The organism is Anabaena sp. UHCC 0399, from assembly GCF_034931465.1.
Taxonomy (GTDB): Bacteria; Cyanobacteriota; Cyanobacteriia; order Cyanobacteriales; family Nostocaceae; genus Trichormus; species Trichormus minutissimus.
Map to the genome: position 1 here is coordinate 1 of NZ_JAYGGZ010000036.1, position 57,403 is coordinate 57,403.

The following is a 57,403-nucleotide window of genomic DNA, read 5'->3' on the forward strand; positions in this document are numbered from 1 at the left end:
GGTTAACTGGTTATATACGCTCTGAAGTTGTACCGCTAACTAAATCTGTTGAAGGTAATACAAATAATGCAGGTGAAGAAGTCAAGCTTAAGTATAACTTTACACCTTGTGAGCGGCCTAGTACCTTTATTGCTGTAAACGAGAATGTTTGATAGTTTCAGACAAAAATCAATGTAGTAAAAAAAGAATCAGCTAGAATGAAGTGCTGCATAAAATAGTACTTTCTAACTGATTCTTTGAGATTTTAGTATGGCTGTTGCTCTAGCATTTGGTAGCAATCAACATGAGAATTGGTAATTTCTGGAATGTGTTGAATTACAGAGTTAATTTGCTCCATGTCTGCATATTGTTGTTCTCGCCTTTTGCGGAGTTCCCATGATTTACGGTTATAAGCTAACAAGTCTTCCAAACTCATGTTGAATTTGTATTTGGCGAAATTCAATAATTGTTCTGTGGTGTAACGACAATCTTCAGGACGACCAAAACAGATTTCAAACTGAAGCTTAAAAGCTTTCCAATCGAAATTGTCAGACCCCAGTTGTCGTTGTGATTCGCGTCCGTAAAGGTCACGGATTGAATAGAAAATTGTGTTGTATTTACGCACGTCGAATGATTCAATCTTGAATTGCTCCATTGTTGAATCATCGACTGTAGCAGCTTGAGCTTTAGTAGATTTATTAGCAGCCATAGTTTTTTTCCTTGATGAGTGTTTCGCTTTTAGCTGCGTCAGCATTAGTCAAAAAAATAAATCCCACTCTGTATGAGCGAGATTTTCTGTAAAATTAGATTATTTGTGATTATTTTGCTAATAAACGTTCGCGTTGTAGCCAAGTACGTTTGTTGACTTCGAGTAGTTCTTCTAAGCCTTTGTTGAAGTGCTTAATGGAATAGTCAACCATTTGTTGTACACTGTATTTGGGGTTGTCAACTGAGCCGAATGTAGCAATGAATCTTGTTTTAAAAGCATCCCATTGTGTTTTATTCCAGTTAGTTTGTGACTGCGCTTGAATAGTTTTACCCCAGGTTTCTTGTAGCCCGTAGTAGACTGCTTTAAACTTACGCTCGTTGTAGTCAGCAATTTTGTAAATACCCATTGCGTTATCATCAATTAAACTAACTTTTTTGGTTTTAGTAGCCATAATTTTTATCTCCTATGTGAGAGTTACTTCTTAAAGAATTGAGCGTTAGCTATAGTGCTTTCTCTTCTTTATTTGGACGTAAGTCCGTGTAAAAAATAACAATTTTAAATTGGAAATGAATGCTAACGCCTCGGCTACTATCCTGTGTTCAAAAATTTTCCAATAGAGATAGAGTAGCAAGCCGGTTAACCCGCAGAGTTAACCCACCGAAAGTATGTCTGGATTAAGGAAGATACTTTAGTTAGTGTATGAAATATAAAGTTGACCGTTTCTCAGGTAAAGACGAAGGGTGATTTACTTCAGGAAAGCTAACGATTCATGCACTGAGGTCAATAGAAGTTTCAAATTCTGGGTAATAATATGAGCTGGATGGCTTACACATACTGTCACATACTGTTCGTAGATAATAAGCCGATACTCGCAAGTTGATTCAGCAGAGATAATGAAATATGGGGTTGTAGTGACAACAGGTTGCGGATACAAGCTCATCAATAATGGGCACGATACACGATTTATTCAGCACTATCTAAGACACAAGAACACTCAGCATACAGTGTGCTACACAGAGTTATCTCCACAATATTTTAGTGATTTCTGGCAAGATGGCGGGTGTCTTGAGGAGATTGTATTGAACTATTAGCCTCAAGAGCAGCTTCTCGCAACCGTTCCACATCGCGCATGGGTGGCGCACCAAAGAGCCGCTTGTACTCCCGGTTGAAGTGCGAAGCATCGTCATACCCCACCCGGTAGGCAGCACTGGTCGCATCCAGGTTTTGCCCCAACATCAGACGGCGAGCCTCCTGAAGTCGCAGTTGTTTCTGGAACTGCAAGGGACTCATTGCCGTGACCGATTTGAAGTGGTGGTGAAAGCCTGACACACTCATACCTAACTCTCGGGCGATGTCTTCAATCTTGATCGGCTGGTTGAAGTCTTTGCGCAGTCGATCGACGGCTCTGGCGATGTAGTGCGTGTAGCCACCCAAAACAGCAATCTGACGCAGCCGAGCACCTTGCTCTCCCATCAGGAGTCGGTAGATAATCTCCCGCTTGATCAGGGGTGCAAGCACATGCGCTTCAGCCGGAGAATCGAGCAGTCTGACAAGCCGCACCACAGCATCTAACAGGTCTGCATTCAATGGACTAACATCGATCGCTTTGACACTAGCACCCCTTTGGGCTGAAGGATAGCCTGCCTCAACCATGACTGAACCAACCAGGGTAGGGTCGAGATCGAGACGAAGACCCAGGTACGGTTTTTCCTGGGTTGCTTCTAGAATTCGGCTGGCAATCGGCAGTTCAACCGTCCCCAGCAAATAATGCATTGGGTCGTACTGATAGCGATCGCTGCCTAGAAGAACTTCTTTGCTGCCTTGAGCAATCACACAAAAGGCAGGAATAGAGACATTATGAAAGCATTCCGAAGGGGAAGAGGAACGGTTGAAGTGCAATCCAGAAAGTGGCTCGATCGCTCCATCAGTACAAATCGCTTGAGCAATTCGCTCCGTTAGTTCCTCTCGGTTGGCTTGCGCTCGGTCTGCCTCGCGAAGAGTCTGAAGGTCATTCATCAAGGCTCTACCGGACTTTTCATTCGTTCTTGCAACGTTCATTTCTAATACCAATTTAAACAAACTTTTGGATACATCAAGCTTCGGCAAGGGTTTGGTAGTACCAGCCCTGTATAAAAATTTAGCGTGACTTGATCTGAAACGAGTGTAAGTTTGCAGGATTATACAACTATCTTAGACGATCGTTCTATTGCTTGCCTTTCAGGATTCATAGAATGAAGTTAAAGCAATAAAAAGTGATTCCGGCTTCTGGTAAGCGTCTGGACTTTTATCCAAGAGAAAACTCAGGTTTGTTTGGTCAAGCACTTCTCAGAATGGCATAAGAAGCATCATCCCAATCCACGGTAGGCATCGCTCACTGTAGGAAAGCTTTGCATGACTAAGCACAAACATGGAGGAACAGAAATGAAACGTCTCACGATACCTGTCATGGCATTTTCCTTATTGGCTTTGGGGTTTGTGCAGGCAGGGCATACACAAGTCTCATCTGGCGATCGCTTACCGAAAGTGGAGATCGCGCGGAACGGTTCGCAGCCTTCCACTGAAGGATCTGCCGACTATTTCACGGGTTCTGTCCGCATCAATCCTCTTTTTCCGGTGCACGAGCCGTCACGCGCATCTGGCGCAAGTGTTACCTTCGGGCCAGGTGCCCGAACCGCATGGCACACCCATCCCTTGGGGCAAACCCTGATTGTCACGGATGGAATTGGCTGGGTTCAGCAGTGGGGCGGTCAAATTCAGGAAATTAGACCTGGTGATGTCGTCTGGATTCCACCCGGTGTAAAACACTGGCACGGAGCTACAGCCACTACAGCCATGACTCATACTGCCATTCATGAGGCGCTCAACGGCAGCCCTGTGGACTGGATGGAACAGGTCAGCGACGAGCAGTATGAGGGGAGATCCTGATGCTTTTGAAATACCTTCCCGCTAGAGGGAAAAACGGTCAGAAGCGAATGCTAATTTTGCTCCTCGCTTTAGCAATGTCCCTGAGTTCTTCAGCCTGTCGTGCCGATACCAGGATGACTAACAATGCCCCGTTAGAGACACCGACTAAACTATCAACCGAGCAGGCAAACAGCATGAAGATCAACATCAGGATCAGAAACGAAGTTGTGACAGCGACGTTGATTGATAGCAAAACTACTCAGGATTTTATTTCCCTGCTGCCATTAACGCTGACGTTGAAAGACTACGCAAACACCGAAAAAGTTAGTGATTTGCCAAGACGATTATCGACAGAAGATGCACCTCCGGGCAGCGATCCTGCGGTTGGAGATATCGCGTATTACGCTCCCTGGGGAAATTTGGCGATGTATTACAACGATTTTGGCTACTCAAACGGACTCGTCATCCTCGGAAAAATTGACGGTGACATCGAGGCATTGACTGTGCCGGGTTCTGTAGAAGTAATGATCGAGTTGCGATCGCAGTAAAGCGGATACAGCAAGAAAGCGGCTTACAACGATTTAACTGAAGTAAACCCGTTAGATAAATCTACATCTACGAAGAAATCATGAAATACCGTGTTTTAATACCAACTCTCTTGATAAGTGCGATCTGTACAACGGCAGCATTCGCGCTCGACAAAACACAAGTCTCGCGTAAGATATCCCAAGTACCCGTACAACAGTCTGCTGTGGTCAAGGGGGCGGACAACTTCTATAAGAGCGATAAAGTAACTATGCAAAAGATTACGTTCAAAAACCAATACAACATGAAGGTTGCAGGGAATCTCTTCATTCCCAAAACCTTGAATCAGAACGCTAAGAATCCGGCAATCATTGTCGGACACCCAATGGGCGCAGTCAAAGAACAAAGCGCAAATCTGTATGCCCAAAAGCTGGCTGACCAGGGATTCGTCACCTTGTCCCTCGATTTATCCTTCTGGGGCGAGAGTGAGGGGCAGCCCCGCAACGTTGTTTCGCCAGATATTTATGCTGAAGATTTCAGTGCTGCGGTCGATTTTCTGGGTACCCAGTCCCTCGTTGATAGAGACCGAATTGGCGTTCTTGGGATTTGCGGTAGTGGGAGCTTTGTCATCAGTGCCGCCAAGATTGACCCGCGCATGAAAGCCATTGCGACGGTAAGTATGTATGACATGGGTGCAGCCAACCGTAACGGGCTGAGGCATTCTACGACCCTCGAACAGAGAAAGAAAGTCATTGCAGAAGCGGCTGAACAACGCTATGCGGAGTTCACGGGCGGCGAAACTAAATACACAAGCGGAACCGTGCATGAACTGAACGAGAACTCCACCGCTATTGAGCGTGAATTTTACGATTTCTACCGCACTCCTAGAGGCGAGTATACCCCCAAAGGTTCATCGCCGAAACTGACAACCCACCCAACGCTTACCAGCAACGTCAAATTCATGAACTTCTACCCGTTCAACGACATCGAGACGATTTCACCTCATCCGATGCTGTTCATCACGGGGGCAGATGCACATTCCAGGGAGTTCAGCGAAGATGCCTACAAGCGTGCAGCCGAGCCAAAGGATCTCTACATCGTTCCAAATGCGGGACATGTCGATTTGTACGACCGGGTAAACCTGATCCCGTGGAACAAGCTTGCATCCTTTTTCAATCAGCACCTCAGTCGGTAAGCGAGCAATTGACAGGAGAAATATGCTACCTAACTCGAATGGAAACTACACAGGCAAAGTGGCCTTTATCACCGGAGCAGCGAGCGGCATTGGCCGTGCCACAGCACTGGCGTTTGCCCGTGAAGGCGCGGCGGTGGTGGTTGCCGACGTTTCAGAACAGGGCAATCAAGAAACGGCACACCTAATCAAAGAACTCGGCGGGCAGGCAATCGCTGTCCGGTGCGACGTAACACGTGCCGAGGACGTGAAGACAGCCCTAGCCAAGACCATTGAGGCTTTCGGGCGGCTGGACTTCGCCTTCAATAATGCGGGCATCGAGCCAAGAAAGCCAGCTCCCACCGCAGAGTACGAGGAGGAAGAGTGGAACCAGATCATCGACATCAACCTCCGCGGCGTTTTCCTGTGTATGAAGCACGAGATTCCGCTGATCCTCAAGCAGGGAAGCGGCGCGATCGTTAACACGTCATCGGGCGCGGGAGTTATCGGCATCAAGGGCAGCCCCGCATACACCGCCGCGAAGCATGGTGTTATCGGTCTCACGCGATCGGCGGACCTCGACTACGCCGCGCAGAACATCCGCATTAACGCCGTCTGTCCCGGTTATATCGACACGCCAATGATGGAGCGCTTCACTGGCGGCACGGACGAAGGGCGCGCGAAGGTAATTGCCCAGGAGCCAGTTGGACGGATGGGTAAGCCTGAGGAGATCGCCGCAGCCGTCGTCTGGCTGTGTTCGGACGCAGCAGGCTTTGTCATTGGACACGCTATGGTCATCGACGGCGGCCAAACGGTGCAGTAATGGTCGGAGCAAAAGGACTTACTCAACAAAAAGAGGAATAAGATGATTAAAGACAAAGTTGTGATTATTACCGGCGCATCATCAGGAATTGGTGAAGCAACTGCGAAATTACTTGCAAGCAAAGGGGCTAAAGTTGTGTTGGGTGCGCGACGCGAGCAGCAATTGAAACAACTGGTTGATGAAATTCAAACAGATGGCGGACAAGCAGTCTATCAAGTGATGGATGTAGTTAACGCATCTGATAACGCCCAGATCGTCAAGCTTGCCAAGGAAACATTTGGACGCATCGATGTTATTTTCTTGAACGCTGGCATCATGCCAAATTCTCCACTTTCTGCATTGAAAACGGATGAATGGAATCAAACAGTTGATGTCAATATTAAGGGTGTACTAAATGGGATCGCTGCTGTGTTACCAACGTTTATTAGCCAAAAATCTGGGCATATTATCGCAACTTCATCGGTTGCTGGATTAAAAGCTTATCCAGGTGGTGCGGTGTATGGTGGGACGAAATGGTTCCTGCGCGATTTCATGGAAGTTCTACGTATGGAGTCGGCTCAAGAGGGGACTAACATTCGGACTGCGACAATTTATCCTGCTGCAATTAACACTGAATTGTTAGGTCAGATTACTAACCAAGATATGGCTGAAAAAATGACAGCGTTGTATGAGCAATATGGCATCTCACCAGATCGAGTCGCCAATGTTGTGGCGTTTGCGATTGACCAGCCAGAAGACGCAAACGTGAACGAATTTACAATTGGCCCAACCACGCAGCCTTGGTAAGGATAGTGCGGTTGTTTAGACTCTCGTGCGATCGCGTCCTCGCTCCCTTTGCGTTTTCCGATGCTACCTGTGAATTCTGCCATAAAGGAATTCACTCCGCCTGCGTACATGGTGGTTTTTGGGTAACTATAAATGATGGTGAACTGTTGTCAGCATTCGAGGGAAAGAAGCGATCGCGGCGGTGAAAGAGATGAGTTGACTTCTAGCCATCCATTACCTTTTACAAAGAGTTCTCCGAGACTTCACTACCTGACTGTAAAGAAATATCATCTTTGTTTTCTTCTTCTAGAAGTGCTTCAATTTGAGCAAAAAGCTTATTAATTTTTTTTAGCTTTTTCTCATCATTCCAAATTTTACTTTTTCTAAGTGCTTTGTATATTTTGTCAGCTTTTTCTTTTTGCTCTTGGTTATGAGATGATGGCTTACTTTCTGATTGTTGCTGAAGAATATTTCCTACTATAATCCTAATTTCAGATAATGATAAACCTTCTGCGATCGCTTTATTTAAAACTTCCTGCCTTTCATCATCATTTTTTATCCGGTTGATTTCCTTAGCTTTTGTGTATTCAATTTCGCCTTTTTGCAATGCAGTTTGGATATCCAAATGGAGTTTGAGTAAAGGAAGACGATTAGCTACAAACGACTGCCAAGTAATTTTTCCTAACTTCGAGAATACATCTTGTATGATTCGTCCTTCTTCACTAACCATAACGTTATGGTTAGAATTACCTTTGCTTTCGTTATTCATGTCATAGAGCAGTTTGACCACTGTCTCTTGGTCAATATCGAGTTCTTCGGCTAGTAATTCGAGAATTCCGATAGTTTCCTCGTAAGCGTTGAGGTCTTCCCTTTGGAGGTTTTCAACTAAGCGGAGTTTACGAGCTTTTTTCTCGTCGCACTCAATAATGACTACGGGTATTTCCTCAAGTTTTACGATTTCACAAGCTTTGAGACGGCGTTCACCAGCGACCAGCTCGTACTTGTCTTCCTCAATCTTTCTAACGACGATGGGTTCTAGTAACCCCACTTCCTTAATGCTGTCAGCGAGTGATTTGAGTTTTATGGGGTCAAAATAGCGACGGGGCTGACTTGGCGGAAAGATAATTTTAGATAAGGGTAAAGTGGAATCGGATAAAGATTTTTCTTCGTCATTTCCAAATAAATTATCCAGTCCGGTTAGTTTTTCTAGTTCACGTCTTTGGCTCATAGTTGAATGATGTATTTTGTAATTTCTTCGAGTATGCTAACTGCGGGGTGGTTTTTTTTGTGGAGTGCAAGTGGTAGATGTGCCTGGGTTGCGTCAGGAAAAGCTGTTGATTTAGGAATGGGGGCAGTAACGTGTATCCGTCCTTCAACCTGTTGTTTAATTTCTTCCAGTATTCCTGTGTCTTGAAGATTACGATTATCGTATTTGGTTGGAATTATACAAGCAATTTGTAATTTCTGGTGTCCTCCTTTTTTGAGTCGGGCAATTGTTTCTAGCAGTTGGTTGGTGCCAAGATAGCACTTATATTGCGTTTCAACAGGAATAATAACGTGTGAAGCAGCGACTAAGCTCATAATGCTTAGAATTCCTAGAGAAGGCGGACAATCAATCAAAATATAATCATACTGGTCAAGTACATTTGAAAGCGCAAATTTGAGCCGTTGGCGGTTGTCGATGGTCAGGTCATGGAAAATTTTTTGCTCCGTACCTGCCAATTGGATATTTGTAGGCACAAGGTGCATCCCGTAAATGGGTTTTTCCCATATATACAGGGGAGTTTCTTCAGCGATCGCACCATAGATAGTTTGTTCAGTTTGCAGCTTGACTTCCCCTAATCCCATAAAAGCTGTTAGCGATGCTTGTGGGTCCATATCCACAAGCAGTACACGATGTTTTTTAGCAAGGTGGTATCCAAGATTGTGTGTAATAGTCGTCTTAGCTGCCCCACCTGACTGATTGAAAGTGGCAATTATTTTGGTTGATGACATATATTAATGAAGCGATTTTGTGAACCCATGTCAGCGATTCTACCAAACAGTGGATTTTTATTTTAGATTTTTGAAAAAAATAATGCTAGTTCAACCCAGTAAACCTGTCTGGACTAGCATTATTCAGTTAATTGGTCTAAAATGGGGGTTCTTCGTCTAGGTCTTCATTTGTCGAAGTAACGTTATCTTCAAGTAGTTCCTTGGCAAAATCGGGAGTTTCAGGCGAGTGAGAGTTTTTGCTAACCTGGGTGAGTTCGTTAATAGGTTGTGCTGAGATAAAGTTTCTAATTACGAACGTGGCAATCTTTTCTTTGTACTCACCCCTGTTATCTACCACTAAATCAAGATATCCTTCTGCTGTACCATGTACGCCTTCCCCTTGTCCGTTGATGACGACAGCAGGTGCGCCTTTGGAACGGAATGGTATCTCGTCAGTAACGACTCCTTCCTTGGAACGGTAGTAGAATTCAGCAATCCCAAAAGCAATCAAGGAACCTTCTTTGTCGTGGGTTGTGTTCACTGACTTAAGATTAATAGTTGCAGTATTATGAATCATGGTCGTTTGGTTTGTAGATTGATTAAATGGTTAATCGCCTACGATTTACACTCCATAGGCGATTGTGATTTCCTAGAAATTGGCGTTAGCTACAGCCTGTGTTCCGTTTGGTACAGAAGTAGATGTAGATTCTTCCTTACGGGGTGAACCTAGTAATTCGATGGTGTTGATTGTGATTACAGGCTTTTGCCGCATAGTACCAGAATTTTTGTCAGCCCAACGATCAAATCCCAACTCACCAGTAATTGCAATCTGAGTTCCTTTACGAACGTAATTTCCAATCACTTCTGCTTGATTCCCCCAAGCGACTAAATCAAACCAAAGAGCTTGTTCACTTCTGTAGGGTGGTCTTACTGCAATAGAATAGAGATTGAAGCCTTAACTGCGCCCGACTCGAAAAATTTTAGATCGGGTTCTTGTCCACATCTGCCAACTAGCATGACTTTGTTGATATAGTTCATAACGCGAGAATTGATATATTTCTCTTATTGCTGCGTCAGCATTAGTTCTTTTAGGATTTATCATTTTGACGAATTGTTTTATTTAAAGCACACTTTTTGATTCATACTTGTGAGTTATTTTTTATCCCTGTTTCTCATACCATTGCGGTTTTTACTAAGGAACGGCTAATAATCCTGTGCTATGGTGGTATCGCCAATGTCGTGGTATGTATCTAAAAATTATAAGTAATGACTTATGCTTGAATATCTTCTCGTGAAGCGAGTAAGTATTTGTAAGCTGATACTCTTGGTTTTGATGTGGATACAGTTCGATGAGGACAGCCAAAATCGGCTAACACCTGACTACTCCTCACCTTTGCAAGTAGAAAATCTTACGTGGTTAGGAGAGACATCTGTTGGAGAAGAGGTCGAGCATTTTTGTGATGTTTCTAATACCGCTAGGATAGGCGTTTGGGGAGAAATTCTAGAACTGAAGTTAGTAGATTTAATTGCTGATTTACCGACTTGTTTGCACGATGCTTCATGGTTTGCTCTACTGGCAATTACTATGATGTTGGTGGATAAGGAATTAGACGGGATATGTGTACACCCACAAGATGAGTATTTTGCCCGGACTATTACGCTTGAAAGTTTGGCAGATTTGAGTGATTCTTACTTAGCCAAAGGTCATCCTTATTTAGATTTTCCTTTATCATTAGAAGACGCTAAATCATTACTGCCAGTTAATAGAAAGCAAGAGCTAGAAATCAAATTAGAGAAATTCCTTATTGATACTTATGAAGACGATTTTGATGATGAAGCACCAGATATTTGTGAGTTTTCATCCATCTACTTGCAAGATATTTTAAAAGAGTTTTTTGTTGAATCTGACTGGCAAGGTGATATTAACCAAGAGGCGGTTGTACAGCTTCAAGAAAAGTATGGTTCACATTATTCAGAAGGTGCGTTCTCTCCTGAAACTAAGGAACACGAACGTTGGGGCAAAACGCTTGTTTTTCTCAAACAATTTATAGGTCTGGATTCTAATTTTATCGAAAGCCAAAGCGATTTGTTCCTTGATGAATCTCTAGCAGCTGATTTACCTGATTACTTCCGTATGAAGACCCGTTTAGAACGTTGGCAAGACCGAACAGTTGTTTTATCCCGTTTGGTTCATACTTTAGTTCATTTTTTACTGGTAGGACAAAATTATCATCCCAGTCATATACAAGATTTGATGGCTATTCCAGTTTCTTCACGGGCTATATCCAGCCTACAAGCTTGTTTAGGTGTAGCTGCTTACAGAAGTGGTTATTACATGGCTGCTTCAAATATTCCCGAATCAGAAATTGGGCGGAACTGGTTGCTAGAAAAAGCTTTCCCTAACCTGCTTGATTTTTATCAAACAGGCCGGTTGAGTGGAAAGCAATAATTAATATTCTGCTGTTGGTTAATAAAGACAAATTTATATTTATGAAAAAATACTTATTTATACAATACTTTTGCCAAAAGAAGAGTCTACAAAAATTAAAAAAGCCTTGCGATAAACCTGGAAGGAATTTTTAGGACTGATTGTTTTTGCCCAGCTTCGGAGAAATGGGAGTTTGTACATCAACTCACCCTCTTAAATTGGCGAAGGTATTGTTACCCTTGATAAATTGTTTAATTCCCCCCTTCTTCCCTATCTTGATAAAATTTCAGAAGATGAAAAATGTGATAGCTGGATTGCTGTATAGTTTGAGGTGTACCAGATTATCCTTTCAAGAGTTGCTCTATGATCACTCTGCCTGGTATTGCTATCCAAAACAAAATATACGAAAGTTCCAATTCTCTAGTGTACCGGGGCATTAGAGAGGATGGAGTAGAGATCGTCGTAAAAATGCTAAAGCTTGATTATCCCTCTCCCCAAGAACTAACCCGCTACAGACAGGAATATAAAATTATTCGCTCCCTGAATCTGGAAGGAGTTATCAAGGCATACAGCCAGCAGGACTATCAACGCACTCTGGTGATTCTCTTAGAAGATTTTGGGGGAGAGTCCCTAGAAAAATGGATGCAAAAGCGTCCAGATATTTTCTGCCCGATGCCTTTATCCACTTTTCTTGGTATTGCGATCGCCCTTTGCGACATTCTGGGCAGAATCCATGCAGCCAATGTCATTCATAAAGATATTAACCCTGGAAACATAGTCTTTAATCTGGATACTGGCGTTGTCAAAATTATTGATTTTGGGATTGCGACCCAATTTAACCGCACCAATCCGACGTTCAAAAGTCCCCATGTGTTAGAAGGCACGCTTACCTATCTGTCGCCAGAGCAAACCGGGCGGATGAACCGGATGCTCGACTATCGCACCGATTTCTACTCGCTGGGCGTAACCTTCTACGAACTGTTAACTGGACAGCTACCGTTCCCCACTCAAGACATCCTGGAGCTAGTTCATTGCCATATTGCCAAACCGCCGATTCCTGTGCATAAATTGAACGCCACGATTCCCAAACCCATTTCAGGCATAATTTTGAAGTTGATGGCGAAAAATGCGGAGGATCGCTATCAAAGTGCCTGGGGCATCAAAGCGGATCTAGAACGCTGCGCCGGGCAACTGGCAGAAATGGGTCAGATCAACGCCATGTCGTTGGGACTACAAGATGTTTCAGAACAGTTTTGCATTCCTCAGAAACTGTATGGACGAGAAGCCCAGACTAAAGCATTATTGGCGGCGTTTGACAGAGTGGCTAGAAAAGAGACATTTGGCGAAATTTGTCAACTAGAGTCAGGCATAGAAAATGCTCAATTCAATGTCGAACTCATGCTCGTTGCTGGTTACGCTGGCGTCGGCAAAACAGCATTGGTGCAAGAACTCTATAAACCCATCACAGCAAAGCACGGCTATTTCATATCTGGTAAATTTGACCAATTCAGGCGCAATATTCCCTACAGCGCCATTGTGGATGCCCTGCAAAAGTTGGTGCAGCAACTTCTGGGGGAACCGGATGAGCAAGTGCAACAGTGGCAAGAGCGCCTGCTCTCAGCTTTAGGAAGCAATGGGCAAATTATCATAGATGTCATTCCCGAAGTTGAGTTCATTATTGGCAAGCAGTTACCCGTACCAGAAGTTGGAGCAACTGAGGCACAGAATCGCTTCAATTTAACTTTTCAAAGGTTTGTGCGGGTGTTTTGTGCAAAAGAGCATCCCCTGGTCATCTTTTTAGACGATCTACAGTGGGTCGATTCCGCGACGTTGAAGTTAATTGAACTCATATTGCTTGACGAGCAAACTCAATCTCTGTTTTTGATCGGAGCCTATCGAGATCATGAAGTGTCTCCAACGCATTCATTAATTTTGATGCTGGAGAGCTTGCGAAACCAGGGAGCAGTACTTCAGGAAATCATCCTGACCCCCTTAACGCTCGAACCCTTGAGTCAACTGATAGCTGAGACATTACATCGCAATGCTGATGCAGTTCGTTCCTTAGCCCAAGTCGTGTTGCGTAAAACCGAGGGCAACCCTTTCTTTGTTGGTGAATTTTTGAAGCTGCTGCATAGCGAAAACCTGTTAACCTTTGATGCCCAACAGTTGAGTTGGCAGTGGAACTTAACTGAGATTGAAGCTCAAGATATCACGGATAATGTGGTGGAGTTGCTGCTGCGTCAGTTGCAGAAATTGCCGGAAGCAACACAGCAAGTTCTCTCCATCGCTGCTTGTGTTGGGTCTGAGTTTGATTTAGAAACATTGGCGATCATTTGCGAAAAATTACCGAAAGCAATTTTCCAGGATTTATTAGAAGCAATACAAGCGGGATTAATTCAACCTCTATCTGAATTGGACGAAGACTTGTTGGTTCAAAAGTATAAGTTTTCGCACGATCGCGTTCAGCAAGCGGCTTATGCTTTGATTGATGAATCGCACAAACAGGTTGTTCATCTCCAAATTGGTCGCAAATTGCACGAAAAAACTTCACCAGAGCAACGATCCGATCGGTTGTTTGAAATCATCGATCATCTCAATCAAGGACTTGAGCTAGTCACTGCTCGATCAGAACGAACTGAAATTGCCAGATTGAATTTAATGGCAGGTCAGAAAGCAAAGGCAGCAACGGCTTATGAAGCAGCTTTTAAGTATTTCACTACAGGGCTTAAACTCCTCAATTGGGAGAGTTGGCTCAGTGAGTATGACCTCACCTTAGCGCTGTACTCCCAAGCAGCAGAAGCAGCATATCTTCATGGTTGCTTTGATAAGATGGAACAGTTGGTAGAAGTAGTACTCGCTCGTGCCAAAACAGTGGTTGACAAAGTGCAGGCTTACGATAGCAGAATTCAAGGATATTTGTCACAGGGCAACCTGAAAGAAGCACTTAAAATTGGATTGGAAGTGTTAAAGCTCCTGGGAGTGATTTTACCAGAAAATCCAAGTGAGTTAGATGTTCGAGGCAGATTGGAGTCAACGGCGGCACTACTCGCCCAACGAGAAATTGAAGACTTGATTAATTTACCAGAGATGACTGCACCAGAACCGCTAGCAGCAATGTCAATCCTAGCGAATATAGGGGCTGCTGCATTCATAGTATCACCAGCACTGATGATACTGATTACTTGTAAAACGGTAAATTTATCAATCAACTACGGTAATGCTATCTGGTCACCACTGTATTATGCTGCCTACGGATTTTTTCTATGTGGAGTTGTTCAAGACATTGAACTCGGCTATAAATTTGGTCAATTGGCTCTTAGCTTGGCAGAACGATTGAATACCAGAAAAGGCAAGGCTAAAGCATTACAGTTATTTAGTGATCACGTTATGCAATGGAAAGTACATCTTAAGGAGACGATACCACTGCTGGTTGAGGCTTATCAGGAAGGAGTGGAAACCGGAGACTTTGAAACCGCTGGTTATGCTGTATATGACGTGTGCTACAACTCGTTTTTCGTCGGTGAGGAACTCACCCAACTGGAACAGAAAATGGCAACCTACAGCAAAGCGGTTGATCGAATCAGGCGGGAAAGCCCCTCAACTTGGATTGCAATGGTGTGGCAGACCATTCTTAATTTGTTAGATAGGTCTCTTAATCCCAGTCGCTTAGTTGGTCGGCTGTGTAATGAAGAGGAGGCGTTATCACACGCTATTGCAATTAAAGATGGAACTGCAATCCAAATACTCTATTTGCACAAAGTCATGTTGTGTTATCTATTTGGAGAACACCATCAAGCTGGACAGACTGCTATTTTGGCAAGGCGACATTTTGAAGAAGCGACGGCAATAAAGGTTTTACCTGTATTCTGTTTCTATCATTCGCTGGCGCTTTTGAGCCTATTGCTCGATGCTTCAAACTCTGAAAAAGTAGCTTGGCTAAACTGTGTTAACACCAACCAAGAAAAGATGCAGAAATGGGCAGAACACGCCCCAATGAATTATCTACATAAATTTTATCTAGTCGAGGCAGAGAAAGCGCGAGTCTTAGGGCAATTTCTTGAGGCTGAGGAGTTTTATGAACGGGCGATCGCAGGTGCTACTGAGCATGAGTTTATCCAGGAAGAAGCATTAGCTTATGAATTAGCGGCTAAACATTATCTGGCACGAGGCCGAGAAAAAATTGCTCAAACTTATATGAAAGAGGCGCACTATTGCTACGATCGCTGGGGCGCAACTGCTAAAGTTAAAGACTTAGAAACTCGCTATCCACAGTTCTTTTCTCAGTCGTCTAGAGCTGCTTCCGCATCAGTTCCTATTACTACTGAAACTATCACTAATCCCTTCCATACCGCTTTCGATTTAGCAGCAGTGATGAAAGCTTCACAGGCGATTTCTCGTGAAATTGAACTGAAGCAATTGCTGCGATCGCTGATGCAAACTTTGATTGAGAATGCTGGCGCACAAACCGGATATCTGATTTTAGAAAACTCAGGAGAATGGTCGATTGAAGCGGCTTGTGAACTCAATACCGATGAGAATGCTTGTGCGACTCAGGTGTTACAGTCTATTCCAATTGCCGATCAATTGCCAGAATCAATCATTCAATATGTGATTCGGACTCTGAAGCCTGTCACCTTAAATGATGCGACTCGTGAAGATGCTTTTATTAATGAGCCATACATTCAACAGAACCAGCCTCAATCTATTTTCTGTTTGCCGCTGCTGAATCAAGCCAAGCTGGTCGGTGTATTATATTTAGAAAATCGGTTAGCAGCTGGAGTATTTACACCAGAGCGATCGCAGGTCTTGCAGCTATTATCGACTCAAGCAGCGATCGCTATCGAAAATGCCAACCTTTACTCAGAACTGCGGGCTAAGGAAAGCAAGATCACCCAGTTCCTCGAAGCGATTCCGGTGGGAATTGGGATCGTGGATGCGACAGGTTGCCCTTACTATACCAACCAATGCGGCAGTCAACTTATAGGCAAAGAAACTGATACTTCCATCGCACCGGAGCAGATCTCAGAGGCTTATCAGCTTTATGTAGCGGGAACGGATCAAATCTATCCAGCGGAGAGATTGCCGATTGTGCGGGCATTAAAGGGCGAACGCATCAGGACTGAAGATATAGAAATTCGTCGAGGTCATACCACAATTCTAATTGAGGCACGGGGAACACCAGTTTTCGATCAACAGGGCAATATCACTTATGCGATCGCTACCTTTCAAGATATTACAGAGCGCAAACAAGCCGAGAAACTCCTAGCCGATTACAACTGCACTTTAGAGCAACAGGTTGCAGAACGAACTGCTGCTTTACGACAGAGTGAGGCCAATTACCGTAACCTGATTCAAACAGCGAATTCGATCATCCTTCGCACGGATAGGCAAGGACGAATTCGATACATGAATGACTATGGACTAAGCTTTTTTGGCTATGAGGAAGATCAGATTCTAGGGCGTACCCTACTGGAAACAATCGTTCCAGAAACCGAAACATCTGGACGCGATCTCAAGCAGTTTGTTCACAATCTGTTTCACAATCTTGAAGCTTCCTTGCCTCAAGCTTACTTGCAAACCGAGAATGAAAACCTTTGTCGAGATGGTAGACGGGTTTGGATTGCCTGGTCGAATCAAGTCATCTTCAATGAACAGGGAGAGGTCGTTGAAATCTTATCGGTGGGCAATGACACCACCCAACGCAGACAAGCAGAAGAGGCATTACAACGCAGTGAAGCTAAGTTCCGCAATATTTTTGAAAACTCACAGGTTGGCATCTTCCGCACCCGCCTCTCGGATGGATTACTTCTCGATGCCAATCAACGCTATGCCAATCTGCTTGGCTTTGATTCATCAGAGGAGATGATTGGGTTTGAACACGCCACAGACTACTATGTAAATCCCAGCGATCGCCAAAAATTCCTTGAGGTGCTGAAGCGGGATGGGGAAGTGCGAAGCTATGAAGCACAGGGGCGAAAACGAGATGGGACAGTGTTTTGGGGACTTTTCTCTGCTTATCTGAATGCAGACGATGACTACATTGAAGGGGTGATTGCGGATATTAGCGATCTCAAACAAACAGAAGCCGCTCTACAAACGAGTGAAGAACGACTACGCTTAGCATTAACCGCTTCAAATCAAGGACTCTACGATTTCGATTTAAAGACTGAAGAAAGAATTGTTAACCCGGAATACGCTTTAATGCTGGGCTACGATCCAGCAACATTCCACGAAACCATTCCTGAATGGATTGCTCGTTTGCATCCTGATGACAGAGAATCAGTTGTCGCAACCTACCGTGCTTGTATTACTGGAGAAATCCCCAACTTTCAAGTAGAGTATCGCCTTCGTACCCAGGATGGTCAGTGGAAATGGATTCGTTCTGTCGGCAAAATTGTTACCTGGAATGAATCCGGTGAACCCATCCGAGCGTTGGGAGTTGTTACGGATATCAACGATCGCAAGCAAGCAGAAGCAGCATTGCAAGCCTCTGAAGCAGAACTGCGGGCGCTCTTTTCAGCCATTCCCGATCCATTATTTGTATTCTCTGCTGAAGGGCGATTCCTTGAAATAATGGTACTGGAACGAAATCTGCTATGGCAACCCTTTGAGGAGATGATTGGTAAAACTATGCATCAACTCGGAAGGGAAGAAGCTGATGAGTTTCTAGGTTATATTCAGCAGGTACTGAGAACCCAACAAATCCTCACAGTCGAGTATGGTGCGTTTCTAAATGGACGAGAAATGTGGTTTTCGGCTCGCATTGCCCCAATCAGCCACGATCAGGTGATTTGGCTGGTGCGAGATATTACGGCGCAGAAGCAAGCAGAAGAAGCCTCAATTTTAGAAGAACGTAACCGTATGGCACGCGAAATTCACGATACACTCGCTCAGGCGTTTACAGGGATTCTGGCTCAGGTCGGTGCTGCAAAACAGGTGCTAACGGATGATGTAGAAGCAGCTCAGGCACACCTGGATCTGATCAAAGAATTGGCACGAACTGGACTGACTGAAGCACGGCGATCGGTCGTGGCGCTCCGTCCTCAGCTTTTGGAGGAGGGCAGTTTACAGAGCGCTCTCCATCGTCTCGTCGCTCAAATCAGGGCTGCTGCAACTGACACCACCTTATATTATGAGATTGAGGGTGCAGTGTATTCTCTACCCACTGAAGTCGAGAATAACTTACTACGGATTGGGCAGGAAGCATTAACTAATGCGATTAGATACGCCAATGCTGACGAAATTCGAGTGGAGCTAGTCTACGATCGCGACCAGTTTTGCTTGCGCGTGAGAGACAATGGACAGGGCTTTGGAGTTGGAAGTATTTCAGCCTCTGAGGGTTTTGGCTTACTTGGCATGAGCGAACGGGCAGAGCGCATCGGCGCACAACTAACGATTAGGAGTCAACCTGGACAAGGAACAGAAATTATTGTCACCGTCAACCCTTGAGTGAGCATTACAATGAGCCAAGCTACGACCATTCGGGTTCTGATTGCGGACGATCACGCCATTTTTCGGCAAGGATTAGCCACGATTATTAACCGTGACCCAGAGATGCAGGTGATTGCCCAAGCCGAAAATGGGGAACAAGCGATCGCCGCCTTTCGGGAACACCAACCAGATGTAACGCTAATGGATCTGCGAATGCCTGAAGTGGAAGGAGTTGCCGCCATTGGTGCAATTTGTGCTACTGCTAAATCTGCTCGGATTATTGTACTGACCACGTATGATAGTGACGAAGATATTTATCGGGGATTGCAGGCAGGCGCAAAAGGATACCTGTTGAAAGAAACTGAACCGGACGAGCTTCTGAATGCGATTCGTACCGTTCATCGGGGCCAGAAGTATATTCCGCCCGATGTGGGAGCAAAGTTGGTACAGCGCCTCAGCAATCCAGAACTGAGTGAAAGAGAACTAGAAGTACTCCGCTCACTGGCGCAGGGAATGAGTAATGCCGAGATTGCGGCGGCTTTGAGTATCGGTGAAGGCACTGTTAAATCCCATGTCAATCGGATTTTGAATAAGTTGGATGTAAGCGATCGCACCCAAGCTGTGATTGTTGCCGTTAAGCGCGGCATTGTAAGTTTGTAGGATGTACTTGCAATTGATTCCCAACAGCCTCAGAATTTCACTGATCTGATGAACCGCGAAGCGCAACGAGTCGCCAGTCCAGGGACTAAATTTGTTGCAGTTACTGCTCCTTCGGACCCAAATACATTGGCACTCGCACCACCCTTGCCATCGCTAGCCATGCTGTGGTCGATGGATAACTAGCCAATCTTCGCTCAAGCTGTCCGTAACCGTTCAATGTCTCGAATGGGCGGCGCACCGAACAGGCGCGAATATTCCCGGCTAAACTGTGACGGACTTTCATACCCCACCTGGTAGGCAGTAGAGGTCGCATCGAAATCCTCAGCGAGCATCAGACGACGCGCTTCTAACAGTCTTAACTGCTTCTGATACTGAAGCGGACTCATCGAAGTGACTTGCTTGAAATGCTGATGGAACGACGAAGTAGACATCCCGATCTGACTCGCTAAATCCTCGATCCGCATCGGCTTGGTAAAATCAGATTTGATTTGTTGAATCGCTAAAGCAATTCGCTGCATATTACTGCCGGATGTGGCAATTTGACGCACGGCTTCCCCTTGTTCACCCAACAGCAGATGGTAATAGAGTTCACGAATCATTAACGGTGCCAGCATGGAGATGTGTTGCGGAGTGTCTAAGAGCTTGACGAGGCGAAGGGCACACTCCATCAACGCTGGATCGACGTTGCTAACCGATATACCTCGAATAGAGTTTTCTGGCTTTGCCGAACTGGAACCCATTTGGGCAACCATCTCACACAATTGCATCAAGTCTAAGTTCAGCTTCAGCCCTAAATACGGCTTGTCAGGTGTCGCCTCAGTCACAAAGCCACTCAGCGGTAAATCAACGGAAACGACGAGATACTGCATTGCACCATACTGATATGTCTCCTCACCCAGAAATGCTTTTTTCTGACCTTGAACGACGATCGCCAGGATGGGTTCATACACGCTATGAGGTGCGGTAGATACTGTATCTGAGCGCGCAAAGTCTAATTGCTCGATCGCCGTGGGTTGGATAATGTTGCCGCTGGATTTGGTATGCCGCACGATCCGTGTGGCGATTTCTTGGCGGTGATCCGCGATTATGTCAGGGCGAGAGATTGCGACTGTCATAGCAGAGACTCGACTAACTCAATACCTTACAGTTGACATTATAGAATCTCTGCAAACGATCGCTCTGGAGAATTAGGCAATCATCGGATAGGTTTGGGCATTTCAAGAACAGCTTTTCCAACCTATGCTGAACTTACACGAATAGACAAGATGAGGATCAGGCAATGATGCAAGAAGGCAAAAATCGCCTGAGTGACCGGAATGATTAATGAGCAGGAGAACCTTATGTATGTAGTTTTTGGAGCGACGGGACAGACAGGTTCAGCAGTGGCTAACGCTTTGCTTGAGAGAAATTTTCCAGTGCGCGTTGTCTTGCGCTCTGATAAAGCTGCCAGTACATGGCGAGAGAAAGGTGCAGACGTAGCGGTTGCCGAAGTCACTGATGTCGAAGCGATGACCGCCGCGATGCGTGAAGCGGATGCCGTCTATGTGATGAACCCACCTGCTTACAACGTCAGCGATATGTTTGCGCTGGCAGAACAGATCGGCGAGTGTTATGTTGAAGCCCTTACAAACGCTGATGCACGGAAGGTCGTGTTACTGTCTTCGGTTGGTTCACAGCACGCTTCCGGTACGGGCAACATTTTGACGACCCATATTTTAGAGCGCATGTTGGGCAACTTGGCAGTTCCCGTCACAGTTCTGCGAGCGGCATCGTTTATGGAGAATTGGGGGAGTGCCGCCGTGATCGCTGCCGAACAAGGGGTACTGCCCAGTTTTTTTGCTCCACTCGATCGTCGGCTGCCTATGGTTTCGACCGAAGACATCGGGCGCACTGCGGCTGAAGCCATGATTGAAGACTGGAAAGGTCAGCGCATCATCGAACTGCATGGTCCGATCGACTACTCACCAAACGATGTCGCTGCTGCTTTTGCCGCTGTGCTTAACCGTAATGTACAGGCAATTGCTGTTCCCGAAAGCGACTGGCAAGCAACGATTTCCAGCTTTGGCTTTTCACCTGAAGCCGTCAACAGCTACAGCGAGATGATGCGCGGTTTCAACTCTGGTCATATCGTCTTTGAAAGTAGCCCAGAGATAGAAACGCGCACCGGACAAACTGCAATAGAAGCTGCTGTTGATAGATTGACTGGAAGCAAATCCAAGTAAAAATTAGCTTGAGGAGATTGAAATAGTGCGTTATTTAAGTCAAATTTTCACGGGAGCAGGACTGATTGGGCTGTTGGCTATTCCGGTGATGATGCAAGCTCGCGCGAAGGCAGAGATTCAATCGAATGTGACTGCGTTTGGGTCAAGTGATTACCCGACAGTATTGAATCAACAGTCCTTCCTGGTTCAGCCTTCAGCGATCGCAGACTTGTCCCAAGCAACTCCGTCTAATCCAGCAGATGCACAAGCAACTCAGATGATCGAGCAACGCAACAAAGCAACTGTCCAGCAGTCTTTCGACCAATGGCGCAACGGAACTGGCAGTGCATTTGATCTGCTTGCCCCGGATGTAACCTGGACAATTACTGGGACGGGTGCAACTGCGGGCACATATCGCAGCCGACAAACATTACTCGATCAAGTCGTTAGCCCGACCAGTGCCCGATTATCAACTCCAATCGTCCCGACTGTACGCGGCATCTGGGCGGATGGCGATATGGTGATCGTGCTGTGGGACGGGGAGGCGACCGCCAGAGACGGCAGAGCGTATCGGAACACCTACACGTGGTATTTCCGCATGAAAGACGACCAAGTAATCGAAGCGATCGCCTTCCTAGATATGAGCAAGTTTACAGAATTGTGGACAAGGGTTTCACCTTCATGACCCAGGAAATGGAAATCAATATTTAGTTCACAGCACTCAACTCGAACAGAAAGGAAAACAACGATGTTAAACATTGAGAACAAAGTCATTGCGATCACTGGAGCCAGTAGCGGGATTGGCGAAGCCACAGCTAAGTTACTCGCTCGAAACGGTGCAAAGGTGCTTTTGGGCGCACGGCGCACCGAAAAGCTCGAAAAAATTGTTGAGGAGATCCACACCTCAGGTGGTACAGCAGAATTCAAAGCCGTAGATGTCACCGATCGAGAAGATGTGAAAGCGTTCATTGGGTTTGCAAAAGACAAGTTCGATCGCGTCGATGTCATCTTTAACAACGCAGGCGTGATGCCGCTCTCCCCGATGAATGCCTTGAAAGTCGAGGAATGGGACAACATGATTAACGTGAATATCAACGGGGTGTTGAATGGCATTGCAGCAGCTTTGCCGATTATGGAAGCGCAAGGTAACGGACAAATCATCAATACTGCGTCGATTGGTGCCCATGTGGTAGTACCCACTAGCGCAGTTTACAGCGCTACCAAGTACGCAGTTTGGGCAATCTCCGAAGGACTCCGGCAGGAGTCGAAAATGATTCGCGTCACCGTCATCTCTCCCGGTGTGGTTGAAACCGAACTCGGCTCTGATATCACGGACGAGCCAACAAAAGGCTTCTTGAAAGACCTTCGCAAAGATGCACTCAACCCAGATATGATCGCCAGCGCTGTCCTGTATGCCGTATCCCAGCCGGATGATGTCGATGTCAACGAAGTGATTGTTCGACCGATCCGTCAGATGATGTAGGCAACAGCTCTTGATCACGTCAGACGGATAGGATTGACCATACAATTAAGCGTTAAATCTAACTTAAGTTAGAGCCTACCTTCTATCTTAAGAAGGAGCGGCTGCTCCATCAAATTACAGCCTAAAAATGTTAACTCACTGTAGACGACAACTAAAACCCAATTGCTTATATTGAATTCATGTGGATTGAGCAAGTGAATCGCAAGGTTCCATGCTTGATACAGATGTAGAAAGATGATCGACGACCATAGTTCCAGTTCTTTAGTTGTGCCAGCTTCAACCCAAGATCACAGTCAAGGTGTGCTAAGTGCCGCCGTGGTATTAGTGATGTATGGGGATTATCAATGTCCTAGAAGTGCAGCCGTTTACAAACTGATTAAAATCATTCGGCAAGAGCTTACGGTTTCTTTTGGAGAGGATTATTTATGTTTTATCTTCCGCCATTTTCCACAGATCCAGATTCATCCCCAGGCACAACGGGCAGCCCAAGTAGCCCAAGCAGCCGCCGCCCAAGCAAAGTTTTGGTTAATGAGCGATACTTTATTTGACCATCAACAAAGGTTGGAGAACGGTTATCTTGTCGAGTACGCCAATGATTTAGGGCTTGACATTCCTCAATTTCTCAAAGAGTTGTCTAAACAAGTGTATGTCGATCGCATCAATGAAGATATCGAAGGCGGAATACAGAGTGGAGTGACGACTACCCCAGCCCTGTTTATCAATGGAATTCGTTACACCGAGCGCTGGAACACGACGGAGTTGATGGCTGCCATGATTGCTGCAAGTTATTAAGCTCCCCGATCTTTGCTCTCAATTCATATCTGACTTGCCTGTAAGTGCTGTAAGCCATCTAATTTTGATGGCTAGATTTTGCCTGTTTCACTGAACAAATTTGCCGCTTTTTGAACCATGCCAACAACTGAATTCCTGCGTATTGATTTAGTGAATTACAAATCGGTATTTCATTGAGGATAGTTCTATGACGCATTCACTAGTACAAGGCAAGAATAATTCTGGGCATGAAGGTACACCTCAGACTGCTTCTCTTCGCGACTCCTCAGTTAATCATGCCCTGATTGCGATCGCGCAAGAAGTCACTGAGTTGCTGAGACAAACTTACCCGATACAAACTGACGAAATTGAAACAGGAGAAACAGAATGATACTGCAAGATAAAGTGGCGTTAGTCACTGGCGGAACTTCAGGAATTGGTCGTGTAATCGCGTTAGCGTACCCCTACGGGGAAGCAAGCTACGCGTAGCGTTCCGTAAAGCCTGCGGCATAGCTACGCTTAGGGCGCAGCCTCTCGTAGAGAAGGAAAGCTTAACGTTCGCGTAGCGTCTCGCAGAGAAGTTATCGCATTTGGTGCTGCTGGAGCAAAGGTAGTATTCTCAGGCAGACGCGATGCAGAAGGTGAAAAAACTGCCAAACTGATTCGTGAAACAGGCGCTGAATGCTTATACGTCCATTGAAACAAGTTCACTAACATCACAAAAATCTGACAAATCATTTTAAGAATCTGAAAGCAGTCAAGCATTGGAACTCAAGACACTTTAGATAGATAGAACCAGGAGTATTTAATCATGGTCAAAGAGCAAACTGTAGACGGACAAGCTTCTTTACAAGCAACTACCAATTTGACACTAGCCCAGGAGTCTTTGCAAGAACTTTGGGATGAGCATCTGCGGCACGAGTTTGACGCTCACAACACTGAAGATGCTCTCGCCACGATGGTTGAGGATGCTTACGTTAACGGCATTCCGGTAATGATTGGGGGAGTAGGGAAACCAGCACTGCGCGAGTTTTATTCCAAATACTTCATTCCACAGATACCGTCGGACATGGAGCTGACTCCGGTCTCGCGCACAATTGGGACCAATCAACTCGTCGATGAAATGGTGGCTAAGTTCACTCATACCATTCAGATGGACTGGATGCTACCCGGCATTGCTCCGACTCTTAAACGGGTTGAAGTGGCATTGGTAGCAATTGTTCAGTTTCGTGACGACAAGCTAGCCCACGAACATCTCTACTGGGATCAGGCGAGTGTATTGGTTCAACTCGGCATGCTCGATCCGGGTACACTGCCCGTTGTAGGGGTTGACAGTGCGCGCAAGGTACTTGATCCGAGCTTGCCCTCAAACGCACTGATCGATCGCGACTAAATGTAGGAGCCAGCAAATATCAATGCCTAAACCCGCCATTTTGCAATCAGGATCGTACTCATCCTGGTTGTAGGAGGTGCTTCTTATTGCTGGCCCCTACACGTATTGCTCATTGAGTTTTTGACAAAGTGACACAGCCATTCACAACAAGAGGTAACTATCATGATGCTGAAAGACAAGGTTGCTTTGGTGACTGGCGGAACATCGGGCATCGGTCGAGCAACCGCGTTAGCGAAGCTTAACGAAGTTATCGCTTATGCCAAACAACAGGCAAAGGTGGTGGTAGTGGGTCGTCGAATAGATGAAGGTGAAGAAACGGTTCGATTGATTCAGGAAGCTGGCGGAGAGGCGTTTTTTGTGCAATCAGATGTCACGAAAGAAGCCGATGTTAAAGCAATGGTTGATAAAGCGGTTGGCGTTTTTGGTCGGTTAGATATTGCCTTTAATAATGCAGGAATGGTCGGCGAAAATCCTTCATTGATTGAGCAAACAGAAGCGGAATACGATCGCATTATGAACGTCAATGTCAAAGGCGTTTGGTTGTCGATGAAATATGAAATTGCTCAGATGTTGAAACAGGGAAGTGGTGCAATCGTCAATACATCATCTGGGGCTGGAGTCGTTGCACTTCCTGGCGTACCCCTCTACACCGCGAGTAAACATGCAGTAGTAGGTTTAACAAAAGCCGCCGCGCTCCAATATGCCAAAGCGGGTATTCGCATTAATGCCGTTGCACCAGGGTCAATCGAAACAGATATGTTTGAAGCAGCTACAGGTGGGCAGGATGAGGTCAAAGCTTATATAACAGGACTTCACCCGATCGGACGAATTGGAACACCGCTTGAAGTTGCAAATGCAGTTCTGTTTTTATCATCTGACATAGCATCGTTCATAACAGGTGAAATGTTGATGGTAGATGGTGGGTTTGTAGCGCAGTAGTCGAACGACAGTGCGAGATAACAACACTTGCAGGCAAAGTTGCACTGGTAACGGGCGGTTCTCGCGGTTTAGGAGCGGCGATCGTAGGGTATGCGAAAGGTGTCCAAGATTCCAAATCTGAGTGTCGAAGTTCAGTCGGAAGAAAATCAAAAAAGAGAATTGTACGATGAAAATACGCTACGGGTTTCGACAGGCCGGCGATGTCGAAGTGTTCTACCGCGAGGCGGGGTCAAGCAATGCGCCAGTGATACTGCTGTTGCACGGCTTTCCGACCGCTAGCCACATGTTCCGCAACCTGATCCCTCTGCTTGCCGATCGCTTTCGGCTCGTCGCGCCGGATCTGCCTGGTTTCGGACAGACTAAGGCACCGCCACGCGGGATGTTCGACTATACGTTCGACCACCTTGCCGACGTAATCGAGGGCTTCGTCGATGCTTTGTCGCTCGATCAATACGTACTCTACATCTTCGACTACGGTGCGCCAGTAGGTCTGCGTCTGGCAATGCGCCATCCTGAACGGATATCTGCGATTATCTCGCAGAACGGCAACGCCTACCTTGAGGGTTTCAGTGATGAATGGGGATCGTGGGAGACCTATTGGCGCGAACCGAGCGCAGCGAATCGGGAAGCCTGCCGCTCCTCGCTCACGCCAGACACAATCCGGAATTGGCAGTACGGTATCGGAGCCGATCCAAACCTTTTGTCGCCCGACGGCTACGAACTCGACATCGCCTACATGGGGCGAGTGGGCGCGGAGGAGATCCAGCTCGATCTGATCCTCGATTACCGCAGCAACGTCGCGCTCTATCCAGCCTTCCAGTCCTACTTTCGTGAGTACCGTCCGCCGCTTCTCGCCGTCTGGGGTCGTCATGATCCGGCGTTTCTGCCCGCTGGTGCTGCCGCTTATCAGCGAGATCTCCCGGATGCAAAGATTCATCTGCTCGATGCCGGACATTTCGCGTTGGAGACCCATGCGGAGGAGGTAGCAACGTTGATCCGCGCGTTCCTCGACAGCACGATCGGTTCCACGCTGCGTCTTGAAAGGGAGAACTTACCTACGCTGAGTGGTATCAAAATTCCGTCACTGTTTATTCTAAATCAAGGAGAGTTGGCACAGATGGAATCTATGAAAGCAGCCGTATTAACTGCGTTTGGTGATGCTGAAAAGTTTGAGATTCAAACTGTTCCCATACCAACACTGAAGGCGAATCAGGTGTTAGTCAGAGTTTGTGCAACCTCGATTAACCCTGTCGATTACCAAACTCGTCGTGGTGATTACAAGGAACTGGTTCAACTACCTGCCATCCTTGGAGTCGATGTTTCAGGGGTGATTGAGGCAATTGGCGAAGCTGTGACTGATTTCAAGGTGGGAGACAACGTATATTACTCGCCGCAAATTTTTGGAGAATTTGGTAGCTACGCTCAGTATCATGTGGCTGATGCAGCGATTGTTGCATTGAAGCCTGCAAATCTATCGCACATTGAAGCAGCTTCTTTTCCGCTTGCAGGCGGAACTGCTTGGGATTGTCTAGTGACTAGGGGCAATCTACAAGTTGGTGAAACAGTTCTCATCCATGCGGGTGCGGGTGGAGTGGGTTCGATCGCAGTTCAACTCGCCAAAGCGATCGGGGCATACGTTTTTGCGACGTGTAGTTCTAGAAACCGAGATTTCGTGACAGAACTGGGCGCAGATCGAGTGATTGATTACAAAAATGAAGATTACGTAGAAGTCATTCGTCAAGAAACAAATGGACTGGGTGTGGATTTAGTTCTAGATACGATCGGCAAAGAAACAATTCAGCGTAGTTTAGAAATCATTCGTCCCTTTGGTAGGCTTACAAGCATTGTAGACATTGCAATACCGCAATCGCTTCTTGAAGCATGGGGTAAGAATCTGACGATTCATTTTGTTTTTTCACCCCAGTACCGAGCAAAATTAGAGGCTTTGACAAAACTCATCGAGCGTCATCAGCTTCGTCCAGTGATTGATTCAGTATTTTCTTGGGATCAGGTCGTTCTGGCACATCAGCGTCTAGAGCAGGGAGGAACACGGGGCAAAATTGTGCTGAAGTTTACAGAAGATTAGACCAGCTTTACAGCGTTAATAATTGCTAAACGGATCGGAGTTTGATTGTGTGCTGAAGGTCAATGTTGATTGGAATAGGAGAAACATTGGGAATTGGTAGAGCAACAGCGTTAGCGTACCCCTACGGGGAAGCAAGCTACGCGCAGCGTTCCGTAAAGCCTGCGGCATAGCTACGCTTAGGGCGCAGCCTCTCGTAGAGAAGGAAAGCTTAACGAAGTTATCGCTTAAAGCATCCAATTGAACAGAGGAGAGATTCAAATGTCAGCCAAAAATAAAGCAATCTTAGAGGTGGCAAACGCGGCGATCGCGCTCGGGCAACAATGAAGGATTCTCGTTGTTCTGAAGCGATGGTAGGCAATGGATGCTTGCCCTATCTGAAGTCTGCTGCTTAACGCAGCATTGTTAAGACGGTGATTGTGATGCAACAGACAAAAACACATCATCAATTTACAACGGAGAAACCTCTCATGCCTTACATTACCGTTGGTCAAGAAAACTCTGCAACCATCGATCTCTACTACGAAGATTTGGGGACAGGGCAACCGATTGTTCTGATTCATGGATTTCCACTGAATGGACATTCCTGGGAGAAGCAGGTTTTTGCTGAATGCAGGATATCGAGTAATTACCTACGATCGCCGAGGATTTGGTGATTCTAGTCAACCCTCATTTGATTATGACTACGATACCTTAGTGATTTCACCCCCGTTGCCGGACTCTCGGTCTATGCATTGACTAAAGGAGTGATCGCCAGTTTCACCCATGGACTCGCCCGCGATCTCAAAGACCGCCAGATTCGAGTGAATGCAGTCAGCCCTGGTGTCGGTAAATCACCTGCATAAGTCAGAATGTTGTTTTGTACAGGAGTCGAAGCCATGTCACAACAGCTCAAAACAATCACGGATCGTCAGTGCCAAAATGCCCCTGCACAATATAGTGATTTAAAAGCTCTTTTTTTAAATTGCACACTCAATAAAACGCCAGTGTTATCCCATACACAGGGAGTTATCAATATTGCCAAAGCTATTTTCGAGGCTAATGGGGTAACCACTCAAGTCATTCGACCGGTAGATTATGAGATAGCGGCGGGGCTAGGGTTAGATATGTCACAAACCGATGAGTGGCAGACAGATGAATGGCCCCAAATCCAGAAAGAAATTGATGCAACTGACATCTTAGTGCTGTGTACTTCAGTATGGCTGGGTGAAAAAAGTTCTGTTTGTAGTCGAGTTTTAGAGCGAATGTATGGATATACTCATCTTTTGAATGAGAAAGGTCAGTACAGAGATTATGGGAAGGTTGGGGCAACCCTCATTACCGGGAATGAAGATGGTGTGAAACATTGTGCGATGAATATTTTGTTTTCCCTATCGCACATTGGCTATACGATCCCTCCCCAAGCGGATGCAGGCTGGCTAGGCGAAGTAGGCCCTGGGCCTTCCTATTTAGATCCAGGGTCTGGAGGGCCGGAGAACGAATTTACCAATCGCAATACCACCTTTTTAGCTTGGAACTGTATGCATATCGCCAGACTACTCAAAGATAATGGAGGAATTCCTCCTCACGGGAACCAACCTGACGTTTGGGATGCAGGTTGTAAGACAGACTTCAAAAATCCTGAGCATAAACGCTAGCAGGGATAGTTTTCTAAGGCACAAAATTTTTCAACATACCCTATAAAGATCTCGATCTAACCTTTATTGGTTAGTGACCTGCCGGATTCCTGTCCTGTGAAAAAACTCTGTGATTCACCCCGTTGAGTCAGGCTCAAATGATACACATACTTGTCTAGTTCTAAAGAGGCAATTCTATGACTGTCCCCACTCAAACGTCTCGAACCGTTGCCGGAGTAATTAACAGCGTTGAAACACTCGAAGGGGCTGGATTTCTTGTCCGTCGGCCCTTTCCCAAAAGTAGCTTCTCTGAATTTGACCCGTTTCTCCTCCTCGACGAGTTGGGGCCGATTAATGTAAAGCCGGGACAAGCAAAAGGTGCACCCGATCATCCGCACCGGGGCTTTGAAACCGTCAGCTATGTCTTGGATGGATGGTTAGAACACAAAGATTCTGCGGGACACGCCGGGCTACTAAATCCGGGTGATGTCCAGTGGATGACAGCAGGTGCCGGGGTCGTGCATTCCGAGATGCCGGAGTCAATGTTTACCCAAACTGGTGGACGGCTCCACGGCATTCAACTATGGGTCAATCTGCCACAACGAGACAAAATGATGCCGCCCCGCTATCAGGAAATTCCAGCGGCTCACATTCCGGTAGCTCAAACCGAAGATAAGTCTGTGACGGTGCGGGTAATTGCGGGAGAAGCGTTAGGGGCAAAAGCCGTAATTCAGACGCGCACGCCGATAACTTACCTCCACTTCACACTGCAACCAGGGGCAACGATGATCCAGCCTGTACCCAAAGAGTACAACGCCTTTGTCTATGTACTGGAGGGGTCTGGGTTGTTTGGGACAGAGCCAGCGCCTGGTGATGATGGGCAGATGGTGCTCTTTTCTCAAGATGGAGAAGATGTGGTGATCTCCAACCCTGCTGATGCTCAGCGTCCTCTAGATCTTCTGCTGATTGCAGGTGTACCCCTTAACGAACCAGTCGTGCGCTACGGGCCATTTGTCATGAACACTGAAGCTGAAATTACCCAGGCGATCGACGACTACCAGGCAGGAAGGATGGGACGGATTCATGCTTAACCCATCTCAATATCAAATGAGTCAACATCAACGCTTGAGTCAGTTACGAATCAAACTACTACATCTGCACAAGCTTTTACTAGAGACTGAGCGTCTTACCTATGAGCAAGTTCGAGGGCACGTTTCTGGAGGTGAATTGCTACAACTGGCGATCGGTCATGAGCAGTTTGCCTGGTTGCATCGACTCTCAGAATTGATTATCCAAATCGATGAGTTGCTTCATGCCGATGAATCTGTTACACCAGAGGCAATTGAAGCGATTGACAGTGACATTCGGACACTGCTCAGCCCCGATGAATCGGGCGATGAGTTTGCCATGAAGTATAACACGGCGCTTCAACGCCACCCCGATGTCGTGTTAGCTCATGCAGATGTCATGATGTTGCTGCCCTCTGACAGTATTTAACCCGCTTAACCACAGTCTGGAATTGCTTCGGGAACAGCTTTTGAGGATCTGCCGGAAGATTGGTTATGTCCAGTCTGTGGCGCGAAGAATGTAAAAAAACTGTGTGATTCACCCCGTTGAGTCAGACTCACACGCTAGGGCGTGTCTGAAAAGTAAACATTGAATGGAGACTTATAGCGATGTCTAAAAATCCAAAAATCGGACTGGAAGGACTGCTTCGTCCAGAAGATAGCATCCTGGTACTGATTGACCACCAGCCTTACCAGTTCACCAACCTGAACAGCCATGAACCTACGATGATCATTAACAATGTGATTGGTCTTGCTAAATCGGCAAAGTTATTTAACGTACCCACAATCCTGACCACAGTCATTGAAGAAAGAGGGGGTTACATCATCAAGGGACTACAGGATGTTTTTCCCGATCAAAAACCGATCAACCGCACTTTCATCAATACTTGGGAAGATCCAAACGTTACAGATGTAGTAAAGAAAAGTGGCCGCAAACAACTTATACTTGCTGCACTTTACACCGAGATCTGTCTCGCAATGCCAGCAATCCAGGCGCTGGGTGAGGGTTACGAAGTATTCATCGTTACCGATGCTTCGGGCGGTGTTACTGCGGAAGCTCATGATATGGCGGTTCGCCGGATGGTTCAGGCGGGTGCAGTTCCAATCAACTGGATGGCTGTACTTGCTGAATGGCAACGTGACTGGGCGCGCACAGAAACAACTGTGGGTGTATCAGATATTACTCTTGAGCATGGCGGTGCTAGTGCAGTTGCCCTTGCATGGGAACTTCAGCTCCTTGCAACAACCCCTCCAGCGATCGCAGCAGGCGATCAATTACATTCATGCTCATCTGAATCGTGATTTATCCTTAGCCGAACTGGCAAGTGTAGTTAACATCAGCCCGACTTAGTGTGCAAGTTTGTTTAAGCGAACGATGGGGATTTCGCCCCATCAGTACGTAATTCAACGGCGCGTGGAACAGGCAAATTTCTCCTCCAAAATTTACAGATTTTGAACTTGCTCCGATTGTGTAATTGCAAGCCTAAACTTATGCTGATCCAAAAACTAAACGACTGTGAAGAAATTATCGCTGGAGATGGAACTGTTCTGCGCGAACTGCTTCATCCTGACAAACAAGACATCAACTTGCGTTACAGTTTGGCGTATGCGATCTTGCCTGTTGGCGAAACTTCGATTCCCCATTCTCTAAAGACTTCTGAGGTTTATTACATCATTAGCGGTGTTGGAGAAATGTTGATCGACAGTGAAGTTTGTCGCGTTGAACCAGGTGATGCGGTTTACATTCCTCCAAATGCCATCCAGTTCCTTCACAACTACGGCGACGAACCCCTTGTTTTCGTTTGTCTAGTTGATCCAGCTTGGCGCAAAGAAGACGAAACGATTTATGCACCAGTCTGATTCATGCAAATCTCACTGCTAGGGATGATTGATCACGATCTTAGGAAACAAAGCATTAGTGCAAAAGACCGTTGTAACCTACGAACGACTCGATTGTGCTTTCAACAATGTAGGCAATGAGGAACTCTTGAAACCCCTGCATGAACAATCGATCGAGGAGTTTGACAAACTCATGGAGATCAACGTCCGGGGACTGTTTCTGTGCATGGGATATGAAATTCAGCAGATGTTATCTCAAGAATCGGGCGTAATTGTTAACAACTCCTCACTTGCAGGTTTGTTTGGACTGCCAGGAGGCTCTCCTTACAGCGCGAGTAAACATACCGTTATGGGACTAACGCGATAGCGAAGTGCTGCTGCGTTTGCGTTCGCCCTTGGCGTTGCCGCAGGCTAGCATTAGCGAGTCTTGTCTACGACACGCTACGCGAACGAGCGTCAGCGAAGATCGGCAGCAGTGGATTATGCTAAGCAGGGCATCCGGATTAACGCGGTGAATCCTGGAAACATTGCAACTGAGGGTCTTAATCGTGTCTTTGAAAAATTGGGCGTGACGGCTGATGCTGTTACAGCTATGGTGCTGATGGGTCGCATTGCTCAGGCAGAAGAAGTCGCTCAAGTTGTTGTTTTCCTTTGCTCTGATGCTGCCAGTTACATCACGATCGATGGCGGATACACAGCAAACTGACCCATTTCAAGAGAGAACAGACGAGCTTGATTTTCAGATCACATCTACAAGGAAGGATTCTATGTCAACTTTTGTCTTAGTTCATGGCTCCTGGCATGATGGTTCTGCTTGGCAGGCAGTCATTGATCAACTAGAAGCAAAGGGACATCATGCTTTTGCGCCCACGATCGCTGGACATGGCAAAGGCGTGAACAAAAACGTCAACCATGCTCAATGCACGCAATCAATCGTCGATTACATTGTGAGTAAAGACTTAAACGATATCGTTCTAGTCGGACATAGTTTCAGTGGGACAATTATTGCCAAAGTTGCTGAAGCAATCAGCGATGGCTTCGCCGGCCAAAGGCAACGCATTCGACAACTCATCTTCTTCAATGCCTTTGTCCTCAATGATGGTGAAAGCCTTAACGATAACACCCCACCGCACTCTCAAGCGTTATCCGATCAGCTAGCGAGACAATCGGGCGATCATACGGTGATGCTACCTTTTGAGATTTGGCGAGAAGCGTTTATCAACGACGCTGACCTCGAACTAGCTCGATCCAGTTACGCACAATTATCGCCCCAACCGTATCAACCGTGGCTTGACAAGTTAGACCTGAAGCAGTTTTACTCGCTGCCCATCCCCAAAAGCTACCTCTACTGTACCGAAGACAACGTCCTTCCTCAAGGCGATTGGGGTTGGCATCCCAGAATGTCTAGCCGCTTGGGACTATTTCGGCTTGTACAAATGCCCGGTAGTCACGAGGTCATGTTTTCTAACCCGGTTAGTTTAGCAGAAAAGATGATTGTGGCAGGACGTGACTAGCAGCAGAATTTGCGATCGCCAACCCACTAATGTCGCCATCATTCAACAAACAATGACCTGAAAAGGAGAAATCATGACAACTACATACCATCACAGTGCTGCTTTTGATTATATTGTGATTGGTGCCGGTTCAGCAGGCTGCGTTGTTGCCAACCGTCTTACAGAAGACCCTAATACTAAAGTATTGCTGCTCGAAGCGGGTGGTCCTGATACCAAGCCAGAATTTCAAGTTCCCTCATTGTGGCCTACTACACTCTTAGGCTCGGAAGTGGACTGGGCATACTTAACTGAAGAGGAACCTTACTTAAATAACCGCAAAATTTTATCTTCACGCGGTAAAGTCTTGGGCGGCAGCAGTTCGATTAATGGCATGATTTATATACGAGGCAATGAACGTGACTACAATAGCTGGCAAGCATTAGGTAATATTGGTTGGAGTTATCAGGATGTCTTGGCTTACTTCAAGAAATCGGAAAACCAGCAGCGAGGAGCATCGTTATTTCACGGGGTTGATGGACCACTTAGCATCACAGATCCACTCTCTCCTGCAAAAGTGTCGCAACGCTTTGTGGAAGCCGCGATCGCACAGGGCTATGAGCAAAATCCCGACTTTAATGGCGTACAGCAGGAAGGTGCAGGACTTTACCAAGTGACCGTGAAAGATGGCAAGCGCCAAAGTACAGCAGTGGCATTTCTGCGTCCGATTAAAGATCGCCCCAACTTGACCATTCAAACAGGAGCATTGGTGACTCGTTTACTCTTTGAGGGAAAGCGTGCAGTAGGGGTAGTGTATGTTCAAAACGGAACGGAGTATCAAATCAGGGTCAACTCCGAGGTGATTTTGAGTGCTGGTGCCTTCGATTCTCCTAAACTGCTCATGCTTTCTGGAATTGGACCAGCAGAACATCTGCGAGCTTCCGGCATTCCTGTAGTTGTTGATTTGCCGGGTGTCGGGCAGAATCTTCAAGATCACCCACTTGCTGTTATTGCCTACCAGTCTACTCAGGACGTGCCCCTTGCGCCAAGTAGTAATGGGGGAGAGGCTGGGTTATTTCTGCATACCAACAATGATTTAGATGCAGCGCCTAATTTGCAATTTACAATTGTTCCAATTTTATATGTCGATCCTGCCTATGCACGTGAAGGTCCGGGATTCACCTTTTCCTTTTACATCACCCGTCCTGAAAGTCGTGGTAGCGTAAGACTACGTTCCTCCTCCCCCTTCGACCCACCGTTAATTCAGGTCAACTATCTTCAGAAAGAATCTGATATGCAACTGATGGTTGAAGGACTTAAAATTTTGCGTCAAATTGTGTACTCCGATGCGTTTAATGAGTTCCGGGGCGAGGAAATTGCTCCAGGGAGTTCTGTGCATAGCGACAAAGCAATCGAAGATTATATTCGGCAAACGTGCGGTACAGCGTGGCATCCTGTTGGGACGTGCAAAATGGGTATTGATCAAATGGCGGTTGTCGATCCTCAACTCAAGGTACGGGGGATTGAAGGGTTACGAGTTGTTGATGCATCGATTATGCCAACTATGATCACAGGAAACACAAATGCACCAGCAATTATGATTGGAGAAAAGGCTGCCGATTTGATAAAAGTTGGAACAAAATTGCCTCAATGATGGTGAAAGCCTCAGAGATAGCCTTCCGCCGCATTATCAAGCGTTATTTGACTCCCTAGCTAGAGAATCGGACGATCATACGATGGTGATGCCGTTTGAGATGTGGCGAGAAGCATTTCTCAACGATGCTGACCTCGAAATGGCTCAATCCAGTTACGCACAATTATCGCCCCAAGCGTATCAATCATTGATTGATACGCTGGACTTGAAGCAGTTTTACTCGCTATCGATTCCTAGAAGTTACCTCTACTGTACAGAAGACACTGCCCTCGCTCCGTTAAAGCATCCAGTAGAACACCTTAATTGTCCTTTGAATCATAATTTGAGAAAAATTTTGATCCATAAATTAGAAAAGAGTTAACGAAAATTCAGGCTTTTGCGCCAATCACAAAATTTAACTTTGCATTCACACATGAGAGAGAGTTGAAATTCTGAAGCATAAATAAAGAATGAGTTGAAAAAACACAATTGGGCAAAACTTGCACAAAAAATCTCTAAAAAAATTGCTCACTTATAAACTTTCAATTCAAAATATGGTTCAAATACCCATGTTATGGTTCAAAACTGTTGTTTTAGTAGATATCTGAGTAAAAATCAAATATTTCATTGTCCAAGCGAACGCTCTTTTGTTGAGTGATCGCTAACCTCAAATCGTAGCTGAATAATAATGATAATCAAGTCAAAGTATTGATACAAACGTCGCTTTTATCAGTCTTTTTATGCTCTAAATGATAATCATTATTAGTAAAAAAACTCGAATATTAAAAGTGAACTATAAACTGGATACTCATTTCTGAAGCATATCATGAGTTAAAATCTCATTTTTTAGTTCAAATCACATTAATTTCCGGTTTCACATCAGCCTCAATCATTCTGTTCACCGTTGTCTTCTACCAGGGATACCAAAAAACTATGACTTGCGAACATCTCAACAATCTAACTGTGGAAAACCTGATTTCTAAAGCAGCCTATCCCGTATTTCGTTGTGAAGAGTGCATTAAAATAAATAGCCGCTGGGTACACCTGCGGATTTGCCAAACCTGTGGCAAAATGCTGTGCTGCGATTCTTCTAAGCATCAACACGCTCGTCGTCATTATGAAGCAACCAATCATGCAGTAGTTAGTTCGGCTGAATTGGGGGAGCAGTGGTTATGGTGTTTTGCAGATGAACAGGGAAAAGACTATTGATAGCGATTCTGATTTCATCTAGATTTCCTTCTCATTTCTTCAACATATTCTTCTCATGTGGGTGATTTTCATGGCTGTTTCTAATCAAAGTACTTCCATTGACAGCGTTTGGCCCAGTTTGCCCTTAGCAGCTTGGCAGGATACCTATGCAACTCTCCATTTATGGACGCAAGTCATCGGTAAAATCCGGTTGGCACTGGCACCTAAACTTAATCACTGGTGGCAATCTACTCTTTATGTCACACCGCGTGGACTAACAACTGCTTCAATCCCTTGCGGAACTCGTAACTTTCAAATTAGCTTTGATTTTCTCGACCATCAACTACAAATCGACACTAGCGACGGCATCGCTAAAAGAATTGCACTGGCTCCTCGCTCTGTGGCAGATTTTTACCAAATGGTGCTAACTACATTGAGCGACATCGGCATCGAAGTCCAAATCTGGACGATGCCGCAAGAAGTGTCAGAACCAATCCCGTTCGATCAGGACTATCAACACGCAGCTTATGATCCGGAATATGCACAACGGTTCTGGCGAATTCTTGTGCAAGTCGATCGGGTCATGACCTTATTCCGTTCCCAGTTTATTGGTAAATCCAGCCCTGTACATTTTTTTTGGGGCAGCTTTGATCTTGCTGTGACTCGTTTCTCTGGTCGTCGTGCGCCAGAACACCCAGGGGGAGTTCCCAATATGGCAGATTGGGTCACACGAGAAGCCTATTCACACGAAGTCAGTAGCTGCGGCTTTTGGCCAGGGGGTGGGTCAATTGTGGAGCCTGTTTTTTACGCTTACGCTTATCCTGCGCCGGAAGGGTTTCGAGATTACCCAATCCAACCCAGAGAAGCTTTTTACAGCTCACAAATGCAAGAGTTTATCCTACCCTATGAAGCCGTGAGACAAGCTGACGATCCAGATGCAATGCTCCTTGCCTTTTTCCAAAGCACCTATGAAGCAGCAGCCAATTTAGGACATTGGGATCGAGTTGCGCTGGAGCGTTCCCCAACCGTGTAAGGCTAACAAATTGCAAATTGCTGAAGCGGATGGACTAGCGACCTTGATACAAAGTTTGAGGCGATCTGCTGCCACTTAGAGATACTGAATAGATAGTGGATAACCGGACAACCGATTTGCAAACAGCAGTTATACAACGCGGTAAGCAAACAAGGAGCTTTCGTAATCAAAACTGGGGTCAAGTCCGAAATCAGCAGCGCGGTGTAAATCATTTGCAAAAGCTATCTCTTGCGAGGTATGTCATTTAGTGACAAAATGTCATTAAATGACAAATATGGCACGAAAGACGGCTATGGCGAGTGATGGTGACAGCAACGCGATGAGCAATCACAAATCAGGCGATCGCAAATCAGGGGGGATGAATGCACAACGGCAACAGCGGGTACGTCTGGAGATTTCGCGGGAGGCAGCGCGTTTGTTCTGGGAACACGGTGTTGCTGCCACGAGCGGCGAACAAATCGCAAGCGCGGTTGGAATCTCGGTGCGAACCCTCTGGCGGTACTTCCGCAACAAGGAAAGCTGTGCTGAGCCGGTCTTGGCGCAGGATGTCGAGGAGTGTGTGGCGGTGCTGCGCCGCTGGCCTCGGGAAGTCTCTCTTGAAGATCACCTCCTTGAATGGGCAACGAACCGAACCAAAGATGTCGAGCAGCAAGCCTACGACGAGGCTGTCATCAAGATGACCGTGCTGGCTGAAAAAGAGCCGGATCTTCGCGCCGCCTGGTTAATGACTCACGATCGAATTGAGCGAGAACTGGTCGAGATCATCGCGGATCGCCTGCGCCGCCCATCTGATGATATTGAGGTGCGGTTGCACGCGGCTGTCACCACCGCAGTTTTGCGCGTCATTAGCGAAGATGTCAGCACCGCCCTCATGTCGGGAGCCGATCCTGCCTCCATCGGCAACCCCATCAGGCATATAGCCCAAGCTGTGCGCGTAGCCACTGGCGGAGCCGTCGGTGATCCCGTTGATCCCTAAAAACAATCGCAACGGCAACTACAGCCCAATTCGAGCAGCCCGATTCGAGCAATACATACACGCACGAGCAAAGGAGACGAAGATGAGGATCAAAGCAATCACAGGACATCAGAAAATCGGAACGGAAGTGAAAGACACGACTTACGTGGAGGCTGCCGGGTGGGGGAAGTATCGGTGGTGGCGGTATGTTTTGGGACTGGTGATCATCCTCTTTGCGTGGTTGGTCGTCGGTAGTGGTGCCAGCGTACTCGTCGCGTTCGCGCTCGGCGGACAGGCAGACCCCTCAGTGCTCAGTCCCGTGGAATACTACCTGTTTGTCATGACGAGTTTCTTGTTCTTCTTCGTGGGAGTCCTTATCGCTGTCTCCCTCGTCCACCGCCGCCACCCCCGAACACTCGTCACGGTGCAGGAGCGGATAAACTGGCATCGGGTCGGTCATGGATTCGTGGCGTGGTTCGTGCCGTACTGCCTGATCGGTGGGCTGGGGCAGTATCTGTTTTACCCGGATACCTTCTCCTTTAACTCCGACCTCTTAACCCTCGCACTCTTCGTGCCGCTGGCACTGGTTCTTACCGCGATTCAGACGACCACTGAGGAGCTTTTCTTTCGCGGATACGTTGTGCAGGGTGCGAGCCTCATCTGGAGCAACCGCGTCTTTCTGGCGATCGTGCCAGCCGTGATATTCACCCTGCCGCACCTCCTTAACCCGGAGGTGTCCGCAGGCGGCTGGCTCACGGTCTTTTCCAACTACTTCTTCGTTCCGGGTCTGGTGTGGACTGTGGTCTCATTGATTGACGGCACCACCGAACTCGCCATCGGCGTACACTTCGCGAACAACATCGGCGGGGCACTCCTGTTCAACATCACTGGAAGTGCCTTGCCCTCACCCGCTCTGTTCACAATCAGCGAGTATCACGCGACCTACGGGGCACTAGCGGTGCTGGTTGCAGTACCCGTGTTTCTGGCGATCGCCTACAAGGTGTTCAAACGCGACGGGGTATCCAAACTCGTTTCCCAGAGCGATCGGAGTGGTCGTTGGTGACCCCGGCAAATCCCGAACCCATCAGCAACTGAAGTCAGCAACCCGATAAAAGGAGTCAATTATCATGCCTCGTGTTTCTTCAAATCACTTGCGGGAGTCGGGAAAGCCCCCTTCCGCGTCCTCGGCTTGGTCTAGCAAGACCTCCCGTCCGGGCTGGCCCGAGATTATCGTCGGACTCGTTGTCTATTTAATTGTAGGGTTCGGAGGCATCTCGCTGTTCAAGCAACTCAGTCTTGACCCCGTGGTCTACGGCCTGATCTTAACTGCATGGACTGGTGTCGCCACGCTGATCGCGTTCGCGGTGGCTGCGCGGCTGCGGATTCGTTCCCTGAGTGCCTTCGGCGTGCGTCGAACCTCCGGACGCTGGCTCCTGATCGGCGTCGGAGTAGGACTGGTTGCCTTCGTGCTCAAGAGTCTGGCGATCCTAGCCTGGGTTCAGATCACTGGGGACACGAACAATGTCCAGGATGTTTACGGAGATGGCGCTCGCGGCGGGTTACTGTCTCTGGTTTTGAGCACGGTGTTCATTGCCGTCTTCTCACCCCTTGGTGAGGAACTGCTCTACCGAGGCATCGTCACCAACGCGCTGCTGCGCTACGGCCCGTTTGTTGGGGTCGTGGGCAGCACTGTGATCTTCGCTCTCATGCATGGGATCAACAACATCTTTCCCGCTGCTGTGGTGGCTGGTCTCGCCACCGCCGAGGTCTTCCGCCGCAGCGGATCGATCTGGCCCGGCCTCGTCGTCCACTTCGTTTTCAACCTGCCCTCGTTCCTGTTGATGGTGTTGTTCACCAGCACGGGCTGATAGGAGGGATCGGAGTTTGATTTTGCGCCGAAGCTCATATTCGATACTTACAAGTTTGTTACCTGTGAGCGGAATGTAGAGCAATGTGCGCCTGAATCAGCAGATTAAACTAATTAAGGAGAATCACAGACATGACTATCACTCGACTAAAGCGCTCTCAAAGCCTCCAGTCGTTCAACTTCCAAACTAATCTCATGAAAAAGATAATTTTGCTAGCACTGGTGGGTACGGGATTCATAGTAAATATGCCCTTTATGGCACAGGCACTAGATTCAGAAAAAATTGGTCAGAACCTTGATCGAGAGCGGAATATGTCAATCGCTCAGTACAATCGCGACGATCGATATCGTCACGATCGATATCGTCACGATCGATATCGTCACGATCGATATCGTCACGATCGGTCTCCTTATCGAGTGTTTGTGGTTTATTACCGCAGCCGTGACAATCGGAGATGGATTTTTGTGAGTACTCACTACAATCGTCGCGATGCCGAACGTGCTGCCGACCGCTTGGAGCGGCGTGGTTATCGAACCCAAATTTTATGATAGAGGCGTTTCAAACCAAGAGAGAACAACCAGATTTGATTTTAGGAGAAACACAATGATACTTCAGGATAAGGTGGCGCTAGTCACCAGGTGGCAATCTTTATCTTGACATTGTGTCTACCCAGTATGCTGATGTCTCTGGAGATTAAATCAATGGCAGTTTTGAAACAATTTGGGATTCTATTTGTGTTGGGCATTGCGGGAATTGTGATGCTTACGATTACGTCGGTTCCATTAATTGAGCAACGGTTAGCGAAACTGTCTCCAGAAACACTGGAAAAAGTGCCTCCATTGTGGATTTTAATGCTTCTGCAAGGACTACAGTATTCAATTATACTGGCAATCAGCATTCTGATCGGAATTGGTTGTGCCTATCGTGTTGGATTAAGCTCCCATTTGATTGATCATTGGGTGTTTCACACCGCTAAGTCTCCATCTTTTGCCGTTGAGATGAAGTGGAGCTTGGGTGTGGGTGCAGCGGCGGCGATCGTTCTCTTGTTGCTCGATCAGTTGATGCAACCTGTCCTACCTGAAGCGCTACGGGCAGCCAATAATACAGAGCCAAGTTGGTTGAATTTGCTCACAGCAATGTTCTATGGCGGCATCACTGAGGAAATTTTGATGCGCTGGGGTTTAATGTCGCTGCTTGTTTGGATCGCGTGGAAAGGGCTAAAACAAGGTGTTACGTTGCCAAGTCAAGGGATTTACCAGGGTGCGATCGTTCTAGCCGCGTTGGTATTTGGACTACTACACCTGCCAGCGACTGCTGCGATCGTTCCCCTCACTCCAGTTGTAATTATTCGGGCGTTGTTACTGAATGGGATTGTGGGAATCGCGTTTGGCTGGCTCTTTTGGCAATATTCGCTAGAGGCTGCAATGTTAGCTCATATCAGCGTTCATGCTTTTACCTTTGTTCTTAGCGGTTTGCTGGCAAGGTTGGCTTAGGTTTTGGAATATATCTCGTAGGGCTAGCACTGCCCACAAAGCTTTATCGTGAAAGGCTTTAAAAATGGGGGACGATGCCCACTACTTGAATTGATGCTCAACTCTACAGTTTTAAGGTAGTAAATCAAATGATTCAGTACAAAGATTTCGCGCCTCGGATTACTGAACGGGGACCCTTCGGCGGACCTTCCGAGTATGAATCTTTCTCGGAGGTTGTGAGTGCTGTAAATCAGTGGATCGAAAGTACAACGATACAGGTGATCAATGTTGAAACTGTTGTTCTACCCGATCGGATTGAAGGCACAAGTGATGATGTCTACGGAGTGACGACCAGTAATGCTTTCCACCCAGTGATGATCAGTCAGGGTCTTGCAATCAATTGCTTTCAATGTGTGCGTGTGTGGTACAGAGAATAAGCTTTATTGGAAAGAGAAAAAATGAAACGATTTACTTTGTTTACTTTCCTGTATCTTGCGCTCGGAGTTTGTTTGACGGCGATCGCGCTTGGATACCCAAACCTGCCTTCGCGTCTTCAAACAAGCTTGTTCGCCAGTGCAGGAGCGTCCTACCTTGTTTGTCTCTTCAGTACCTTCCCTTTTTGGCGGGAGGCGACGCTCCGCGTCTATCGCAGACGGAATTCAGCAGTAATTCTACCCTGGTTGGTGATTGGAGTGAACATTATTGTGACGATCTGGGAGCTTCAGAGTCAGAACTGGACAATGGAAGCCATTTTAGGAGCGTTTTCGCGGCTATTAGTCGTCTTAATATTTGCAGAAATCATTGTGATTACATGGCAAGTGAATTCTGAACATTAGTGTCTAAATCGAATGGCACGCTCATTAAGACACAGCCCTTGCCCAGACTGGGAACCCATTCTGGGAGGCTCTGCCTCTTCCTTCATGGTGGCAGAACCAACGATCGCCCTGGATTTATCCCTGAAAGTACTGGCTCATGAAGCGACTGACGGCAAGGTGTGGGTGAGTTACAACGATCTTAATTACTTAAAACAGCGATTTTCTCTCTCAGATGAGTTGGTGGAAAATATCGCTATCATTGCACCTTTAATCAATGAAGCACTTAGTTCCGTAGATCACAAATAAGTTGGAGAATTAGCACGCGATGGCGCAAAGCGCCCGCTCAAAAGGCGATCGCACCTTGGCGTTTTTGAAACAGCATTGTAGTAGCAATCGAGTAATGTCAAACTCATTAATTTTACAACACTCATGAAAATATTTGCGTTCCTCCTGGCTCTGCCAATCAGTATCTTAGCTAATTTTTCCTTAAGAGCTTCTGCTGATTCTACTGCTGGCATCATCCTGAGTACAAAATGCCAGGGTGGGTACAACATCAATATTTGGCAGAATTATACGAACGGTGAACTGCTTTATCGCGCAACCAGTGCCAACGGTAATTTAAGTTTGAATAAAGGAACTAGCCAAGCAACAGAAGGTGTTCGAGTGTATAAGTTTCGGAATGGAATTTATGAATATTGGGTATGGGATGGCACGTTGGATAACCCGCAGTCTGGAACTTTAGAGGTGTATAAAAACAACCGTATCTTGATGAAGCAAGCTTGTAGAAAAAGTTGAATGAATGGCACGCTCGTTAAGACACAGCCCCTGCCCTGACTGGTTTCCAGTCTTAAGACTGGGAACGAGACTAAACAAGCCTTTGGGCTTTTCTTAGTGCCATTCGGGTCTAAATCGGATGATGCCGAAACAAACTCGTTTCAGGAACGCGAGATAGAGTCAAACGTACTACATGAGGAACACCATGAATAAGCCCAAGTTTTTTGTTACCCCTGGTTATGGGGAATATCTGTTGAATCAATTGCATTACTCGCAAGCGGTAAAAATTGACAATCGAGTGGAGATATCAGGGCAAGGTGGCTGGGATGACAATCTGCAAATTACCGAATCGCTTGCAGACGAGATTGCTCAGGCGTTCAGGAACGTCGAGCGAACCTTGGCGACGGCTGGTGCGGGTTGGGAGCATGTGGTTCACGTTAATTCTTACCATGTTGGCGGGTTCCCCCCGGAGGTTAACGAAGTGATGTCCAAGCTATTTCGTCATTATATGCCGAATCACGCTCCAATCTGGACACAGGTAGGAGTCGCGGCGCTTGGACTACCCACGATGCGGATTGAAATTCGCGTGACTGCAATTGTTCCGTGAGTTTTGCAAGCGTTAATAACACAATTTATGCTGCTCGAAAACTGGTCTATCACTTAAAAGGAGAACTCAAGAGTGTGAATTCACAAACAGCTCAAACCACCACTAATGCTGACGAGTCGGCAATCCGTGCTTTCCTTTACCAGATGATTGATGCTTGGAATCGAGGTAGCGAGGAAGGCTTTGCTGCCCCGTTCAGCAAAACTGCCGATTTCCTCACGTTCGAGGGTACACATCTCAAGGGTCGAAAAGAAATCGCTGCATTTCATCAGCAAGCGTTCGACACGGTTATCAAAGGAACATGCCTGGAGGGTGAGGTGAATTTTGTCCGCTTCGTGAACTCGCAACTCGCGCTCATGCACGTAGTTATCAGGGTAATACTGCCCGGACAAACTGAAACTTCACCGTCACGAGATTCGCTGCCGCTATACGTCGTAACGAAATGCGACGAAGGTTGGCGGATCGAAGGGTTGCTAAATACCCGGAAGTTAACGCTAGAACGTCAATTCTTCTTAGACGACTTTGACTCCCTGAGTGCAGAGGCTCAACGTCAAGTGACCGACCTCGTTGCAGGTCTCAAAGCGAGTGGAGTAATCACTCCGACGCAAATTGATGCGAAATAAAACCAATCTCCATCAGGAGGACAATCATGAAACCTCAACTCATTTTCGGAGTACTAACGATTGCAATAGGATTGCTCGGAGGTTCATTCACTCATCCCGCGATAGCGTTCGCGGAGCGTGTGCTTTGCACTCAGCGCTGCTGCGTTCGCCCTTGGCATCTCCCAAGGGGAGAAGCGCAGATCGCACACCGCATTCCTCCACAACAAACCTCCCCCATTCTGATCGCCACTGCCTACACTGATTTAACCTTACCTACCTTGCGCCAAGGCGATCGCGGCAGAAACGTGCAATTGTTACAGCGCATCCTTCAAGACAATGGCTTTTTAGGAGCCGCAGGTGTGAGGTTAGGCAATCCAAGAGGGGCGATCATCGATGGCATCTTTGGTGCGGTCACAACGTCTGCGGTACGCGATCTCCAGCGACGATACAGAATCCCAGTTACAGGGCGAGTCAATCCAACCACCTGGGAAGTCCTGGATATGCACGAAAACCCCTATCGATCGCCGCTTCCCTGGAAACAACAGAACATTACACAACCATAAGCCACAGGAGATTTCTAATGAACCGAAAGATTCTTTCAATCAAAATCACAACTACTGTTACTGAAGCTGTAGCGAATGGAGATAAGGTAACACTTGTTGGTTTTGGCTCATTCGAGCGACGCGTTCACGAAGTGTGCCGAAGGTATCGCTCAGAGCGTGAAGGGCGTAATCCCCAAACCAACGAGAAAATCACCATTCCTGCTACCAAAATACCTGCATTTTCTGCTGGCAAGCAGTTTCGGGAGAAAGTAGCACCATAGATGAATTGCTTTGTTACCAGCAATCCAATCACTGTTCCCGCCAGGGCGAACGCATCTTAATTGCTAATAAGAATTGAGAAGCAGATTCAAATATTTAGAATAAAGCCAATTTTTTTAGATAAATAGTAAATGCAAATCAAAGGATAAACTCAGATATTAAAAACTTAATATTTACCATGAAGATATGATTTTAAATCAACAATTAGCAGAAAGTGGACAATATGAATTAATGACTGCAACCTAAATTGAGAACTAGTTACAGCCTGATTCAATACCTTATAAAATCAGCTTTAAGCCAAGGAAAGCAATCTAGTTAAATAATGATTATCCATAGCAGCTAGAAATTGTTTGTTTTTTACTCCTACTTTCACCCGTTTTTCTTTACCTAATAGATTAACTGCAATATGTCTGAGAACTGCAAAATTTTGTGGTGCATTATCTTTTCTTATGCGACAGTCATCTTCGTTTAATGCGACATCTAATATCCAATGTAGTGAATTTTCAATTCCCCAATGGCTGCGAATAGAATTAGCAAACTTTTGGGCGTTACCTTCTAGGCTGCTAATAAAATAACGGATCTCTACAGTTGTCTTGCCATCTAATTCCCGTACAGACTCCACCATGCCTATGCTATTTAGTTTTGCCCAGACTGAATCTGGGTCAAGCTTTTCTCCGATATTAGATATCATTAAATAATGACGAATTTCGTGGCGACCATGACCAAATTCCTCTGTTTTATACGTGCTATGCTTTAATCCTTGGAAGCCTGTTTTTATTCCAAGAGCAATTAGTTCTTCTACTTCATTATAAAGATTTCCTTGATTCTTTTTTAAGGTAATTACGTAGTCTGCCTCTTGCTGGGCGATTAACTTCACAATATTTTTTTGACAGCCTATTGCATCTATTGTCACAATACATCCAGACAGTTCTAGCACCTTTAATAACTCTGGAATTGCTACGATTTCATTGGAATGAGAATCTACTTTTACTTGACCCAGTACCATTCTATTGCTCGTTGCCCAAGCACTAACTATTTCGATGGCACTTTGCCCTGATACTTTATCAAATGAACCACATAAAGTTTTCCCATCGATTGCTACTATCTCCCCTGATGTTACCTTCTGTATTGATCTCATCCACGATAGAAAACATTCTTGGAACTGTTGGGGGTTTAACTGTGCAAAGACTCGCCCAAATATATCGTGTGACGGAATGCCGTTTGGTAACTCCAAAAACGTTTTTAACCATTCATATTTCGTGCAGCCATATAGTTCAATTGCCACCCAACTCTCTGCTCCACAGATCACTGCACATAAAGCAATAGTCAAAATGTCAATGAATTTATGTCGTTTTGTACGATCTATTCGTGGGTCTGACATCACAGCAAAATGGTCAGCAATAGTGATTTTGGGCTTGAGCTTCACGCCTTCCTTGGGCTATATACTTTTACAATGACTTTACCATCAAAGCCTCATTACTCAACCTTCATCCTATGAGCGTAGGCGTTCGCGTAGCGTTCCGCAGGAAAGCCCGCCGTAGGCATCGCTACCTTTTTTCCCACTTTAGTAGTTATGTACTATATTTAGATGCGTTCGCCCTGCAGCCATCACTTAAGTCTTTGGGCTAGTGTTACAACTTAAATAACTTGTTGCCATGATGTTGTAATTTTTTCTATATAAATTCTATGCCTAATGAAATTACAGAAAAGCTCAAGCAAGCCTCTGACGGTTTGTTAATGATGAGTGAATCAGAATATCCTTTTGAAGTTTTTTTGTGGTCTAATCAAGCTCAAGAAGCGTTGACAACTCAAAAACTATTCCAATTAACAGGACATCCCCCAGAAACATCAATTAATCAAGTAGAACTAGATTATTTCTTTCGTAACTGCGCTGTAGAAAAAGAATGGCATGATGAAGTGCAAAAACAAGATGTGCATAAATTTCAAACGCTTGTTAAAACACTAAAGGATAATCTCACAGATATCAAAGTTTATCGTTTAGGTACAATCAATATTGATGTCTATATTGTTGGTAAAACTTCATCTGGAGATTTAGCAGGAATTTGCACAAAAGTTGTAGAAACCTAACTAATCAATTATTAGCCTGTCTATAATTTACAGACAGGCTTTAATTTTTAAGTGAGCTAACTATCCTTACAAATTATCAACTCTAGACTCAATTACACTTTGAACAGACGAAGAAACATTGGATAACAAGTTATACCCCGTACTGGCTTCAATTGAATCAACACTGACTCTGTAGTTTTTCCAGTTATTATTTCTAATTCCCTGCGTATTAGGCATATTCACTGCAATTACTCTGGTGTTAGTATTTACACTACTAGCACCAGAGTTTGATGAATTTAATACTACAATCACCTTCCATGTTCTGGAAGGAACAGTAACTTTACCACCAGCAATTGTGCTTTTTGTGCCGTAAGAACCCGAAATAATATAGAGTTCTTTCCCCTGGTTTACTAAGTCTCTAGAATAGTTTTCTAGTACAGCCCAAGGCCCCTGATTATTATCAGGTGCTTGGGGTATTATATTGGTCATCAAAAACGTAGCAGAGTTATTGGAAGATGTATTTGTCCTATCTGCTGAAGGGGTCATGTGACCACGGTCAAAGCCACTACCAGTGTAATCCGAAGAAGTAACTCGGTAGCAGCTTGAAGGAATTGTAGTATCTGCACGAAAATCATCTTGGCGAGGTGCGCTTCCGAGCCATGATTGATTTAATTGCCAACTCACCCAATTTGGTGTTCCTCTAAAACAGTTATGAGAGGTTGCGTACTGAGCCTTACTTAGTAATAAATTACTGAAGCTAGTGTTAGCACCAGTAGGATTTCCCATCGTCAAATGAACACTTGAGGTTTGGGCAGTTAGTGGCTTTTGTAGATAATTAAACAGAGTGAAAAATATTGCTGCTGGTACGGCAATAGGTAGAATAGCCTGGAAAAACTTAGACTTATTCATTGGTTAGTATTTATTTGTTTAAAAGAACTACAATTGTTTCTGTTTAAGTTACAGAAATTCAGTCAAACTTAGCGATTGCAATATAGCTTTGGTTGTATAAGCAGAGGTTAAAAAGTTGTAACCGTTGCATTAAAATTTAGTAATCATTGAGGTGATTATCTTAAATTAACGTGTCCAATAATATGAAAAACTTATAATTATTTCTGTCATGACGTTGGCATTAGCCTTTCCTACGCGAACTGGTAGGGTATGGAGTGTAGCAATCGCAAGGGTTGTGATGACTTCTCTGCTTTCCCTGCGGGATGCTACTCATTTGCGTAGCGTATTGTAGACAGACGCTGCGCTCTTAATGACTGTAAATATTTTTGTTTATCTACTTAATATTGTACGGAAAAAGTAGATACTGGTGAATTGCATAGTTCTAAAATGTTGTATTTTTGGCTTTTAACGCTAAACATTTTGAGGCTCTAAAGAATTAAATATATCACGAAGATGCTTTAAAGCTCTTTCTTTACGTTTACGCAATGTTGATTCAGTCTGAATCACTTTTCCTTGGGATTCTAAATGAGATTTAATTTCTTTCCAAGATAAGTTTTTGATGGTTTTTAAAAGTAAAATTTCTCTTTCTTGGGGTTCTAATTTCTCAAAGGCTAATTTGATTCTTTGAAAGAATTCATTGTCATCTTCTTCAATACTAGGGAAATGTAAATCAGATTGAGATTCAATAAGACTTTCCTCTAGTGGTAGGCATCTTTTAAGCTCTCTACTTTGTTCTCTAATGATGTTATAGGCTGTTCGTCGAACCCAAGCAAGAGGTTTTTCAATACGTTCTCCTGCTGTTATAAGTTTGACTCCACGCATATATGCTTCATTTAATACCCAAGTTATGCTATAAGAGTTGCTGAGATGAAATTGTGCAAGACTGCGTTTAATGAAGGCTAACATTGAGTTAGCAGAAGGACTTCCAGAGTTAAGTAAGGTATTAAACTCTTGGTCAAATGCCTGACGATTAAAAGCTGACATTCCATGCCCCCTAGTTACGTAAGTAGGAATTAATACGGCTTTTTATTCGTTTTTCAGATGAAGTAACTTTACCTATTAGTGAAAAAATGAATCATTTGTGACATTTTAGTGAAATTTTCCCTAATTTATCATTAATTACTAGATTAGTCGTCACAAAAATGAAAAACTTTCACTATATATATGAGGTCACAGAAGTCAGCAGTTTTCACTATATATAGGAGGTTAACTAAACCAAATATGTTCACTAAGCAGCAACAACCAGGATACTGTGTATCACTAGAGATTATATAACTAGATTGATACTTAAGTCCGAACAGAATTTGGTGACAAGGAGATTAACGCAAATGGATTCTTTATATTTTGGCAAAGAAATTAAAATTTCTGAGTTATCATTAACTCATGAGCAAATGATTCTTATAATAGAATACCTGTATTTAGCACGTTTAAACAGCTTATCAGAACAGCAAACGCAGCGTATATCAGATATTCTAGAAATCGCTCAACAAGACCCAAAAATTGATTTTTGGTTGACAGAAGCAGACCAGTTTATCGGACAACAATTGAATTTGATAAATGAATATGAATATAAAAACCTACAAGCAAAATTAAGAGAATATCTAGTAACAGACTGCAACAATTTGAGTCAAACTACTTCTCGTAAGCTAAAGTAACTTGAGATTGCACATCAGATAGATTTTTTTGTGTTCTGATTTTTATTCTAGTAGTAATAATCCCGTGAATCAAAGTAGCTCCACGGGATATTTAATTTTGAAAATTCAGATGTGACACTTAATACTCCATGTATGGCATTACCTATTTAGGTGACAAAGATTTATAGATGGAACTTGAAAAATTTTTAAGTTGAATCTTCACGGAATAATATGAGTAATTGGTTCTTTTATAACTCCTGATTTTAAATTATTTGACAAGTTGGGCATAATTCCAATTAAACAGAGTATGATAACTAATGTTAAACAGTAAGAAGCAAACATTAAATAAGCTACCACTGCTGCCATGCCTTCAGTTTTCTGCTCTTTAATACTGCCTGCTTTTGATAAAAAAGAATTCAATAATTGCAGCATTTTTCGACTCCTGGAATTCTGTGTGGCTTCAATTATTAGTGATTTTGACATGACTATGTGACTAGTTCTAAGAAAGGAAGACGAGTCATATTGTCATCTTGGGTTGTTCCAACTGCTAATAAAGTCAACTTTATACGTTTTGTTTCTCTGGTTAGAGGCTTTTGGTCAAACCGTAGTGCCAACATCATAAATAGCCGCTCATAGGTGCATCGATGAACAAAACGACAAAGAACACACTCGGTTCTGGTATGAGTGATGAAGATTGGTTTAGCTTAGGGAAATCTGATGCCTGGGCTGGAAAACCCAAAGTCCCACCAGAACAAGATGCTCAAGCGGCGAGTATGTATGATTTAGGTTACAGCGAGGGAGAGATTACACATTCGCCAACTGAAACTCCCAAGGCACAACAGTAGTTAGAAATTGCGATCGCTCTACACACTATCATCCATCCAGCCACAATCAGGGCAGTCCCAATGTACTCGTGCCGTGTAGTCACGTTCATACTCAGCACCACATTGGGGACACTTGCCAGTAAACATCGGATGCCAATCAAGTAACTCTAACTGTTGCTCTGCTGTCCAGCGTTGGCGGGGTTGTAAAATCAACTCGCCATTGTAGTAACTTGCCCCTTCTGGTTGCCATAGTTCTACAGGTTCGGCGTTGAGGTCTTCTCTGAAGTCTAGGCATTTATCACCGTCTACCCCATCAGGATGTACGGCACAGACGAGGTAGGGGTTATGTGAGTAGAGGAGGCAGCGATCGCATTGGGGGATTTTTGGCATACTATCAGTTATACACCTTGCTTTTTCCTCTAAGAATCTGATGGGAGGCGATCGCCCAGTTTAGTTTCTTTCTCAGTCAACATTGCGCTTAAACTCCATTTGGCTGCATCTGGCAAGATTATTGCAACTATGGCACATCAAACTAATGACTCTCTTGTAGAAATGCTCAAGCAAGCAACAGAAGGTGTGTTTTACACAAGTGAATCAGACTATCCTTTTGAGGTAATTCATTGGGAAGGGAATGGAGAACCGATTACAGCAAAAACCATTATAGAAAAAACGGGAATACAAGAAGATACTCCCATTGAAGTTATAGATTTTGCTGAATTTTTTAATCCAGAAATCCCTGACCCTGACTGGTATGAAGTTGAAGAAAAAGCAGAAGCAGCCAGATATAAAAATTTAATGGGAATTTTGAATAATCACCTTAGCAATATTAATGTTTATCGGTTAGGTGAGATTGAAATTGATATCTACATTTTGGGTCAGTTAGAGTGTGGAGATATCATGGGTTTAGCCACAAAATCTATAGAAACCTAAATCTTAAGAAGCACCCCTGTCAATTTTTGCTTCAATTACATCTTGAATATCTTTAGGAACATTGCTAAATAAATCGTAGCCGGTTAGCTTTTCTATTTCGTCAACTGAGGTGATATAACGAAATTTGCCATTGTTTGGTTCTTTAATACTCCAAGAATCTTGCTTAACTCCTTGTTTGTGAGGCATATTCACGGCAATTATACGAGTATCCTTAGTCACACCTTTTAGCCCCAATTCAGGCTTGTCGAGAACAAGGATTACTTTCCAAGAACTAGCAGGAACATTGATTTTATTACCAGAACTCCTACCTGTAAAAGTAGACTTGAAACCATTAGTTCCTTGTCCCCCAGTGCCAGCACCGCCAGCGATTATGTAAAGCTCCTTACCTTCCCCTGCAAGCTCTCTACTATATCGTTCCAATTTTTCCCAAGGCCCTTGATTCACATCAGGGGACTGGGGAATAATGTTGGTCATTTGAAAAACAGCACAGTTGTCAGTAGTATTATTGTTTCTGTCGGCTGATGGGGTTAAGTGACCTCGATCAAAGCCGCTTCCTTTGTAGTCAGTAGGCAGAACAGGTTTAAATCCTCTAGGTAATGTGTTATCTGGAGAAAAACCATTTTCCTCGCCTTTTCGGCAGCGAGGAACACCACCTAGCCATTTTTTGTTTAGTTGCCAACTTACCCAGTTAGCAATAGATTTACTTTTGTTGTAAGACAAGGCATTCTGCTTTTTAATCAACAACAAATTATCTGCATTATCTGAGTCTTGAGTAGCCCCACTAGGATTACCTAGTATTAGGTGAACGCTGCCAAAGTTGTTATCACCCGTAGCTGGGGAATTAATAAGGATTACGCCCGCTACAGCTAATAAATTTCCTAAAAATGAAAAGCTCTTAATCATAACTGGTAATTGAACTGATTTATGAACTCTTTCCTGAATTTTAGAACAGGAAGTGACTGTAAATCAGTAAAATTTTTCTTAAAATTAACAGTTTCAGCAGAGGAAACCTCAAGCGGCGAGTATGTATGACCTGGGTTACAATGAGGGGAAAATTACACATTCGCCAGCCTATTTACGAAAGGTTGTGCATGAGCAGATCAAGAAGTGGATGACATGATAAAGTACGCAAAATACTTTTATTACGAATGACTGAGGAAAGATAGTGAGTACAACAGCAATTATTGTTGAGTTTTTAGTAATTGGTTCACTAGCACTTAGTACAGTTATATTTCTTATCCTTACAGTTCTGAAAATTGATAATTTTTGTTTTTTATCAGACATCAAAGAATGGTCATCTGCACTGGTTGTAATATTAACTCTAGTTTCGTACTTCTTTGGTGCATTATTAAATAGCCTAACTATTTCGGTCTATTTATCTATAAGAAACTTTCTTGAATTAATAAATAGAAATAAATTTCTGAGTTATTTGATCAATTCAAAAATCCTTAAATTTTTCTTAGGGGATGGGCGGTTCTGGCTAGAAGATGGACAATTAGAATGGGACAGAATACGTTTTTTCATTTTCGAGAATGGTTCAATTAACGTTATAGAAAGGCTTAAATATACGCAAAGTCTAGTAAGATTATTTAGGGGTGTAGCTATAATTACACCATTATTTGGCATTAGTGTTTCTATTTGGTTGGTTACTTGCCTTAATCAACCAATAACTGCTTTAATCGCAACAGGTCTTTGTTTAACCTTGTCTTTGCTATCAACAATTGCCGGCTCTAATCAGGGCAAAGATTATGGAAGAGAGATGGCAGTAGCAAAGGAAGTTATTCATGAGAAATTATTTCTGAGTAAAAAGTAAACTCCTAACGCACAAAGGCAGGATTAGTTAAAAAAGCTCTTTTCAGTATGACTGAATTTGAGTAATAAAACTGTTCGGTGTTTTAAGTTAATTTTTTCAGTCTGAACCAGGGTGGGAGCGCAATCATTGTAACGCTGCTTGTAACCTCTGCGGCAATCGAGTATATCGCTCTTGGGATTTTGTAGAACGAACGCACATACCGATCGCCTTCTGACTGCCAACAATAATCGCCAACTTCTTGGCACGGGTTAACCCTGTATAAAGTAAATTCCGAGTCAGCATCATGTAATGTTGCGTGTACAAAGGCAAAATCACTACTGGGTATTCTGAACCCTGCGCTTTATGTATGCTAACGCTCCAGGCTAAAGCCAACTCATTCATGTCAGCATAATCATAAGTTACTTCGCGCTCTTGGTACTGTACAATTACTTCCTGTTCCTCAGTATCTATTGTGGTAATAAATCCCACATCACCATTGAAAACTTCCCTTTGATAGTCGTTGGTGAGTTGAATAATGCGATCGCCTGTTCTAAAAATAGTCCCACCCCTGGTTACTTCAATTTTTTCAGGGCTAGGCGGATTAATTAACTGTTGTAGTACATTGTTGAGATTGCGTGTACCGACTAATCCCCGTGACATGGGGCAAAGCACTTGTACATCAGTCGCCGGATTAAAACCAAGCCCTGGAATAAAATCTGCAATCAACTCACTAATTGCCTGTACCCCATGTTCTGGCTCAAACCCGCCACCATGCCACAAACAATCAGATTGAGGTGTATTAGAAATTGGTTCGATTTGGGGATATTGCCCTCGGTTAATTTGATGCGATGCAGTAATAATTTTGCTAGTAGCAGCTTGGCGAAATACTTGAGTAAGTCTGACTACAGGCACTTGACGCGACTTAATTAAATCAGCTAGCACGTTACCCGCACCCACCGATGGCAATTGGTCAATATCTCCCACCAATAATAGTTGAGCATCGTCTGCCACAGCTTGCACTAAAGAGTATGCCAGAAACAAGTCAAGCATACTAGCTTCATCTACAATAATTGCACTCTGGGGTAAGGGGTTAGTGCGATCTCTTTTAAAACTGCGTGTCTTGGGGTCAAATTCCAAAAGGCGGTGAATGGTTTTAGCTTCTAGTCCAGTCATCTCGCCTAATCTTTGGGCAGCGCGTCCAGTTGGTGCAGCTAAGGCAATTGATTTACCCATTGCCTTCCACAAGGAAACAATGGTGTGAGTAGTAAAAGTTTTGCCCACACCAGGGCCACCTGTAATCACAGTAAATCTAGAGTAGGCGGCAACTTCTACTGCTTGTTGCTGTTCTGGTGATAGTGCAACTTGGCGGCTACTGCTAAAACGCTCCAACCAAGCACAGACGCGAGGAATATCAGCACTGATGGGGTGGGTGAGGCGAACTCGTACCAATTGGGCTAGGTTTTGCTCAGTATAAAAGTAAGTAGGTTTGTAGCAATTGAGCGTTTTATCGGCATCACGTTCTCTAATTAGCTCATCTTTCAAAGCCATATCTTTGATAGTTTGAGCGATGGCATCTGCTGTTGGTTGATGCTCCTGGGTAGTGAGCAGTTTAGTCACCGATTCAATTAATTCTGTTTGCGGTAAGTAGCAATGTCCATCTTCTGCGGCTTCACTCAAAGCATGAACAAGCCCAGCACAGTAACGAAACTGGGAATCGGCGGGAACTCCCAAATTTCGGGCAATTTTATCAGCAGTTAAAAAACCAATGCCGTAAATGTCAGTTGCCAACTGGTAGGGGTTTTCGGTGACAGTGGCGATCGCTTTGTCTTGGTATTGCTTGTAAATTTTGACTGCATAGGTGGTGCTAACGCCATGACTTTGCAGAAATACCATCACTTCTTTAATGGCTTTTTGGGTTTCCCAGGCGTTCTTGATTAACTTGATGCGTTTTTTGGCGATGCCTTGTACTTCAATTAGTCGCTCTATTTGGGTTTCAATAATATCTAAAGTCTCTATGCCAAAATGGGCAACAATCCGTTTTGCAGTAACTGGCCCTACACCCTTAATTAGACCGCTACCTAAATATTTCTCAATTCCTGTGAGGGTGGCTGGTTTGGTTTCTCTGTAATTCACAACTTGAAACTGCAAACCATATTGGGGATGTTCGCGCCAAAAGCCGATTAATTGCAGTGTTTGTCCTGGCTGGATATCTGCAAAGCTACCAGTAATTGTAGTTAGTTCTTTCGCGCCAGGGCGTTGCAGACGTGCCACGGTATAACCCGATTCTTGAGAATAATACGTCAGGCGTTCTACCACTCCCATGATTGATTCATGTTTGGGAGTAGCGTTTATTTGTTGCTGGCTCGGTAGGGGTGTGGTGGACATCACTTTCAACAAACGGCGCAGCTATTATACTCGATACTCACTGTTTGAAAAGTAATCGAGTTAGCTTGGTATAGTATTTATGTACTATACAGGAAATTATAGAAAATGGCGTAGTTTACTGCTGCACGCATCGCTCTTTTTAGCGTTTCCTTGCTTGAATTTCAGGAAACATCACTATCTTTAGCTAGGGATGGGGAAATGCTAAGGTAATCCGCAGTAACTATTGACTATTGACTAATGACTATTGATCAGCGATCGCTCTTTTTAGTTTTTCCTCTAAGAATTTTGTGTGGGCAATGACATTCTGCCCACTATTAAGTGATTGCAAGGATGAATATTGACCGAAATTAATGGGATACAAGCCCCGTCCACTTCGGCAAGCTCAGTGCATGGCTTATAGGGCGGAGAGTGTCAAAGTATCACCTATCATCAGACACAACAAAAACCCCACGAGTCAAGTGAGGTTGATTTTGGGAAATTTTGGTTTACTGCTTAGTTTCTCAGTTTTGAGAAAAAATTATAGCGTGGAGATGAGAGATTGAGACTACGCCTTGCGTTTGAGCAGCAGGGAAGTACCTAAAACACCCAGGAGCGCGATACTTAACGACGGCTCTGGTACTGCTTGCGTTTGACGCAATTGGATGTATGTGGATAAACCAACGAGATTATCGGTATTAATCAGGTCAACATTAGCATCGAAAAGTGGCCCCCAAACACTAGGTGCATCTTGTGGCAGATTCCAGAAGCGTAGGATTTTGTTTTCACTATGTACCTGAGCCACTATATTGTCTAAAGCTGCCTTGGTGT

The 57,403-nt window shown here is 45.1% G+C and carries 64 protein-coding genes and 2 pseudogenes (1 of these 66 cut by a window edge); 49 read left to right on the plus strand and 17 right to left on the minus strand.

Going from position 1 to position 57,403, the window contains the following annotated elements; all coding sequences use genetic code 11:
* Positions 1-244 precede the first annotated feature (244 nt).
* The 3 genes from VB693_RS18660 to VB693_RS18670 form a co-directional block, all read right to left on the minus strand.
* Positions 245-688 (minus strand): hypothetical protein, encoded by a 444-nt coding sequence (locus VB693_RS18660; protein ID WP_096560816.1) that lies wholly within the window; start codon positions 686-688, stop codon positions 245-247.
* 109 nt (positions 689-797) lie between these two features.
* Positions 798-1,139 carry a hypothetical protein gene (locus tag VB693_RS18665; protein ID WP_096560815.1) on the minus strand — a complete coding sequence of 114 codons (342 nt, stop codon included), beginning with the start codon at positions 1,137-1,139 and terminating at the stop codon, positions 798-800.
* A gap of 584 nt (positions 1,140-1,723) precedes the next feature.
* Positions 1,724-2,746, minus strand: coding sequence for an AraC family transcriptional regulator (locus tag VB693_RS18670; protein ID WP_323267611.1), 1,023 nt, complete (start codon positions 2,744-2,746; stop codon positions 1,724-1,726).
* Between the two features lie 333 nt (positions 2,747-3,079).
* On the opposite strand from VB693_RS18670, the gene VB693_RS18675 reads away from it, so the two are divergent.
* The 6 genes from VB693_RS18675 (at position 3,080) to VB693_RS18700 (ending at position 7,082) form a co-directional block, all read left to right on the plus strand.
* Positions 3,080-3,613 (plus strand): cupin domain-containing protein, encoded by a 534-nt coding sequence (locus VB693_RS18675; protein ID WP_323267558.1) that lies wholly within the window; start codon positions 3,080-3,082, stop codon positions 3,611-3,613.
* Positions 3,613-4,140 carry a cyclophilin-like fold protein gene (locus tag VB693_RS18680; RefSeq protein ID WP_193880355.1) on the plus strand — a complete coding sequence of 176 codons (528 nt, stop codon included), beginning with the start codon at positions 3,613-3,615 and terminating at the stop codon, positions 4,138-4,140. The genes VB693_RS18675 and VB693_RS18680 overlap by 1 nt, the downstream gene beginning before the upstream one ends.
* A gap of 80 nt (positions 4,141-4,220) precedes the next feature.
* Positions 4,221-5,312, plus strand: coding sequence for an alpha/beta hydrolase (locus VB693_RS18685; RefSeq protein WP_323267559.1), 1,092 nt, complete (start codon positions 4,221-4,223; stop codon positions 5,310-5,312).
* A 22-nt stretch (positions 5,313-5,334) separates the two neighbouring features.
* A complete protein-coding gene (locus VB693_RS18690; protein ID WP_323267560.1) occupies positions 5,335-6,111 on the plus strand; it encodes an SDR family oxidoreductase in 777 nt (258 codons plus the stop codon).
* 42 nt (positions 6,112-6,153) lie between these two features.
* Positions 6,154-6,897, plus strand: a complete 744-nt coding sequence (locus VB693_RS18695) for an SDR family oxidoreductase (protein ID WP_323267561.1) — start codon at positions 6,154-6,156, stop codon at positions 6,895-6,897.
* Between the two features lie 11 nt (positions 6,898-6,908).
* On the plus strand, positions 6,909-7,082 hold the full coding sequence (locus tag VB693_RS18700; RefSeq protein ID WP_228014316.1) for a hypothetical protein: 174 nt from the start codon (positions 6,909-6,911) through the stop codon (positions 7,080-7,082).
* A gap of 35 nt (positions 7,083-7,117) precedes the next feature.
* Here the strand turns inward: VB693_RS18700 and VB693_RS18705 are convergent, their stop codons facing one another.
* The 4 genes and pseudogenes from VB693_RS18705 to ssb form a co-directional block, all read right to left on the minus strand.
* On the minus strand, positions 7,118-8,104 hold the full coding sequence (locus VB693_RS18705; protein ID WP_323267562.1) for a ParB/RepB/Spo0J family partition protein: 987 nt from the start codon (positions 8,102-8,104) through the stop codon (positions 7,118-7,120).
* Entirely contained in the window at positions 8,101-8,871 is a 771-nt protein-coding gene (locus VB693_RS18710) for a ParA family protein (RefSeq protein WP_096560805.1), read from the minus strand. Before VB693_RS18710 ends, VB693_RS18705 begins: the two co-directional genes overlap by 4 nt.
* Before the next feature lie 136 nt (positions 8,872-9,007).
* Positions 9,008-9,427, minus strand: coding sequence for a hypothetical protein (locus tag VB693_RS18715; protein WP_323267563.1), 420 nt, complete (start codon positions 9,425-9,427; stop codon positions 9,008-9,010).
* A gap of 72 nt (positions 9,428-9,499) precedes the next feature.
* Positions 9,500-9,888: pseudogene (gene ssb, locus VB693_RS18720) on the minus strand (single-stranded DNA-binding protein).
* 235 nt (positions 9,889-10,123) lie between these two features.
* On the opposite strand from ssb, the gene VB693_RS18725 reads away from it, so the two are divergent.
* The 4 genes from VB693_RS18725 (at position 10,124) to VB693_RS18740 (ending at position 19,552) form a co-directional block, all read left to right on the plus strand.
* Positions 10,124-11,299: a hypothetical protein gene (locus tag VB693_RS18725; protein ID WP_323267564.1), complete on the plus strand. Its 1,176-nt coding sequence runs from the start codon at positions 10,124-10,126 to the stop codon at positions 11,297-11,299.
* A gap of 342 nt (positions 11,300-11,641) precedes the next feature.
* Positions 11,642-18,727: a PAS domain S-box protein gene (locus VB693_RS18730; RefSeq protein WP_323267565.1), complete on the plus strand. Its 7,086-nt coding sequence runs from the start codon at positions 11,642-11,644 to the stop codon at positions 18,725-18,727.
* Between the two features lie 12 nt (positions 18,728-18,739).
* A complete protein-coding gene (locus tag VB693_RS18735; protein WP_096553017.1) occupies positions 18,740-19,369 on the plus strand; it encodes a response regulator in 630 nt (209 codons plus the stop codon).
* A gap of 48 nt (positions 19,370-19,417) precedes the next feature.
* The gene (locus VB693_RS18740) at positions 19,418-19,552 is read left to right on the plus strand and encodes a hypothetical protein (RefSeq protein WP_323267566.1); all 135 of its coding nucleotides are present in this window, start codon (positions 19,418-19,420) and stop codon (positions 19,550-19,552) included.
* A gap of 11 nt (positions 19,553-19,563) precedes the next feature.
* On the opposite strand, the gene VB693_RS18745 is transcribed toward VB693_RS18740, so the two are convergent.
* The gene (locus VB693_RS18745) at positions 19,564-20,484 is read right to left on the minus strand and encodes an AraC family transcriptional regulator (protein ID WP_191762288.1); all 921 of its coding nucleotides are present in this window, start codon (positions 20,482-20,484) and stop codon (positions 19,564-19,566) included.
* A 225-nt stretch (positions 20,485-20,709) separates the two neighbouring features.
* On the opposite strand from VB693_RS18745, the gene VB693_RS18750 reads away from it, so the two are divergent.
* From VB693_RS18750 to VB693_RS18915, 34 genes and pseudogenes are all read left to right on the plus strand, one after another.
* Complete coding sequence (locus VB693_RS18750; RefSeq protein ID WP_191762290.1) at positions 20,710-21,591, plus strand: NmrA family NAD(P)-binding protein; 882 nt, start codon at positions 20,710-20,712, stop codon at positions 21,589-21,591.
* A gap of 25 nt (positions 21,592-21,616) precedes the next feature.
* Entirely contained in the window at positions 21,617-22,255 is a 639-nt protein-coding gene (locus VB693_RS18755; RefSeq protein WP_323267567.1) for a nuclear transport factor 2 family protein, read from the plus strand.
* Between the two features lie 63 nt (positions 22,256-22,318).
* On the plus strand, positions 22,319-23,053 hold the full coding sequence (locus VB693_RS18760; RefSeq protein WP_191762012.1) for an SDR family oxidoreductase: 735 nt from the start codon (positions 22,319-22,321) through the stop codon (positions 23,051-23,053).
* 234 nt (positions 23,054-23,287) lie between these two features.
* Positions 23,288-23,845 carry a DsbA family protein gene (locus VB693_RS18765; RefSeq protein WP_323267568.1) on the plus strand — a complete coding sequence of 186 codons (558 nt, stop codon included), beginning with the start codon at positions 23,288-23,290 and terminating at the stop codon, positions 23,843-23,845.
* Positions 23,846-24,032: 187 nt separating this feature from the next.
* The gene (locus tag VB693_RS18770) at positions 24,033-24,215 is read left to right on the plus strand and encodes a hypothetical protein (RefSeq protein WP_323267569.1); all 183 of its coding nucleotides are present in this window, start codon (positions 24,033-24,035) and stop codon (positions 24,213-24,215) included.
* 420 nt (positions 24,216-24,635) lie between these two features.
* The gene (locus tag VB693_RS18775) at positions 24,636-25,217 is read left to right on the plus strand and encodes a hypothetical protein (RefSeq protein ID WP_323267570.1); all 582 of its coding nucleotides are present in this window, start codon (positions 24,636-24,638) and stop codon (positions 25,215-25,217) included.
* A gap of 162 nt (positions 25,218-25,379) precedes the next feature.
* Complete coding sequence (locus tag VB693_RS18780) at positions 25,380-26,156, plus strand: SDR family oxidoreductase (RefSeq protein WP_323267571.1); 777 nt, start codon at positions 25,380-25,382, stop codon at positions 26,154-26,156.
* Positions 26,157-26,322: 166 nt separating this feature from the next.
* A complete protein-coding gene (locus VB693_RS18785; protein WP_323267572.1) occupies positions 26,323-28,242 on the plus strand; it encodes an alpha/beta fold hydrolase in 1,920 nt (639 codons plus the stop codon).
* Positions 28,243-28,709: 467 nt separating this feature from the next.
* Positions 28,710-28,895, plus strand: coding sequence for a hypothetical protein (locus VB693_RS18790; RefSeq protein ID WP_323267613.1), 186 nt, complete (start codon positions 28,710-28,712; stop codon positions 28,893-28,895).
* Positions 28,843-28,977, plus strand: coding sequence for a hypothetical protein (locus tag VB693_RS18795; protein WP_323267573.1), 135 nt, complete (start codon positions 28,843-28,845; stop codon positions 28,975-28,977). The genes VB693_RS18790 and VB693_RS18795 overlap by 53 nt, the downstream gene beginning before the upstream one ends.
* 8 nt (positions 28,978-28,985) lie before the next feature.
* Positions 28,986-29,084 (plus strand): SDR family oxidoreductase, encoded by a 99-nt coding sequence (locus VB693_RS18800; RefSeq protein ID WP_323267612.1) that lies wholly within the window; start codon positions 28,986-28,988, stop codon positions 29,082-29,084.
* Positions 29,085-29,117: 33 nt separating this feature from the next.
* Positions 29,118-29,876 (plus strand): flavodoxin family protein, encoded by a 759-nt coding sequence (locus tag VB693_RS18805; RefSeq protein ID WP_096553034.1) that lies wholly within the window; start codon positions 29,118-29,120, stop codon positions 29,874-29,876.
* A 176-nt stretch (positions 29,877-30,052) separates the two neighbouring features.
* Positions 30,053-30,946, plus strand: a complete 894-nt coding sequence (locus VB693_RS18810) for a pirin family protein (RefSeq protein WP_323267574.1) — start codon at positions 30,053-30,055, stop codon at positions 30,944-30,946.
* Positions 30,939-31,352 carry a hypothetical protein gene (locus tag VB693_RS18815; protein ID WP_323267575.1) on the plus strand — a complete coding sequence of 138 codons (414 nt, stop codon included), beginning with the start codon at positions 30,939-30,941 and terminating at the stop codon, positions 31,350-31,352. The genes VB693_RS18810 and VB693_RS18815 overlap by 8 nt, the downstream gene beginning before the upstream one ends.
* Positions 31,353-31,373: 21 nt before the next feature.
* Positions 31,374-31,472 carry a rubredoxin gene (locus tag VB693_RS18820; RefSeq protein ID WP_190946824.1) on the plus strand — a complete coding sequence of 33 codons (99 nt, stop codon included), beginning with the start codon at positions 31,374-31,376 and terminating at the stop codon, positions 31,470-31,472.
* Between the two features lie 59 nt (positions 31,473-31,531).
* On the plus strand, positions 31,532-32,224 hold the full coding sequence (locus tag VB693_RS18825; RefSeq protein ID WP_191762006.1) for a hydrolase: 693 nt from the start codon (positions 31,532-31,534) through the stop codon (positions 32,222-32,224).
* Between the two features lie 165 nt (positions 32,225-32,389).
* Positions 32,390-32,782: a cupin domain-containing protein gene (locus VB693_RS18830; protein ID WP_323267576.1), complete on the plus strand. Its 393-nt coding sequence runs from the start codon at positions 32,390-32,392 to the stop codon at positions 32,780-32,782.
* Positions 32,783-32,840: 58 nt separating this feature from the next.
* Positions 32,841-33,467: pseudogene (locus tag VB693_RS18835) on the plus strand (SDR family oxidoreductase).
* A gap of 61 nt (positions 33,468-33,528) precedes the next feature.
* The gene (locus VB693_RS18840) at positions 33,529-34,275 is read left to right on the plus strand and encodes an alpha/beta fold hydrolase (protein ID WP_191762005.1); all 747 of its coding nucleotides are present in this window, start codon (positions 33,529-33,531) and stop codon (positions 34,273-34,275) included.
* A 73-nt stretch (positions 34,276-34,348) separates the two neighbouring features.
* Complete coding sequence (locus VB693_RS18845; protein ID WP_323267577.1) at positions 34,349-35,905, plus strand: GMC family oxidoreductase; 1,557 nt, start codon at positions 34,349-34,351, stop codon at positions 35,903-35,905.
* Positions 35,883-36,266, plus strand: a complete 384-nt coding sequence (locus VB693_RS18850; RefSeq protein WP_323267578.1) for a hypothetical protein — start codon at positions 35,883-35,885, stop codon at positions 36,264-36,266. The genes VB693_RS18845 and VB693_RS18850 overlap by 23 nt, the downstream gene beginning before the upstream one ends.
* 551 nt (positions 36,267-36,817) lie before the next feature.
* Positions 36,818-37,093, plus strand: coding sequence for a UBP-type zinc finger domain-containing protein (locus VB693_RS18855; RefSeq protein ID WP_096553044.1), 276 nt, complete (start codon positions 36,818-36,820; stop codon positions 37,091-37,093).
* Positions 37,094-37,163: 70 nt separating this feature from the next.
* A complete protein-coding gene (locus VB693_RS18860) occupies positions 37,164-38,105 on the plus strand; it encodes a DUF5996 family protein (protein WP_191762003.1) in 942 nt (313 codons plus the stop codon).
* Between the two features lie 292 nt (positions 38,106-38,397).
* The gene (locus VB693_RS18865; RefSeq protein WP_224311642.1) at positions 38,398-39,081 is read left to right on the plus strand and encodes a TetR/AcrR family transcriptional regulator; all 684 of its coding nucleotides are present in this window, start codon (positions 38,398-38,400) and stop codon (positions 39,079-39,081) included.
* A gap of 82 nt (positions 39,082-39,163) precedes the next feature.
* Positions 39,164-40,123: a type II CAAX endopeptidase family protein gene (locus VB693_RS18870; RefSeq protein WP_323267579.1), complete on the plus strand. Its 960-nt coding sequence runs from the start codon at positions 39,164-39,166 to the stop codon at positions 40,121-40,123.
* Positions 40,124-40,187: 64 nt separating this feature from the next.
* On the plus strand, positions 40,188-40,928 hold the full coding sequence (locus VB693_RS18875; RefSeq protein WP_185569307.1) for a CPBP family intramembrane glutamic endopeptidase: 741 nt from the start codon (positions 40,188-40,190) through the stop codon (positions 40,926-40,928).
* Between the two features lie 194 nt (positions 40,929-41,122).
* Complete coding sequence (locus VB693_RS18880; protein WP_323267580.1) at positions 41,123-41,476, plus strand: hypothetical protein; 354 nt, start codon at positions 41,123-41,125, stop codon at positions 41,474-41,476.
* A 105-nt stretch (positions 41,477-41,581) separates the two neighbouring features.
* A complete protein-coding gene (locus tag VB693_RS18885; protein WP_323267581.1) occupies positions 41,582-42,421 on the plus strand; it encodes a CPBP family intramembrane glutamic endopeptidase in 840 nt (279 codons plus the stop codon).
* Positions 42,422-43,248: 827 nt separating this feature from the next.
* Positions 43,249-43,521, plus strand: a complete 273-nt coding sequence (locus VB693_RS18890; protein WP_096553053.1) for a DUF302 domain-containing protein — start codon at positions 43,249-43,251, stop codon at positions 43,519-43,521.
* 123 nt (positions 43,522-43,644) lie between these two features.
* A complete protein-coding gene (locus tag VB693_RS18895; RefSeq protein WP_185569302.1) occupies positions 43,645-44,010 on the plus strand; it encodes a hypothetical protein in 366 nt (121 codons plus the stop codon).
* A gap of 184 nt (positions 44,011-44,194) precedes the next feature.
* On the plus strand, positions 44,195-44,596 hold the full coding sequence (locus VB693_RS18900; RefSeq protein ID WP_041457408.1) for a RidA family protein: 402 nt from the start codon (positions 44,195-44,197) through the stop codon (positions 44,594-44,596).
* Positions 44,593-45,216, plus strand: coding sequence for an SgcJ/EcaC family oxidoreductase (locus tag VB693_RS18905; RefSeq protein ID WP_323267582.1), 624 nt, complete (start codon positions 44,593-44,595; stop codon positions 45,214-45,216). The genes VB693_RS18900 and VB693_RS18905 overlap by 4 nt, the downstream gene beginning before the upstream one ends.
* 119 nt (positions 45,217-45,335) lie before the next feature.
* Positions 45,336-45,758 (plus strand): peptidoglycan-binding domain-containing protein, encoded by a 423-nt coding sequence (locus VB693_RS18910; protein WP_323267583.1) that lies wholly within the window; start codon positions 45,336-45,338, stop codon positions 45,756-45,758.
* A 17-nt stretch (positions 45,759-45,775) separates the two neighbouring features.
* On the plus strand, positions 45,776-46,018 hold the full coding sequence (locus VB693_RS18915) for an HU family DNA-binding protein (protein ID WP_323267584.1): 243 nt from the start codon (positions 45,776-45,778) through the stop codon (positions 46,016-46,018).
* Positions 46,019-46,308: 290 nt separating this feature from the next.
* Here the strand turns inward: VB693_RS18915 and VB693_RS18920 are convergent, their stop codons facing one another.
* Positions 46,309-47,442, minus strand: coding sequence for an ISAs1 family transposase (locus tag VB693_RS18920; protein WP_323267585.1), 1,134 nt, complete (start codon positions 47,440-47,442; stop codon positions 46,309-46,311).
* Positions 47,443-47,702: 260 nt separating this feature from the next.
* On the opposite strand from VB693_RS18920, the gene VB693_RS18925 reads away from it, so the two are divergent.
* The gene (locus tag VB693_RS18925; RefSeq protein ID WP_323267586.1) at positions 47,703-48,104 is read left to right on the plus strand and encodes a nuclease A inhibitor family protein; all 402 of its coding nucleotides are present in this window, start codon (positions 47,703-47,705) and stop codon (positions 48,102-48,104) included.
* A 66-nt stretch (positions 48,105-48,170) separates the two neighbouring features.
* Here VB693_RS18925 and VB693_RS18930 read toward each other — a convergent pair whose 3' ends face one another.
* On the minus strand, positions 48,171-48,992 hold the full coding sequence (locus tag VB693_RS18930; RefSeq protein ID WP_323267587.1) for a DNA/RNA non-specific endonuclease: 822 nt from the start codon (positions 48,990-48,992) through the stop codon (positions 48,171-48,173).
* A gap of 450 nt (positions 48,993-49,442) precedes the next feature.
* Entirely contained in the window at positions 49,443-50,015 is a 573-nt protein-coding gene (locus VB693_RS18935) for a sigma-70 family RNA polymerase sigma factor (RefSeq protein WP_323267588.1), read from the minus strand.
* A gap of 344 nt (positions 50,016-50,359) precedes the next feature.
* On the opposite strand from VB693_RS18935, the gene VB693_RS18940 reads away from it, so the two are divergent.
* Positions 50,360-50,686, plus strand: coding sequence for a hypothetical protein (locus VB693_RS18940; RefSeq protein WP_323267589.1), 327 nt, complete (start codon positions 50,360-50,362; stop codon positions 50,684-50,686).
* Positions 50,687-50,884: 198 nt separating this feature from the next.
* On the opposite strand, the gene VB693_RS18945 is transcribed toward VB693_RS18940, so the two are convergent.
* Both VB693_RS18945 and VB693_RS18950 read right to left on the minus strand, forming a co-directional pair.
* Positions 50,885-51,097: a hypothetical protein gene (locus VB693_RS18945; RefSeq protein ID WP_323267590.1), complete on the minus strand. Its 213-nt coding sequence runs from the start codon at positions 51,095-51,097 to the stop codon at positions 50,885-50,887.
* Between the two features lie 53 nt (positions 51,098-51,150).
* A complete protein-coding gene (locus VB693_RS18950) occupies positions 51,151-51,285 on the minus strand; it encodes a hypothetical protein (RefSeq protein ID WP_323267591.1) in 135 nt (44 codons plus the stop codon).
* A gap of 24 nt (positions 51,286-51,309) precedes the next feature.
* On the opposite strand from VB693_RS18950, the gene VB693_RS18955 reads away from it, so the two are divergent.
* Positions 51,310-51,510 carry a hypothetical protein gene (locus VB693_RS18955; protein WP_323267592.1) on the plus strand — a complete coding sequence of 67 codons (201 nt, stop codon included), beginning with the start codon at positions 51,310-51,312 and terminating at the stop codon, positions 51,508-51,510.
* Positions 51,511-51,528: 18 nt separating this feature from the next.
* Here the strand turns inward: VB693_RS18955 and VB693_RS18960 are convergent, their stop codons facing one another.
* Entirely contained in the window at positions 51,529-51,879 is a 351-nt protein-coding gene (locus VB693_RS18960; protein WP_323267593.1) for a hypothetical protein, read from the minus strand.
* 129 nt (positions 51,880-52,008) lie between these two features.
* Here VB693_RS18960 and VB693_RS18965 point away from each other — a divergent pair, with 129 nt between their 5' ends.
* Positions 52,009-52,419 (plus strand): nuclease A inhibitor family protein, encoded by a 411-nt coding sequence (locus tag VB693_RS18965; RefSeq protein WP_323267594.1) that lies wholly within the window; start codon positions 52,009-52,011, stop codon positions 52,417-52,419.
* 3 nt (positions 52,420-52,422) lie between these two features.
* Here the strand turns inward: VB693_RS18965 and VB693_RS18970 are convergent, their stop codons facing one another.
* Positions 52,423-53,322, minus strand: a complete 900-nt coding sequence (locus VB693_RS18970) for a DNA/RNA non-specific endonuclease (RefSeq protein ID WP_323267595.1) — start codon at positions 53,320-53,322, stop codon at positions 52,423-52,425.
* A gap of 262 nt (positions 53,323-53,584) precedes the next feature.
* Here VB693_RS18970 and VB693_RS18975 point away from each other — a divergent pair, with 262 nt between their 5' ends.
* Positions 53,585-54,232, plus strand: a complete 648-nt coding sequence (locus VB693_RS18975; protein WP_323267596.1) for a hypothetical protein — start codon at positions 53,585-53,587, stop codon at positions 54,230-54,232.
* A gap of 123 nt (positions 54,233-54,355) precedes the next feature.
* On the opposite strand, the gene VB693_RS18980 is transcribed toward VB693_RS18975, so the two are convergent.
* Together VB693_RS18980 and VB693_RS18985 are read right to left on the minus strand one after the other, a co-directional pair.
* Positions 54,356-56,596, minus strand: coding sequence for an ATP-dependent RecD-like DNA helicase (locus VB693_RS18980; RefSeq protein ID WP_323267597.1), 2,241 nt, complete (start codon positions 56,594-56,596; stop codon positions 54,356-54,358).
* A gap of 544 nt (positions 56,597-57,140) precedes the next feature.
* Positions 57,141-57,403, minus strand: partial view of a PEP-CTERM sorting domain-containing protein gene (locus VB693_RS18985; RefSeq protein ID WP_323267598.1) — the end only. Its footprint extends 688 nt past the window's final position; only the last 263 of its 951 coding nucleotides appear in the window; its start codon lies off the right edge, out of view; the stop codon is at positions 57,141-57,143.

Bases quoted from the DNA above. Each gene is read 5' to 3' on its own strand.
- VB693_RS18660 (WP_096560816.1), bottom strand. From the start codon at position 688: ATGGCTGCTAATAAATCTACTAAAGCTCAAGCTGCTACAGTCGATGAT.
- VB693_RS18665 (WP_096560815.1), bottom strand. From the start codon at position 1,139: ATGGCTACTAAAACCAAAAAAGTTAGTTTAATTGATGATAACGCAATG.
- VB693_RS18670 (WP_323267611.1), bottom strand. From the start codon at position 2,746: ATGAACGTTGCAAGAACGAATGAAAAGTCCGGTAGAGCCTTGATGAAT.
- VB693_RS18675 (WP_323267558.1), top strand. From the start codon at position 3,080: ATGACTAAGCACAAACATGGAGGAACAGAAATGAAACGTCTCACGATA.
- VB693_RS18680 (WP_193880355.1), top strand. From the start codon at position 3,613: ATGCTTTTGAAATACCTTCCCGCTAGAGGGAAAAACGGTCAGAAGCGA.
- VB693_RS18685 (WP_323267559.1), top strand. From the start codon at position 4,221: ATGAAATACCGTGTTTTAATACCAACTCTCTTGATAAGTGCGATCTGT.
- VB693_RS18690 (WP_323267560.1), top strand. From the start codon at position 5,335: ATGCTACCTAACTCGAATGGAAACTACACAGGCAAAGTGGCCTTTATC.
- VB693_RS18695 (WP_323267561.1), top strand. From the start codon at position 6,154: ATGATTAAAGACAAAGTTGTGATTATTACCGGCGCATCATCAGGAATT.
- VB693_RS18705 (WP_323267562.1), bottom strand. From the start codon at position 8,104: ATGAGCCAAAGACGTGAACTAGAAAAACTAACCGGACTGGATAATTTA.
- VB693_RS18710 (WP_096560805.1), bottom strand. From the start codon at position 8,871: ATGTCATCAACCAAAATAATTGCCACTTTCAATCAGTCAGGTGGGGCA.
- VB693_RS18715 (WP_323267563.1), bottom strand. From the start codon at position 9,427: ATGATTCATAATACTGCAACTATTAATCTTAAGTCAGTGAACACAACC.
- VB693_RS18725 (WP_323267564.1), top strand. From the start codon at position 10,124: ATGCTTGAATATCTTCTCGTGAAGCGAGTAAGTATTTGTAAGCTGATA.
- VB693_RS18730 (WP_323267565.1), top strand. From the start codon at position 11,642: ATGATCACTCTGCCTGGTATTGCTATCCAAAACAAAATATACGAAAGT.
- VB693_RS18735 (WP_096553017.1), top strand. From the start codon at position 18,740: ATGAGCCAAGCTACGACCATTCGGGTTCTGATTGCGGACGATCACGCC.
- VB693_RS18740 (WP_323267566.1), top strand. From the start codon at position 19,418: ATGAACCGCGAAGCGCAACGAGTCGCCAGTCCAGGGACTAAATTTGTT.
- VB693_RS18745 (WP_191762288.1), bottom strand. From the start codon at position 20,484: ATGACAGTCGCAATCTCTCGCCCTGACATAATCGCGGATCACCGCCAA.
- VB693_RS18750 (WP_191762290.1), top strand. From the start codon at position 20,710: ATGTATGTAGTTTTTGGAGCGACGGGACAGACAGGTTCAGCAGTGGCT.
- VB693_RS18760 (WP_191762012.1), top strand. From the start codon at position 22,319: ATGTTAAACATTGAGAACAAAGTCATTGCGATCACTGGAGCCAGTAGC.
- VB693_RS18765 (WP_323267568.1), top strand. From the start codon at position 23,288: ATGATCGACGACCATAGTTCCAGTTCTTTAGTTGTGCCAGCTTCAACC.
- VB693_RS18770 (WP_323267569.1), top strand. From the start codon at position 24,033: ATGACGCATTCACTAGTACAAGGCAAGAATAATTCTGGGCATGAAGGT.
- VB693_RS18775 (WP_323267570.1), top strand. From the start codon at position 24,636: ATGGTCAAAGAGCAAACTGTAGACGGACAAGCTTCTTTACAAGCAACT.
- VB693_RS18780 (WP_323267571.1), top strand. From the start codon at position 25,380: ATGATGCTGAAAGACAAGGTTGCTTTGGTGACTGGCGGAACATCGGGC.
- VB693_RS18785 (WP_323267572.1), top strand. From the start codon at position 26,323: ATGAAAATACGCTACGGGTTTCGACAGGCCGGCGATGTCGAAGTGTTC.
- VB693_RS18790 (WP_323267613.1), top strand. From the start codon at position 28,710: ATGCCTTACATTACCGTTGGTCAAGAAAACTCTGCAACCATCGATCTC.
- VB693_RS18805 (WP_096553034.1), top strand. From the start codon at position 29,118: ATGTCACAACAGCTCAAAACAATCACGGATCGTCAGTGCCAAAATGCC.
- VB693_RS18810 (WP_323267574.1), top strand. From the start codon at position 30,053: ATGACTGTCCCCACTCAAACGTCTCGAACCGTTGCCGGAGTAATTAAC.
- VB693_RS18815 (WP_323267575.1), top strand. From the start codon at position 30,939: ATGCTTAACCCATCTCAATATCAAATGAGTCAACATCAACGCTTGAGT.
- VB693_RS18825 (WP_191762006.1), top strand. From the start codon at position 31,532: ATGTCTAAAAATCCAAAAATCGGACTGGAAGGACTGCTTCGTCCAGAA.
- VB693_RS18840 (WP_191762005.1), top strand. From the start codon at position 33,529: ATGTCAACTTTTGTCTTAGTTCATGGCTCCTGGCATGATGGTTCTGCT.
- VB693_RS18845 (WP_323267577.1), top strand. From the start codon at position 34,349: ATGACAACTACATACCATCACAGTGCTGCTTTTGATTATATTGTGATT.
- VB693_RS18855 (WP_096553044.1), top strand. From the start codon at position 36,818: ATGACTTGCGAACATCTCAACAATCTAACTGTGGAAAACCTGATTTCT.
- VB693_RS18860 (WP_191762003.1), top strand. From the start codon at position 37,164: ATGGCTGTTTCTAATCAAAGTACTTCCATTGACAGCGTTTGGCCCAGT.
- VB693_RS18865 (WP_224311642.1), top strand. From the start codon at position 38,398: ATGGCGAGTGATGGTGACAGCAACGCGATGAGCAATCACAAATCAGGC.
- VB693_RS18870 (WP_323267579.1), top strand. From the start codon at position 39,164: ATGAGGATCAAAGCAATCACAGGACATCAGAAAATCGGAACGGAAGTG.
- VB693_RS18875 (WP_185569307.1), top strand. From the start codon at position 40,188: ATGCCTCGTGTTTCTTCAAATCACTTGCGGGAGTCGGGAAAGCCCCCT.
- VB693_RS18880 (WP_323267580.1), top strand. From the start codon at position 41,123: ATGAAAAAGATAATTTTGCTAGCACTGGTGGGTACGGGATTCATAGTA.
- VB693_RS18890 (WP_096553053.1), top strand. From the start codon at position 43,249: ATGGCACGCTCATTAAGACACAGCCCTTGCCCAGACTGGGAACCCATT.
- VB693_RS18895 (WP_185569302.1), top strand. From the start codon at position 43,645: ATGAAAATATTTGCGTTCCTCCTGGCTCTGCCAATCAGTATCTTAGCT.
- VB693_RS18900 (WP_041457408.1), top strand. From the start codon at position 44,195: ATGAATAAGCCCAAGTTTTTTGTTACCCCTGGTTATGGGGAATATCTG.
- VB693_RS18915 (WP_323267584.1), top strand. From the start codon at position 45,776: ATGAACCGAAAGATTCTTTCAATCAAAATCACAACTACTGTTACTGAA.
- VB693_RS18925 (WP_323267586.1), top strand. From the start codon at position 47,703: ATGCCTAATGAAATTACAGAAAAGCTCAAGCAAGCCTCTGACGGTTTG.
- VB693_RS18930 (WP_323267587.1), bottom strand. From the start codon at position 48,992: ATGAATAAGTCTAAGTTTTTCCAGGCTATTCTACCTATTGCCGTACCA.
- VB693_RS18935 (WP_323267588.1), bottom strand. From the start codon at position 50,015: ATGTCAGCTTTTAATCGTCAGGCATTTGACCAAGAGTTTAATACCTTA.
- VB693_RS18940 (WP_323267589.1), top strand. From the start codon at position 50,360: ATGGATTCTTTATATTTTGGCAAAGAAATTAAAATTTCTGAGTTATCA.
- VB693_RS18945 (WP_323267590.1), bottom strand. From the start codon at position 51,097: ATGCTGCAATTATTGAATTCTTTTTTATCAAAAGCAGGCAGTATTAAA.
- VB693_RS18950 (WP_323267591.1), bottom strand. From the start codon at position 51,285: ATGATGTTGGCACTACGGTTTGACCAAAAGCCTCTAACCAGAGAAACA.
- VB693_RS18955 (WP_323267592.1), top strand. From the start codon at position 51,310: ATGAACAAAACGACAAAGAACACACTCGGTTCTGGTATGAGTGATGAA.
- VB693_RS18960 (WP_323267593.1), bottom strand. From the start codon at position 51,879: ATGCCAAAAATCCCCCAATGCGATCGCTGCCTCCTCTACTCACATAAC.
- VB693_RS18965 (WP_323267594.1), top strand. From the start codon at position 52,009: ATGGCACATCAAACTAATGACTCTCTTGTAGAAATGCTCAAGCAAGCA.
- VB693_RS18970 (WP_323267595.1), bottom strand. From the start codon at position 53,322: ATGATTAAGAGCTTTTCATTTTTAGGAAATTTATTAGCTGTAGCGGGC.
- VB693_RS18980 (WP_323267597.1), bottom strand. From the start codon at position 56,596: ATGTCCACCACACCCCTACCGAGCCAGCAACAAATAAACGCTACTCCC.